Raw genomic sequence first — 57,671 nt, 5'->3', positions numbered from 1 at the left:
TATGGCTCTCGTGATGAGATTACCAGAGCGGTCAAAAGTCTTGCGCGCGATGTCGCTGCGGGACTGCTTGATCCATCATCTATTTCAGCTGAATTGATTTCTGCAAATCTTGATACAGCTGGCATTCCTGATCCTGATTTGATCATCCGCACCAGCGGCGAGATGCGTTTATCGAATTTTCTGCTCTGGCAGGCGGCTTATGCCGAGTTCCTCTTTGTGCCAGGGCACTGGCCGGACTTCAGGCCAGCTGATCTTGATGCGGCATATGAGGTCTTTCGCCAGCGCGAACGTCGTTTTGGTGGCGTAGACGTATTGGATCAATCCGAAGAATATGCATGCCCTTCGACCAATGGTGCAGCTGTGTGATGCGGCTTGCCCGCTATATCGAAAGGTATCAATGTCAAATCTGCAAACTCGTATTCTGACCGCGATTGTTCTTGGAACTGTTGCTCTTTGGCTGACTTGGGTTGGCGGGCTGGGTTTCACCCTGTTTGCAATCGCTATTGGCCTCGCGATGTTTTACGAGTGGACCGAGTTGAGTGCGACGAAGCAGACAACGTTTTCCCGCCTGTTTGGCTGGGGCTGGTTGATAATCACGTCGGTTCTTCTGATTCTTGATCGCGGTGCCTTGCTGACTATTGGCGTTTTGGCATTTGGGACGATTGTTCTGCTGATTACACAGTGGAAGAATGGTCGCGGATGGCCTGCAACTGGCCTTTTCTATGCTGGCTTTTCTGCAATCTCACTTTCGCTGTTGCGCGGCGATGAACCGTTTGGCTTCACAGCTATCTGTTTCCTCTTCGCCGTGGTCTGGTCGACCGACATTGCAGCCTATTTCAATGGGCGCGCTTTGGGCGGTCCTAAGCTTGCACCACGGTTTTCGCCGAATAAGACATGGTCTGGTGCGCTTGGTGGAGCAGCAGCAGCCGTTGCGGGCGGCATTCTGGTTGCATCGCTTGTTGCAGCGCCGGGCAGCTGGATTGTGCCATTATTGGCATTGTTGTTGTCCATCATTTCCCAGATCGGTGATCTGGCAGAATCGTGGGTAAAGCGACAGTTTGGCGCTAAGGATTCGGGTCGTCTCTTGCCGGGACATGGCGGAGTGCTGGATCGTGTCGATGGTTTGGTTGCGGCCGCAGCTCTCTTATATCTTTTTGGAGCCATCATGGCCGAGCCAGATGTGCCATCAGCTATCTTTTTTAGTTTCTGACCGCGAGTAAATTTGTAGGAGTGGTAATTTGCAGGAGGCTCTCGCCTTTTTTATCGGCAGCGAAAGTCTGCTTGTGGGAACCATAATTCCATTTCTGTTTGTGCTGACGGTCGTCGTTTTTGTGCATGAAATGGGGCATTATCTCGTCGGTCGCTGGTGCGGCATTGGCGCGAGTGCGTTTTCCATTGGCTTTGGCCCCGAACTTATCGGCTTTACCGATAAGCATGGCACCCGCTGGAAGTTATCGGCGATTCCTCTCGGTGGCTACGTGAAATTCATCGGCGATGAAGACGCCACGAGTTCTCCGGTTGGTGTGGATGTTTCCAAGCTTTCGCCAGATGAGCAGAGCAGGGCGTTTCCTGGACAACCTGTCTGGAAGCGTGCCGCGACCGTTTTCGCAGGCCCTGCATTCAACATTATTCTTACCGTTGTCATCTTCAGCGTGTTTTTCGCGATGTATGGCCGACAAATTGCTGATCCGCTAGTCGCGGGCGTGCAGCCAAACAGTCCTGCGGCTGCGGCAGGTTTTGAGCCGGGCGACCGTTTTATCAGCGTTGAAGGCCAGAAGGTCACGACTTTTTCCGACGTGCAGCGGATTGTGTCTGGTCGCTCCGGTGATGAGCTGGATTTCACCGTCGAACGCAATGGCAAGATGGTGGACCTGAAAGCAACGCCTGCGCTTGTTGAACGCACAGACCCGCTTGGCAACAATGTTAAGATGGGCGCTATCGGTGTTGAAACCACGCAAGCGGTCGGCAATTTTCGCCGTATTGAATATGGTCCCCTCGAATCAGTGGGACAGGCAATTGTAGAAACCGGACATATTATCAGTCGCACGGGTGAGTTTTTTCAGCGCTTCGCTGTTGGCCGTGAAGACAAGTGTCAGCTTGGTGGTCCGGTAAAGATCGCTAATATGGCGGGTAAGGCTGCAAGTCAGGGTTTTGACTGGCTTATCCAGCTGACAGCCATGCTTTCCATTGGTATCGGGCTTTTGAACCTGTTTCCGCTGCCACCGCTCGATGGTGGGCATCTCGTTTTCTATGCTGTGGAAGCAATTAAGGGCAGTCCGGTGTCGGTTCGCGCGCAGGAACTTTTTTATCGCGTAGGCTTCCTCGTAGTTATGGGTTTTATGGGGTTTGTACTTTTCAACGACCTCTTTGCCTGCTAGATCACTTCCCGGATATTTGACGGGAAACTGGGTCGCGCTGTGAATTTGGCGAGGCTCTCTACCGCATAAGCACCTCACTGGCCAAAAGCTGTGTAGAGGTGTTAATCAGAAATGAAGTTTTGGAGTGAGGACTGGAAAAGCGTAGTGTTTTGTTTACCATAAGTATTAAATCGCGTGGCATGGATGCCACGCTGGTTGCTTAAGTAAACAGATTTTAACCGCGACGCTTGCTTGTATAGAAAAACCGGCTATTACGGTTGTATCTGTACGTGCATTTCTGGGAAATTCGCCCCGGGGACAGAAAAAACGAAGGTTCGGAAAGCCCATGACGGCAAGTTCTAAATTCTTTGGTGCCGCTTCAGCGCTCGCCATGTCAGTTGCTCTGGTAGCTTCAGGTTCGGCTGCGCTTTCTCTTGCATCGGTCACTGCTGCTCATGCTGCTGTTGTCAATCGCATTGAAGTGCGCGGCAACGCGCGTGTTGATGCGCAGACGGTCCGTGATAATATCGGCATTCAGCCGGGCAAAGCTTTCAACGCCAATGACATTGATGAAGCTGTAAAGCGTCTTTATGCCATGGGCCTGTTCTCTGATGTTCGCATCAACCAGTCCGGCAGCACGCTCGTTGTTCATGTTGATGAGCGCTCGGTCGTCAATAACGTCCTGTTCCAGGGCAACAAGAAGATCAAGGATCCCGATCTGGCGCGTGCAGTTCAGCTCAAGGCGCGTTCGCCTTATGATGCTGCAACCATGGAAGCCGATAAGGAAGCCATCAAGGGTGCCTATGCGCATATCGGACGCAGCGATGCGATCGTGAATGCACGTACCGTTGATCTCGGTCAGGGTCGCGTCAACGTGGTCTACGAGATCACTGAAGGTGGCCGCACTAAGATCGCTGACATTAATTTTGTCGGTAACAATGCTTACGGTTCGCGCCGTCTGCGCGATGTTATTTCCACTAAGCGTTCGAACCCGCTGTCGTGGTTGACCCGTAATGACGTTTACGACGAAGGCCGTTTGCAGGCTGACGAAGAAGCACTGCGTCGTTTCTATTATAACCGTGGTTATGCCGATTTCCGCGTGTTGTCTTCCAATGCGACGCTTGATCCTTCGACCAATGAATACACGATCACCATCAATGTTGATGAAGGTAATCGTTATAACTTTGGTGACGTTTCGGTTGAAAGCACCGTTGAAGGTGTTGATACGCAGGCACTCAATGGCCTCGTAAAGACCCGCTCCGGCAAGGCTTACAGCGCTAAGGAAGTCGAAGACTCAGTGACTGCGATTACTGAAAACGTCGCTGGCAGCGGTTATGCTTTCGCGAAGGTTGAGCCACGCGGCGATCGCAATTTTGAGAACAACACGATCTCGGTTGTTTATAGCGTTGATCAGGGTCCGCGCGCTTATGTTGAGCGCATTGAGATCCGCGGCAACGACAAGACTCGTGATTACGTCATTCGTCGCGAATTCGACATGAATGAAGGCGATGCCTTCAATCAGGTCATGGTTCAGCGCGCAAAGCGTCGTCTTGAAGCGCTTGATTTCTTCCAGACAGTCAACGTTTCGACCGCTCCGGGTGCAGAGCCTGATCAGGTTGTTCTGATTGTTGATGTCGTCGAAAAGTCGACCGGTGAATTCTCCATCGGTGGTGGCTATACAACAGGTGGTGATTCGCCAGGTGCGCAGGTTGAAGCTGCGATTACCGAGCGTAACTTCCTCGGTCGTGGCCAGTTCGTTCGTATCAGCGCGGGTGCTGGTCAGGATGAAATGCGTAACTACGCGCTTTCGTTCACTGAGCCTTATTTCCTCGGTTATCGCATGTCGGCCGGTTTCGACGTATTCCGTCGTTCATACCGCGTCAGCAGTGGTGGTCGTTACGATGTTGAGCAGACAGGTGGAACGATTCGTTTCGGCCTGCCGATCACCGATAACTTCTCGGCTGGTCTGGCGTACAACCTCGTGCAGGAAAAGTATAAGCTTTACACGGATAACGACGGTAACGTTCTAAGTGATTACTATGCGCCAGCACTGATTGAAGCTGCTGATCATAGTCCTTGGATTCGTTCTTCAATCAGCTACTCGCTGACCTATAATTCCATCGATGATATGAAGAACCCGCATGATGGTATTTATGCGAAGTTCAATCAGGAATTTGCTGGTCTCGGTGGCGACGCAAAGTACATCAAGACGACTTTCAAGGGTAACTACTACCAGACTCTTGCTCAGGAAGCCGATATCGTCGGTATGCTGGGTGTAGGTGGTGGTTATATCCACGAATTTGGCAATGATGGTGTCCGTATCTTTGATTTGTTCAAGAACAACTCTGATATGATCCGCGGCTTCAAGTTCAACGGCATTGGTCCTTATCAGGATGCTAACGGAACTAACGGCAACCGTTATTGGCTTGGTGGTACAACGTACTTCAATGCGACAGCTGAAGTGCAGTTCCCAATGCCACTCGTTCCAGATAGCCTTGGCATCCGTGGTGCATTCTTTGCAGACGCCGCAACACTTTATGGTAACAACACGCCAGATATTTCGGGCGACGACAAGAAGATCCGTTCTTCTGTCGGTGTCAGCCTGATGTGGGCGTCGCCATTTGGTCCTCTGCGCTTTGATTATGCGCTTCCTGTTTCGAAGGCTGATTCCGATAAGGTTCAGAATTTCAACTTCGGCGTTTCGACCAAGTTCTAATAGATTTGCCTTTTCCCGGGGCAGACATGCCCCGGGCAAGAAAGTGCTTAGATGGCAGATCCAATTTTCTTCAAGCCTTCTCGTGAACTCACGATCGGCGATATAGCAGATTTCACCGGTGCAAGCCTTCGTAACCCGAAGCTTGCACCGCGTGCTGTTGCTCGCTTGTCTTCGATCAATGATGCAAGTGCGGACGCGCTCGTTTTCGTCGATGGTAAAAAGAATGCTGCAACACTGGCAGGCAAAAAAGCCGCCGCTGTTTTGTGCTCAGAAGATGTTGCTGATAGCGTTCCTTCCGATGTTGCTGTTCTCGTAACAAAGTATCCACAGCGTGACTTTTCATCCGTTGGCCGGATGCTGTTTCCTATTTCTGTACGTCCGCAAAGCTGGCTTGGTGAAACAGGTATTTCACCAGCTGCTTTCATTCATCCTTCAGCTAAAATTGAAGATGGCGTGACAATTGAAGCCGGTGCTTCGATTGGCAAAGATGTAACCATCGGTTCTGGCACGCTGATCGCGGCAACTGCTGTTATTGGTGCCGGCTGCCAGATTGGTCGCGATAGCTATATCGCTCCGGGCGTGGCTGTCCAATTTGCCATGATCGGCAATCGTGTCTCGCTTCATCCCGGTGTTCGTATCGGGCAGGACGGCTTTGGTTATGTTCCGGGTCCACGTGGCCTTGAAAAAGTACCGCAGCTTGGCCGTGTTATTCTTCAGGATGATGTTGAGATTGGTGCAAACACAACGATTGATCGTGGCGCTTTAAGCGACACTTTTATCGGCGAAGGCACCAAGATCGATAACCTCGTGCAGATTGGACATAATGTTCGATTTGGTCGCTTTTGCGTTGTGGCCGCACTTTGCGGCATTTCGGGAAGTGTTGTTATCGGCGATCAGACGATGATCGGCGGTAGTGTAGGGCTTGCCGATCATGTGGTCATCGGATCGCGTGTGCAGATTGCTGCTGGAAGCGGCGTAATGAATGACATACCCGATGGCGAGCGTTGGGGCGGCGTCCCCGCTCGACCTATTAAACAATGGTTCCGCGATATCGCGAATATCCGGAGCATCGGGAAACCAAGAAAGGAGCAATCCTCTGATGAGTGAAGCTAACCAGAAGCTGGAAACTGCAGACATTCAGACTATTATGGGCGCGCTCCCACATCGTTATCCATTTTTGCTGATCGACCGTATCATCGATATTGATGGTGATCAGTCTGCAACTGGCATCAAGAATGTCACGATGAATGAACCGCATTTTACGGGTCATTTTCCAGATAAGCCGATTATGCCGGGCGTTTTGATTATTGAAGCTATGGCGCAAACAGCTGGTGCTATTACGGTTCTTAAAAACGGTTCCGATAAGCCTAGCCTTGTTTATTTCATGACAATTGACAAAGCGAAGTTCCGCCGCCCGGTTGTTCCTGGCGATCAGCTTCACCTTCACGTGAAGAAGATCAAACAGCGCGGAAATATCTCTAAATTTGAGTGCGTAGCTCAAGTTGATGGCGTAAAGGTTGCCGAAGCTGAAGTCGCCGCAATGGTTGGCGTAGCTGAAGAAAAGGCATGAGTACCTCAATGAAAGAAACTTTCATCCATCCTACAGCTCTGGTTGAGCAGGGTGTGGAACTGGGGCAGGGCGTTTCCGTCGGCCCTTTTTGTCATGTTCAGACTGGCGCCGTTATTGGCGATAACTCTGAACTGATGAGCCATGTTGTTATTAGTGATGCTGTGCGTCTTGGTGCGAATGCCAAGGTCTATCCGCATGCAGTTCTGGGTTGCGACCCGCAGAACGGTAAGCACAAGGGTGGGCCAACCACGCTTGTTGTTGGTGATAATTGCCTCGTGCGCGAAGGCGTCACCATGCATCGCGGTTCGGATAGCAGCCGTGGTTTCACAAGCGTTGGCAATAACTGCCAGTTTCTCGCTTATGCGCATGTTGCACATGATTGCGATGTGGGTGATCACGTTACGTTTGCAAACAATGTCATGATCGGCGGTCACGTCGAAATCGGTCACCATGCTATTCTTGGTGGCGGTTCTGCTGTTCACCAGTTTACGCGCGTTGGCCATCATGCTTTTGTTGGCGGTATGGCCGCTCTCGCGCATGATCTCATTCCTTACGGAAGCGCAATTGGTAATCACGCTTATCTTGGCGGTCTGAATATTATCGGCATGAAGCGTTCCGGTATGCAGCGCAAAGACATCCATAATCTGCGCCATGCCGTACATATGCTGTTTGATCGCAGCAAACCGGTGCGTGAGCGCGCACAGGATGTGTTGAACGCGTTTCCTGATTCGGATGGCGTGGCAGATCTTATTTCTTTCATCATGGTGGAAAATAAGCGCGCTTATTGCACGCCACCGCTGGGTTCATCCATAGGCGGAGCCATGAATGACGGTGACGACGATTGATAGCGGGGCTGGTCCTATAACGAGTAAGCGCACTGCCATCATTGCTGGTAACGGTCTTTTGCCAATCAAAGTGGCTGAAGCTTTAAAGGCGGATGGAAATCCGCCTTTTCTGCTTCCACTGCGTGGCGAAGCTGATGCCTCGCTGTACGAGTATGAACATCAGGAAATCGCTGCGGTTGATTTTGGCATGCTTATTCGTGCGATGCGAACTGCTGGCGTAAGCCAGGTCGTACTCGCAGGCGGACTTCGCAACCGCCCACATCTGAGCGATTTGAAGCTGAATTTGCCAACGATAAGAGCGATGCGTTATGTGCTCGTTGCTCTGGGACAGGGCGATGATGCGTTGTTGCGCGCTTTCATGCGTTTGCTTGAGCGCTATGGTTTCAGCATGGTCGGCGCACACGAAGTTGTGCCGGAATTGTTGTCACCGATACCGCCGCGCAACATTACGCGTATCACGCCTGACGCTCGCGAGCGGAGAAATATAGCGCTTGCGATGGAAGCAGCACTTCGCCTTGGTGAATTAGATGTCGGGCAGGGCGCAATTGCTGCCGGTGGACGTGTCGTGGCTCTCGAAGGTGCCGAAGGTACCGATCAGATGATCGAGCGCGTGCGTGAACTTCGTCAGGCGGGACGTATCTCTAAACGCGGCGGCGTGCTTGTTAAAATGGCGAAGCCACGGCAAGATGAGCGGGCTGATTTGCCGGCTATCGGCGTATCAACGGTTGAGAATGCAGCGAGGGCAGGACTTTCGGGAATTGTGATTGAAGCAGGCCGAACCTTCATTCTGGGTCTTGGTGAAACCATGGCTGCAGCCAATGAAAAAGGCCTCTTTATCGAAACGATTAGTCGAAGCACAAAGGACACGACAGGGTGAGTAAAACCAGCCGGCCATTGAAAATAGCAATCGTGGCCGGAGAAGAGTCCGGCGACCTTCTTGGTGCTGATCTCGTTGATGCTCTGCGCAGACAGACGGACAAGCTTGTCGATATCATTGGCGTTGGTGGCGAGCATTTGGGCGAGCGCGGCCTAAAGACATTTTTCGATCCTCATGAGATCGCACTTATGGGCCTCGGTGCGATTTTAAAAAATCTTCCGGGACTTCTGCTCCGCATTCGGCAAACCGCAAAGCGGATTATTGCAGAGAAGCCTGATTGCGTTTTGTTGATCGACAGCCCGGAATTTACACATCGCGTAGCAAAGAAAATACGTGCTGCCGATCCATCTATCCCGATTGTCAAATATATCGCGCCCAGTGTTTGGGCATGGCGTCCGCAACGTGCAAAAGCGATGCGTGCTTATGTCGATCACGTGTTGACGATTTTGCCGTTCGAAGTTGAGGTCATGAAGCGGCTTAATGGTCCGCAATCGACTTATGTTGGCCATCGGTTGAGTAGTTACGCGCCTATTTTAAAGGTGCAGGCAGCGCAGCGTACACTCGAGGTGAATCGCTGGAGTGACGATTCACGGTGTTTATTGCTGATGCCTGGTTCGCGCCGTGGTGAAGTTGAAATGCTGATGGAGCCATTTGGCAAAGCAGTTGCAGAACTTTCTACACGTATCGAAAAGCTTGAAATTATTTTGCCAACGTTGCCACGCATTGAAGAAATGGTGCGTGAGCTTTCTAAGGATTGGCCAGTCAAGCCGCTTATCGTCACTGGTGATGAAGCCAAGTGGGATGCTTTTGCACGCGCCGATGCAGCGCTGGCTGCGTCCGGTACAGTTTCGCTAGAGCTGGCTCTGTCTCATATTCCGACAGTTCTGTCTTATAAGGCTGACTGGTTTGTGCGGCAGTTCTTGGCATCTAAAATTACAATCTGGAGTGCCGCTCTTCCAAATATCATTGCTGATGCGCCAGTTGTGCCTGAGTTTTTCAACGAATCCGTGAGGCCGGGTAATCTGGCGCGCTACATTGAACAGCTCATGCAAAAGAGTGCATCGCGACAGGCTCAGATTGATGGGTTTGATAAGGTGACGTCGATTATGGCGACCGAACGGCCTTCTGGCGAGATCGGTGCGAAGGTATTGCTTGATTTGGCTGAAAACGGCAGGAAACGTTGAGTTATTAAAATTAAGACAAACAAAAACCCCGGCGATTTGCCGGGGTTTTCTTTTGTACAATGATTACTTGCGCTTTGCAGTTGGTACGTAGTCGCGTTCTGGCGCACCTGTGTAAAGCTGGCGCGGACGGCCGATCTTCTGCTGAGGATCTTCGATCATTTCCTTCCACTGCGCGACCCAGCCGACGGTGCGTGCGAGTGCGAACAGAACAGTGAACATTTCGGTTGGGAAACCGAGTGCCTTCAGCGTAATGCCCGAGTAGAAGTCGATGTTTGGATAGAGCTTCTTCTCGATGAAATATTCATCGGTCAGAGCAATGCGTTCCAGTTCCAGCGCAACATCAAGAAGCGGATCGTCCTTGATGCCGAGTTCGCCAAGAACTTCATGGCAGGTCTTCTGCATGATCTTAGCGCGTGGATCGTAATTCTTGTAAACGCGATGACCGAAGCCCATCAGACGGAACGGGTCGTTCTTGTCCTTAGCGCGTGCGATGAATTCTGGAATGCGGTCAACAGAGCCGATTTCAGCAAGCATGTTGAGCGCTGCTTCATTCGCACCGCCATGTGCAGGTCCCCAAAGGCAAGCAACACCAGCAGCGATACATGCAAATGGATTTGCACCCGACGAACCAGCAAGACGAACGGTCGAGGTCGATGCGTTTTGTTCGTGATCGGCGTGCAGGATGAAGATGCGGTCCATAGCGCGAGCGAGAACCGGATTGACCTTGTAATCGTCGCAAGGCACTGCAAAGCACATATGCAGGAAGTTTGCTGCGAAATCGAGGTCGTTCTTCGGATACATGAACGGCTGGCCGATGTGGTACTTATAGGCCATTGCAGCAAGGGTAGGCACCTTTGCGATCAGGCGGATCGAAGCAACCATGCGCTGATGCGGATCGGTGATATCGGTCGAGTCGTGATAGAACGCCGACATTGCGCCCACGCAGCCCACGATAACCGCCATTGGATGCGCGTCACGACGGAAGCCGCTAAAGAACTTCGTCATCTGCTCGTGCACCATCGTGTGACGTGTCACGCGATAATCGAAATCAGCCTTCTGGGTCGCTGTTGGCAGTTCGCCGTAAAGCAGCAGATAGCAAGTTTCGAGGAAGTCACCATGTTCAGCAAGCTGATCAATCGGATAGCCACGATAGAGCAGCACACCTTCATCACCATCGATATAGGTGATCTTGGATTCGCAAGAAGCAGTCGAGGTGAAACCTGGATCGTAGGTGAAGGCATTCGCATTCTTGTAAAGTGGACCGATGTCAACGACGTCCGGCCCGACAGTGCCTTGTCGTACAGGCAGGTCGAACGTTTTGCCGTCGAGGGTAAAGCTAGCTGTCTTATCTGACATCGTGTTTCCTTTCGTGTCCACTTTTGCTGCCCATGGCAGCTGAAATTTTAATCGTCTCTATAACTTGTCTTCTCAACTTCTACAGGTTTCGCACTTTCGCGCGAAACCGATTTTTCAACGCATTATCCAAACGATTTCGACCGCCAAACTATCCCAATGATTTCGCGATGCAATGCGTATTTTGGTCTAATTAAGCCAGTTTTGTCACGTCAGCGTGAATGCTAACAGTTCAAACGATTTGATCTTTTACACGTGCAAGCGACTCTTCGCGACCAAGCACGAACAGAACATCGAATACACCCGGAGATGTCGCACGGCCAGTGAGCGCTGCGCGCAATGGTTGCGCAACCTTCCCAAGTTTGAGGCCAATAGTTTCTGCGTGTGCCCGAACCGCTGCATCGAGCGCTTCAACAGTCCATTCGCCGACTGATTCTAGATGCGGTAGGACACCTTTAAGAATTTCACGACCTTCATCATTGAGCAGGGATGCCGCTTTTTCGTCAAATGCAAGAGGACGCTTGGCGAAAATAAACTTCGCGCCATCTGCGAGCTCGACCAGTGTCTTCGCACGATCTTTCAGACCCGGCATGGCTGTCAGAAGCTGTGCACGTCCCTTTTCGTCAAGCGACGCTTCCAGTTCTTTGCCACCTTCGATTTCAGGCAGTACAGCGATCAATGCGTCAAACAGAGCCTTATCATCGCTGGCGCGCATATAAACGCCGTTGATGGCTTCCAGCTTCTGGAAGTCAAAACGCGCAGCACCCTTATTGATGTCGGTCACGTCGAACCATTCAATCATCTGCTCGGTCGACATGATTTCATCGTCGCCGTGGCTCCAGCCAAGGCGAACGAGATAGTTACGCAGTGCTTCCGGCAGGTAGCCCATCGCGCGATAAGCATCGACGCCAAGTGCACCATGACGCTTCGAAAGCTTGGCGCCATCCGCACCATGAATGAGCGGAATGTGCGACATCTGCGGGACTTCCCAGCCCATACCGTCATAAATCACGGTCTGGCGGGCAGCATTTGTCAGGTGGTCATCACCGCGGATGATGTGCGTAACGCCCATATCGTGATCGTCAACGACAACCGCGTGCATATAGGTTGGGTTGCCATCGGAACGAAGAATGATGAAATCATCGAGATCCTTGTTTGGGAAGCGGACATCGCCCTGCACCGCGTCGCGAACGACGGTTTCACCATCGCGAGGGGCTTTAATTCGGATAACTGGCTTTACGCCTGCAGGTGCTTCCGATGGATCACGATCGCGCCAGCGGCCATCATAGCGTGGTGGACGGCCTTCAGCGCGTGCTTTTTCGCGCATGTCTTCAAGTTCTTCGGGTGTTGCGTAACAATAGTAAGCTTTGCCGGTCGCAACGAGTTCTTCTGCTACTTCGCGGTGACGCGGTGCGCGCTTGAACTGTGAAATTGGTTCACCGTCCCAATCCAGACCAAGCCAGGTCAGGCCATCAAGAATGGCGGCGGTGGCTGCTTCGGAAGAACGCTCACGATCTGTATCTTCGATGCGTAGCAGCATCTTGCCGCCCGTATGCTTCGCATAGAGCCAGTTGAAAAGAGCCGTGCGGGCTCCGCCAATATGCAGATAACCCGTGGGCGAAGGGGCAAAACGGGTGACGACCGGTTTCGACATAACAGCTCCACTGTGTCAGAGCCTCGTTGAATTGCGGCAGGAAGCCGAGCGCGAGGCAGAATTTTGAATATGTAGTGCCCGTTTTCTCACAGTCCACGGGCGATAAGGACTCTCATTGCGAGAACCCTCTCGATTTTGATTGTGGTTCATGTAGCATAGGCAGCACGGTGTGCAAGCGTTTCCCAATTCTTTCGCACCGTTGGGACGTGCTTCTTTAGATGAAGCGCGGGCACTTTTGCAGTCAAGCGGGGGCATGACGGGCATAAGGGAAAGACAAGAGGTCAGCGAGCGGGCATTTGTCAAAGACATGCCTGAAGGTCTTGCGCGTGCCTTGCTTCCCGAACCGTGGTTACCAAACGAACGAGCTGACATTTATCCCGTCGCTTTACCGGGAAGGAAACTGACACCTTTCGAGCGTGTGCGGGAACTGCCGAGTAGTTCACGTCAGCTTTTCATTGCAGCGCTCAGTCGTGAAATAGGGCGCGGAATATTTTTTCTTCTTTTTCCCGTTTTTATGGGTTTGGGAGCTGTCGTCTATTTCACGCTCTCTTATGAGCCTGAATGGTTGCCCATTTTGTCTGTTATTGTGGCTGTTTGTTTAATACGGTTTTTATTCCGAAAATATTTCCTCGTATCACAAGCAGTAACACTCGTGTTGGCGGTATTATTGGGGATAGTTGCGGGAAAGTTCGAGACTGAACGACGAAGTACGCAATTGTTAGGTTCTGAGGTCGCAACGCGTATCACTGGCAGAGTTGTCGGCTTAGAATATCGCGATAACGGCAGTTGGCGTGTGACGCTCGAATTGCTTGAAACGCAAAGACCCAAACTTCGCTATTCGCCGCAACGCATCCGGATTACCGCGCGTGATATACCAGCCAAAACGGAAATTGGCAGCGGCTTGACTGGTTTCGCTCGCTTGCGTGTACCTTCTGGCCCTGTTCGACCAGGAAACTACGACTTTGCCTTTCATGCTTATTTCGGAGGGATAGGAGCGAATGGCTTCTTTTTGGGAACACCGAAAGTCGCTGATGTGCCAGCGCCAAGTGAGATATTTGCTAAAATTTCGGGCGCTATCGCCCAATTACGGGTGCATGTTTCTGAACGTATTGCGGAAGTGCTTTCAGGCGAGGATGGGAGTGTTGCTGCCGCGCTGATCGCCGGAGAACGAGCGGGGATAAGTGAAGAAACAAATGAGGATCTGCGCAAAGCGGGTCTCGCGCATATCTTGTCCATTTCCGGTTTACATATGGTGTTGGCTGCGGGTGTCGTGATGATGTCATTGCGATCAATATTCGCACTCGCGCCAGCGTTTAGTGCCAGATATCCGGTCAAAAAAATCGCTGCATTTCTCTCGCTTCTAAGCTGCACGTTCTATCTGGCAATGTCAGGTGCTGACGTCGCTGCACAACGAAGCTATGTGATGATTGTTGTGATGCTCTGCGCGTTGTTGGCGGACCGTGCGGCGATCAGTATGCGCAATTTGGCGATTGCCTCAGTGGCAATGATTGCAATCTCCCCGCATGAAATTCTGGGGCCAAGCTTTCAAATGTCGTTTTCAGCCACCGCAGGCCTGATTGCAGCATTTGCTTGGTGGAGCGATAGGAAATCTCGTAAACAAACAGCGATTGAAGATCGTCGCGCCAAGCCGCGCGGGATCGTTTCAAAAATGCTTATACCAGCTGTCGCGACGGGAGCGACGTCTATTGTTGCCGGTGTGGCCAGCGGAATTTTTGCAGCCTATCATTTCAATAATACGGCTCCGTTTGGACTCGTTGGCAACGTATTGGCGCTACCCGTTATCTCTATATTGGTTATGCCATTCGCAGTGTTGAGCCTGTTATTGATGCCGCTGCATCTCGATTGGCTACCATTGCAGATTATGGGCTTTGGCGTTTTACTGGTGAGACATATTGCAAGTTTTGTCGCCAGCTTTTCGCCAGATGGTAATCCGGGTGTTATGCCAGCAAGCACGCTTATTCTCTGGACACTGGCGCTTGTTATAGCGGTTGTGTTTACAACAAGGATGCGATGGTTGGCGTTACCGTTCGTAGTGATCGGACTTGCCATATTTATAAGAACACCGCTGCCAGATGTTCTTGTGAGTGAAGATGCGAAATTTGTGGCTGTTCGGCTGCCCGATGGAAATTTTGCGGTCAACCGTAGCAGGCCTCCAAAATTTACTGCGCAAAACTGGCAGACGGCCTATCTGATTAAAGAGTTTATTCCGCCGCAGGTGGTAAAAAAACAGAGCCCAATATCAGCTGAGGAAGCCTTTGTTTGCGAAGAAGGCTTGTGCACGATCCCGCTGCGGGACGGTAGAATGCTGTCTTATACCGCAGATGAAGGAATGAAAGAGGTTGCCTGCAACATTGGTGATGTCGTCATTCTTGCTATAGCCGGAAAGGAACTGAGCTGTGAGCGTTCCAATGTTTTGATGGTTGACCGACAGGAACTAGCCTTAAAAGGCACCTTGGAGCTCAGGCTGGGGTATAAGCTGCTACGTGTAAGCGCTTCTGCGATCAACTATGACGAAAACGGTATTACGCAAGAGAATAAAATTTACCGCTTCGCCCGAACCAAGACGACTAATTTAGCCGGCTACACTGATCAATTGACCTTTTCGGTCGATGCGCCAACGCGCCCGTGGCATTTGCATCGTCTCTATTCGCGAGCGGCGAGGGGGCTTCCTGATCGCGAATATCAAAAGAGAGCAGGCATTGAGAAAAGCAAAGCTTACGACGCGACACAAAACCTTACAGAATTCTCAGAGCCGCTTTAATTCATCGCACTGCTTAAGAGGAATCACAGTGAGCTGCACGTTTCCTCAAAATGCAGTCATTTAATAGCGCCGGATGAGACCGATTAGCTTACCCTGCACCCGCACACGATCTGGACCGAAAATGCGTGTTTCATAAGCGGGGTTAGCTGCTTCCAGAGCAATAGACGCACCTTTGCGACGGAAGCGCTTCAATGTTGCTTCCTCATCATCGACGAGTGCGACAACGATTTCTCCCGGATTGGCTGTCTCGCCGCGCTTAATGATGACGGTGTCGCCATCAAAAATTCCGGCCTCAATCATCGAGTCGCCTTTGACTTCCAGCGCATAATGCTCGCCAGCGCCCAGCATTTCGAGTGGCAGGCTGATAGAATGTGTTTGATTTTGAATTGCTGAGATTGGCACACCTGCTGCAATTCGCCCCATCATCGGTATGGAAACAGTCGCGGGAGCGTCATCATTTGCCGTAACAGGGGCAGGACGTACCGGCGGTGGTGGAGCTTTGCCGAGGCTTCCTTCGATGACACTTGGGGCGAACTTCTTTTGCGCGTTCAAGCCCGGAGCAATTGAATCTGGCAGGCGAAGAACTTCCAGCGCACGAGCGCGGTTGGGAAGCCGTCTGATAAAACCACGCTCTTCCAACGCCGTAATAAGGCGATGAATGCCCGATTTTGAAGCCAAATCGAGAGCCTCTTTCATCTCGTCAAACGACGGAGGGATGCCCGTCTCTTTAAGACGTTCATGAATGAACAGCAGAAGCTCGTGCTGTTTACGGGTCAACATGCGCTATACCCTCCGGACCAGAATCAAATAAAAACAAAACCAGAACGAACCCTATATGTTCCAGTCTTGTTCCGCAATGGTTTTAAAATGATTAATGGTCGAGAGAAGGGGCTGAGTTCTTTACAGCATCAAGATTGTGCAGGCATCGCCAGCGTCTGCTGCCGGGGCATGCTCATCCCGGATTAGCAATGCTTGAGAGCGAGCCAGTGCCGAAAGCATCGACGAATCCTGAACGGGGAAAGGTGTTGCAATCAGTGTGCCGTCAGATGCCTGACTAACGGTCGAGCGTACATAGTCGCGCCGGTGATCATTGGCTTTCATCGCCTCACCGAGCTTGGCTGGGCGTATATCTGCGTTCAGCTGCGTGCCGGAAAGTTTGGCGACAAGTGGGCGCAGATAAACAAGGCTGCATACAAGGCTGGAAACCGGATTTCCCGGAAGCCCGATAACATGCACTGTTTTGTCAGAAACTGTTTTGCGCCCATACATCAGCGGTTTACCGGGGCGCATTGCGATTTTCCAGAAATCGAGATCAACACCACAATTCTTTAAAGCGCCGTGAACGTAATCGCGATCTCCAACGGATGCGCCACCAATCGTCACCAGAATGTCGATGCCATCTGCAAAAGCTTCGCTGATTGCTGTTTCTATTTTGGCCGGATCATCAATGATGATGCCCATATCTTTCGGCTCACCACCTGCACGACGAACGATTTCCGCAATGCCGACACTGTTAGAGGCGACGATCTGGTCAGGGCCGGGGATTATTCCGGGCCGAACAAGTTCATCGCCGGTAGCGAGTATTGCGATACGCGGCTGACGAAACACTGAAATTTTTGCATTGCCGCTCGCTGCTGCAAGCGAAAGCGCTGGCGCATCAAGAGAACGACCGATTGGTAGCACCACGTCGCCGGGCGCAAAATCGAGGCCAGCGCGACGGATATGGCGGCCTACGTCTAATCCCTCACGAATCTTGAGCTTTTCACCTGATCGTTCAGTATCTTCCTGAATAACAATACTATCAGCACCAGTGGGCATGGGTGCGCCGGTAAAAATGCGTACGGCTTCGCCTCGTTTGAGCGCGCCTTCAAAGCGTTTGCCGGCAGCTGATTCGCCGATGACAATGAACTCAAGGGGATAGTTGATGCGTTCGGGCGCGATTATCGCATAGCCATCCATCGCCGAGCAATCAAAGGGAGGCTGTTGTAGTTTAGCCTGAACGTTTTCTGCAACGACCCGTCCGCCCGCCTCAAAAAGCGAGATTGTCTCTGTTCCATGCGGTTGAGCACTACTCAGAATGCGTGCAAGGGCTTCATCGACCGGTAACAGCGACATGGGGTTTCCTCTTGTCTGGATAATCAGGCTTTCCAGTCGCCCGACTTGCCGCCGCTTTTTGCCGAAACGCGAATATCGGTAATTTCCATATGGCGATCCACAGCTTTGGCCATGTCATAGATTGTCAGGCAGGTGACCGAAACGGCAGTCAGTGCTTCCATTTCAACGCCGGTACGACCTTTTAGTTTTGCGGTCGCAGACACGCGCAAGCCGGGCAGGGTTTGGTCGGGTTCGATCTCGACGGACACTTTGGTGAGCATCAGCGGATGACAGAGCGGAATAAGATCAGCGGTCTTTTTCGCCGCCATAATGCCAGCAAACCGTGCTGTGCCAATGACATCGCCTTTGGCTGCATTGCCGTCCAGAATGAGCGCCAGCGTTTCTGGCTTCATTCTGACAGCACCTTCGGCAGTCGCCACGCGGTCTGTCTCTGCCTTGTCGCCAACATCGACCATATGGGCGGCACCAGTCTGGTCGATATGGGTGAGCTTTGCCGTCATTATTTATGCCTTGCCAGTCAGAAGTTCGCGGGTGGCGCTGGCCACATCATCTTTGCGCATCAAGCTTTCGCCAATCAGGAATGTGCCAATATTCGACTTTTCGAGGCGCAGACAGTCATCATGGCTGAAGATGCCACTTTCGCCGACGAGGAGACGGTCCGAAGGTACCATTTTTGCAAGACGCTCTGAAACGGCGAGGTCGAGTTCGAAGGTACGCAGATTGCGGTTATTGACACCAACAAGACGCGATGAAAGTTTCAACGCGCGTTCGGTTTCTTCTTCGTCATGCACTTCAATCAGCGCATCCATGCCAAGCTCAAAGGCGGTTTCTTCAAGCGCTTTGGCGACATTGTCATCCACGCTTGCCAGAATGATCAGAATGCAATCCGCACCCCAACTGCGCGCTTCATAGACCTGATAAGTGTCGAACAGGAAATCCTTGCGCAGCGCAGGCAGTGAGCAAGCGTTGCGTGCGGCGGTAAGAAACTCCGGTGCGCCTTGAAACGAAGGTGTATCTGTCAGAACTGAAAGACAGGCCGCACCACCATCTTCATAGGCTTTTGCCAATGCGGGTGGATCAAAATCCGGACGGATAAGACCTTTTGACGGGCTTGCCTTCTTGATCTCGGCAATAAGAGCAAACTTGTTGGCAGCGCGCTTTGCTTCGAGTGCTTTGAGAAAACCACGCGTTGCTGGTTGATCCTTGGCCCGTGCCTTTACTTCATCAAGTGGAAGGCACGCCTTTGCAGCAGCGATTTCTTCGCGCTTATAGGCTTCAATTTTCCGCAGAATGTCGGTGGACATAATGTGATCCTCTCCGTCAGAGCGGCTTGTCGTTTGATACAGCGATAACTTTTTGCAGAACGGCCAGCGCCGCACCGCTATCGATTGATTGCGCGGCGAGTGCGATGCCGTCTTTAATGTCTTTTGCTTTACCGGAAATCACCAGAGCTGCACCGGAATTCAGCAGTACAATGTCACGATAGGCATTCTGTGCGCCTTCAAGCACTGCAAGCAGTGCCTTGGCGTTAACTTCCGCATCGCCACCTTTGAGTTCAGACATATCGACGCGACGAAGCCCGACATCTTCCGGCTGAAGCTCAAATGTGCGGATCGTACCGTTTTCAAGCGCTGCAATTTTTGTGGTGCCAGCGGTGGTCATTTCGTCAAGGCCATCGCCATAGACGACCCAAGCGGTTTCTGAACCCAGAGCTTGGAGGACTTCCGCCAGTGGCTCTACCCATTCGGCAGAGAATACGCCAACGAGTTGGCGCTTTACGCTAGCCGGATTTGAAAGCGGGCCGAGAAGATTAAAAATTGTGCGGGTGCCAAGTTCGACACGCGAGGGCCCCACATGCCGCATTGCAGAATGATGCATCGGCGCGAACATGAACCCGAGACCAGCTTCATTAATGCTGCGCCCAATAGTATTTGCATCGGCCTCGATGTTGACGCCCAGCGCTGCCAAAGCGTCGGCAGCACCTGATTTTGATGAAAGTGCGCGATTGCCGTGTTTTGCAACTGGCACGCCTGCGCCCGCAACGACGATGGCAGAGCAGGTCGAAACATTGTAGGAGCCGGACTGATCGCCACCGGTGCCAACAATATCGACCGCATCTTCTGATCCTGAAACAGGCAGCATGCGGGAACGCATGGAAGCAACAGCGCCGGCAATCTCCGGCACTGTTTCACCACGAACACGCAAGGCCATCAGGAAGCCACCGATCTGCGAAGGAGTGGCCTGACCGGACATCATAATGTCGAAGGCTGCTTTAGAATCCTCGAACGACAGTGGTGTGCCGGTGGCAGCCTTGGCGATATAGGGTTTTAAGTCAGCCATTCTCTTATGTCCGCCGCTTATCAGAATGCCAGTGCGTTGTTGATGGCAGTCTGGTTGATCTTGACCGGATACTGCTTCTGCAACTCACCAACCAGCTGTTCGAGAACATCGTCGGTCAGCGTGCTTGCAAGATAGGTCTGCTGGTCTTCCGGAATGGCTTCTGGGCCAGCAGCGGTCGGCTCGGTCACTTCAATCACTTTGAAGAGAAGCTGTCCGTCATTGGAAACAGCGCCCGCGGTGCCTGTGTGGTTAAGCGGGCCGCGGAATACCTGTGCGGTTGCGGCAGAGCCGAAATCCGCATCATTGGTATTGCGTGTGATGCCGCGCTTGGTCTGCTTTTCGACGCCTGCACTTGCTGCGATGGCGTCGAGTGTTTCACCGCCATCAAGACGTTTTTTCAATTCCGCCATGCGATCATTGAGACGCTTAACTGCTTCTTCGCCCTTCCATGCCGCTGTAACCTTTTCCTTGACTTCATCAAGTGTGCGGTCACGCGCTGGTGTGGTTCCATCAACCTGATACCAGAGATAACCAGAGTTTCCGAGCGTCAGCGCATCATTGTCAAAACCCTGATCGGCCTGAAATACAGCAGCAAGAAGCGCTTCCGAGTTTGGCAACTCAAGAGCTTTACCAGCCAGATCATTTCCTTCGTCGTCAACAGCTTCAATCGTCACAGCCTTGAGGCTTAGAGCCTTGGCAACATCTGTCATGCTGCCACCTTCGGAGCGCTGCTGTTCGTATGAGTCGTGAATGCCGCCGATGCTGCTGATTGCGATATTGGTCGCTACAGTGTCGCGAATTTCTTTTTCGACTTCCGAAAGTTCTTTGACGCTTGCTGGATTAACCGTCGTAACGCGAAGAATAACAGGGCCGAATGCACCCTTTACAACATCACTGACGCCACCTTCGTTAAGTGCAAATGCTGCATCCGCAATGACGGAATCAGGAAGAGCAGTTTTTTCAAAAGTGCCGAGTACGAGATCGCTTTCGCTCTTGCCCTGTTCTTTGCCGATATCGACAAAGCTGGTGCCAGCTGCGATTTTTTCGTGCGCGGCTTTGGCAGCTGCTTCATCTGCAAAGTTAAGCTGTTCGATTGTGCGGGTTTCAGTTGTGCTGAAACGGCTTTTGTTCTTTTCGTAATATTCTTTAATTTCGTCCTGCGTGACGGCCGCCGGATCGGTAATATCTGAAGGCTCAAGCTTCACATAGGTAATCTTGCGGTATTCTGGTGCTTTATATTCGTCCTTGTGCGCATCAAAATAAGTCTTGAGCGCTTCATCCGAAGGGGCAGGGACCGCATCGGCTTTTTCTGCTGGAATAGTAATGTAGTCGGCACTGCGGCTTTCACCCTGATAAAGGGCCAATGCCTTCAGCATGGTGTTTGGCATTTTCAGGCCGTCGGTGGAAGCTTCGACAACTTGCTGGCGACGAGCAACTTTCGCGCGGTTATCGAGGTAATCCTGTGGGCGAATGTTCGACTGGCGTAGAACTGCATCAAACTGGGCGCGGCTGAAGTTGCCGCTTGCATCCTGAAATGACGGATCTTCGCCGGTCAGACGTGCGATGCCATCCTTGGAAAGGCCGAGCTGCATGTTGCGGGCTTGTTCATCAAGAACGACACCGGCTGCGAGCTGTGCCAGAACCTGCTGGTCAACGCCGAGCTGCTGAGCCTGTTCACGATTGAGCCGCTGGCGGAACTGCTGTGAAAGGCGCATCAGCTGCTGTTCATAGGCAAAACGATAGTCAGTCGTGCTGACTTTTGAACTGCCAGCGCTGATGGCTGAATCAACTTCCATTTCGCCCTGGAAAGCATCCGTAATACCCCAAGCCGCAAAGCTGAGGACGAGCAGGCTAAGAAGAAGCTTAGCAACCCAGGATTTGGCGGCATCACGCATACTGTCGAGCATTGGAAACCCTTTAAGAACAAAACAAAGCCCGGCTATCTGTAAAGATAAGCCTTGTGAGGGGATAACCTTAACAAAGGTTCCGATGCAAGTTCTCATTGTGCGCAGAGCACCAAGAACGTTGCATTGCTGTGCGAATACGCTTAGTCAGTGGCAAAATTTGGCGCTGCTTACATAAAGTTGAGCGGTTTGCTGTCGTTCAAGGCGAGGAGAATGACATGACTCCGGGAATCCGTCCGCTGGTTGCTGGCAACTGGAAAATGAATGGTACGGGAGAATCTCTAACCGAACTGCGCGCGATTGCTGCGGGTTTGAGTTCTGATCTTGGCCGTAAACTGGATGCCGTGATCTGTGTTCCAGCAACGTTGCTTTCACGCGCAGCGGAAACGCTTGAAGGCGAGACAGTCGGTCTCGGCGGACAGGATTGTCATGCGAAGATATCTGGCGCTCATACGGGCGATGTTTCGGCACAAATGCTCAAAGAAGCTGGTGCAAGCCATGTCATTCTTGGTCACTCGGAGCGCCGCACCGATCACCGTGAAGCGAGCGAGCTAGTGCGCAGCAAAACGGAAGCCGCATGGGCAGCCGGTCTTGTTGCGATTGTCTGCGTTGGTGAAACGGCTGATGAGCGCAAGGCAGAGCGGACCCTTGATATTATTGGCGGACAGCTCGCGGTATCTCTTCCTGAAGGTGTAAATGCTGAAAATACGATTGTTGCATATGAGCCTGTCTGGGCTATCGGCACAGGTTTGACACCAACTGTTCAAGATGTTCGGACTGCTCATGCATTCATGCGTGAAAAGCTGACCGAACGTTTTGGTGCAAACGGTGCACATCTCCGTCTTCTATATGGCGGATCGGTGAAAGCATCAAATGCCTTGGAATTGCTGAGCGTTCCAGACGTTGATGGTGCTTTGGTTGGTGGAGCCAGCTTGAAAGCCACAGACTTTCTCGCCATATGCGAAACATATCGCAATTTGTGACAAGTGTTTGCGTCCTTTAATCAATATCGGGCGCGGGGCTTGGTTTATGACGCAATAGCGTGTAAAGAGCCGCTCTATCTATTTGTATCATCGCTAACCGGGCGCCTGTTTTAGTGCCGTTTCGGTTAAGCATAAGTCCAGAGATATAAAGACCTTAACCTATGCAGACCATAGTCATTGTCATTCATTTGTTGATCGTTTTGGCGCTTGTTGGCGTTGTGCTCATCCAGCGTTCCGAAGGCGGCGGCCTTGGTATCGGCGGTGGTTCGGGCTTTATGACGGCTCGCGGCGCGGCAAACGCGCTGACCCGCACAACAGCTATTCTTGCGATTGGCTTTTTCATCACTTCGCTGGCGCTCGGCATTATGGCGCGTTATGGCGAAAAGCCGACCGACATTCTGAACCGTATCCCTGCCGCTGGTAGCACGCAAAATGCGCCTGCTGGTGGAACTGGTACGGGTGGCGGCATCCTTAATCAGCTCGGTGGCGAATCTTCGCGTACCAATGAAGCGGAAACACCTGCTTCGGGCGAAGCTCCTGCACCCGTTCAGCCTGACAGCACCCAGCCACAGGCACCGCAGGTTCCAAGCTCCCAGTAAGATCATCTGAGTTTCCAGATTTTTTAAAAGGCCGGTCTGTTTTCAGATCGGCCTTTTTATTTTGGTAATAAGCACCCAAAGTGTTGCACACAGGCAATAGCGATCATCGAATCGTGATGTATTGGCGGTCTGGATAATTGAGTAATTTTGCTGATTAACGTATTGGGTTGAAAAACCTGAACGCGATGTTGCGGCAGGTATTTTCCGCTTACGTCTGGTTTCGGGAACTAATCATGTCTCCACGTTTTATTTTGATGGCTGGTATTGCAAGCCTCTGCATCGGTCTTTCAGGCCAGAGCTTCGCCGCTGGTGCTGCTGGCGCAGAAGCTGAGCTTGATGCTGCTGCGACTGCTGTGCAACAGGTTGCTGTTGCAAGCGATACCACTGCAAAGCCTGCCAAGAAGAAAAAGAAAACCGCTTCGAATGCAGGTGCTGCGAAAAAGGTTGGCCTTAATCGCTACAACATCGATCCACGCTATCAGGCGCAGACCGTTTCGTTCACTGGCTATGAGCCAGGTACGATCGTGATCGATCCGTCGAAGTATTTCCTTTATCTCGTCGAAAGCTCGGGCAGTGCACGCCGCTACGGGATTGCTGTTGGTAAAGTTGGCCTCGAATTCAAGGGAACTGCGAACATCAACGCTAAGCGCGAATGGCCACGCTGGATTCCGACCAAAGAAATGATTGAGCGTAATCCTACGCAGTACGGTCGTTATAAAAATGGCATGGATGGCGGTCCGGGCAACCCGTTGGGTTCGCGCGCCATGTATCTGTTTCAGGGCAACAAAGATACTTACATCCGTATTCATGGCACGACTCAGCCATGGACAATCGGAAGCCCTGCTTCCAACGGTTGTTTCCGTATGACCAACGAAGACGTCATGGATCTCTATGACCGCGTTGGTATGGGCGCAAAAGTCGTCGTCCTCTGATTTTTTTGTAAACTACCCGAAAGGCCGGGATTTTCCCGGCCTTTTTTCGTGCGCGTATCAATTTAGATAACATGTTACGAACAGAACTAAACTCGGTGGAAGCGTCCGATTTTCTCGCATGCAATGCATTTCGGGCGCGATTTTGATGGAAAAAACATTGATTCCCATTTTTTTAGTGGCGGAATCAATCAGAAGGGTCTAACGACATAAGCCCATGGCGCGATATGTATTCATCACAGGCGGCGTGGTTTCTTCCCTCGGAAAAGGCATTGCCGCAGCAGCATTGGCTGCACTCCTTCAGGCACGTGGTTACCGCGTGCGTATCCGTAAACTCGACCCTTATCTGAACGTCGACCCCGGCACGATGTCGCCTTACCAGCATGGTGAGGTGTTCGTCACTGACGATGGTGCCGAAACAGACCTTGATCTGGGCCATTACGAGCGGTTCACCGGTCGTCCTGCTAATCAGCGGGATAATATTACGACGGGTCGTATTTACCGCAATATCATCGAAAAAGAACGCCGCGGCGATTATCTCGGTGCGACGGTTCAGGTCATTCCTCACGTTACGGATGAAATCAAAAACTTCATCCTTGAAGGCAATGACGAATATGATTTCGTGTTATGCGAAATCGGCGGCACGGTTGGCGATATCGAAGCCATGCCGTTCCTTGAAGCGATTCGTCAGCTTGGCAACGAACTGCCACGCAGCAGCGCGGTCTATATCCATCTGACATTGATGCCGTATATTCCTGCGGCAGGTGAACTCAAAACCAAGCCAACACAGCATTCGGTCAAGGAACTGCGCTCAATCGGTATTGCTCCGGACATTCTTCTGGTTCGTGCAGATCGTGAGATTCCGGCTTCTGAACGTCGCAAGCTGTCGTTGTTCTGTAACGTGCGTGAAAGCGCAGTTATTCAGGCGCTCGACGTCTCGACCATTTATGATGTGCCGATTGCCTATCATAAAGAAGGTCTCGACAACGAAGTTCTTGCAGCATTCGGCATTGAGCCTGCACCAAAGCCGCGCATGGAGCGTTGGGAAGGTATTTCTGACCTTCTTCACAATCCTGAAGGCGAAGTCACCATTGCCGTTGTCGGCAAATATACCGAGCTGAAAGATGCGTATAAGTCGCTGATCGAAGCGCTTCAGCATGGCGGCATTGCCAACAAGGTGAAGGTCAATCTCGACTGGATCGAAGCGGAAGTCTTTGAAAGCGAAGATCCATCGCCATATCTCGAAAAAGTTCACGGCATTCTGGTGCCGGGCGGCTTTGGTGAGCGTGGTGCAGAAGGCAAGATTCTTGCGGCCAAGTTCGCACGCGAACATAAGGTGCCTTATTTCGGCATTTGCTTTGGTATGCAGATGGCATGTCTTGAAGCAGCGCGTAATCTCGCTGGTATCGAGAATGCATCTTCGACCGAGTTTGGCCCGACCAAAGAACCAGTCGTTGGTCTGATGACTGAGTGGCTCAAGGGTAATATGCTCGAAAAGCGCACCAAATCAGGCGATCTTGGCGGAACGATGCGTCTTGGCGCATATGAATCCACGCTTAAGGCTGGAACGCGTATTGCTGAGATTTACGGTTCGACCGATATTTCCGAACGTCACCGTCACCGTTATGAGGTGAATGTTGACTATAAGGATCGCCTTGAAGAAAGCGGCCTGATCTTCTCAGGCATGTCGCCGGACGGTGTTCTGCCGGAAACAGTCGAATATGCCGATCATCCTTGGTTCATTGGCGTTCAGTATCACCCGGAATTGAAGTCTCGCCCATTTGAACCGCACCCACTCTTCGCCTCCTTCATCGCAGCCGCGATGGAGCAGGGCAGACTGGTTTAAAGCTCTTACGCGCCCTTATGGGGCGCGTTTTACTTTACGCGCGATACGCCTTTGTTTTTCGCATGTCTTTATCCAAAAACCGGTTCCCACTTTTTGGAGACATGCTTGTCGTGGCGCGTTTCATTTGTGCGGCAATTACCCGCGCCTTGTTTTTGATCAATTCGCACGCCAGATAAGGTGCCTCTGAGGCACTTGTAATAGTTGAAGGTTTCCAATCATGACGACCGCCAATCCTGCTGTAAAAATCGGCAATGTAACGTTCTCAAACACTGCGCCGCTGGCATTGATTGCTGGGCCTTGTCAGATGGAAACACGGGAACACGCTTTTGAGATGGCTGGGCGTCTGGTTGAAATCACCAGCAAGCTTGGTATTGGTCTCGTTTACAAGTCGAGCTTTGACAAAGCCAACCGCACGTCGCTGAGCGCACAGCGCGGCATTGGTCTGGATAAAGCGCTCGAAGTCTTTGCAGACCTCAAAAAAGAATTTGGGTTTCCGGTTCTCACAGACATTCACAATGAACATCAGTGTTCGGAAGTTGCCGAAGTTGTCGATGTTCTGCAAATCCCGGCATTTCTTTGCCGTCAGACTGATCTTCTGGTTGCAGCAGCCAAGACTGGCCGCGCGATCAACGTCAAGAAGGGCCAGTTTCTGGCGCCTTGGGACATGAAGAACGTGCTGGCGAAGATCACCGAAAATGGTAATCCAAATGTGATGGCAACTGAGCGCGGTGCATCCTTTGGCTACAATACGCTGGTGTCCGATATGCGCTCGCTGCCGATCATGGCTGGTTTTGGTTCACCAGTGATTTTCGATGCGACTCACTCTGTGCAGCAGCCGGGCGGTCAGGGTGGCTCGTCAGGTGGCCAGCGTGAGTTTGTTCAAACGCTTGCAAGCGCTGCTGTGGCTGTTGGTGTGGCTGGTGTGTTCATCGAAACGCACGAAGACCCAGACAATGCGCCGTCCGATGGCCCCAACATGGTGCCCATCGACAAAATGCCTGCATTGCTTGAAAAGCTCATGGCATTCGACAGAATTGCTAAATCGATTTAAAATTCATCAAGAATTCACAGGCGGGGGATTTTCCTCCGCCTTAAATGTCTGTAATGAAGACCTGAAATTGAATTTCTTCAATGTGCCTTGCAACAAAGCGGGGCTACCTACAGGGAAGGACTTGCCCCTATGACTGCAATCATCGACATCGTTGGTCGCGAAATTCTCGACAGCCGCGGTAACCCAACCGTCGAAGTCGACGTTTACCTCGAAGACGGCTCTTTTGGCCGCGCTGCTGTGCCATCGGGCGCATCGACAGGCGCGCATGAAGCTGTAGAGCTTCGCGACGGCGGCAGCCGTTATCTCGGTAAGGGCGTTGAAAAGGCTGTTGAAGCAGTCAATGGCAAGATTTTTGATGCAATCGCTGGTCTCGACGCTGAAAATCAGTTGCTCATCGATCAGACGCTGATCGAACTTGATGGCACACCAAACAAGGGCAATCTCGGTGCAAACGCGATTCTCGGCGTTTCACTTGCTGTTGCTAAGGCTGCGGCACAGGCTTCTGGCCTGCCGCTCTATCGTTATGTTGGCGGTGCGAACGCTCACGTTCTGCCGGTTCCAATGATGAACATTATCAATGGCGGCGCTCATGCTGATAATCCAATCGATTTTCAGGAATTCATGATTATTCCGGTTGGCGCTCCGTCGTTCCGTGAAGCTGTTCGTTATGGTGCGGAAGTTTTCCACACGCTCAAGAAGCGTTTGAAAGATGCTGGCCACAACACCAATGTTGGTGATGAAGGCGGTTTTGCGCCAAACCTGCTCAGTGCAGAAGCAGCGCTCGATTTCGTTGTCGAATCGATCGAAAAAGCTGGCTTCAAGCCGGGCGTAGACATTGCAATTGGTCTTGATTGCGCGGCAACTGAGTTCTTCAAGGGCGGCAACTACGTCTATGAAGGCGAAAGCAAGACCCGTGATCCAAAGGCGCAGGCTGAGTATCTCGCAAAGCTCGCTGCTGAATACCCAATCGTGTCGATTGAAGACGGTATGGCTGAAGACGACTGGGAAGGTTGGAAATACCTGACCGACCTGATCGGCGACAAGTGCCAGCTCGTTGGCGATGATCTGTTCGTCACCAACTCGGCACGTCTGCGCGATGGTATCAAGATGGGCGTTGCCAACTCGATCCTCGTTAAGGTCAACCAGATTGGCTCGCTCAGCGAAACGCTGGATGCTGTCGAAACCGCTCACAAGGCTGGTTACACCTCTGTCATGTCGCACCGCTCGGGCGAAACAGAAGACTCGACCATTGCCGATCTCGCAGTTGCAACCAACTGCGGTCAGATCAAGACTGGCTCGCTGGCGCGTTCGGATCGTACTGCAAAGTACAACCAGCTCATCCGCATCGAAGAAGAACTTGGCAAGCAGGCTCGCTATGCAGGCCGTAGCGCTCTGAAGTTCCTCTAAGACGTCTTACCAAAATTTGAAAACGGCGGCTTAAAGGCCGCCGTTTTTTATTGGCTTCATGCTTCTTCTTTGTGAAGCATCATAATCACAACGGCCATCATGCTTGGAAGCGCGTATATCAGCGCCCCTAGTTGTGTATTGAGCGGGTTTTCCTTGGCTTGCCACGCCATGAACCAATCACCTGCCACGACCATGAAGCCGATGCCCCAGACTGCGATTGCGCACAGGGCTCCGAGCATCGCCCATGCTTTGCCGTTGGAGAAAGCAGAATAGTCTTTCCCAATGTTTGCAATCATCTTGATGACGCCGATCGTGGCTAGAATGCCTGCCAGCGTTTCCATCGCTGTAATTCCAGCAAGCCCTACGTAAGGCGCCCAGCTCGCTGTAATAGCGCGCCAAGTTAAAGCGGGATTTCCATAAGTGTCAGCCATGGACAAAAGTGGTGCAACAGCATGTTGAGCAGTGCCTGGAAAATCAGCTGTGTTATTCAGAAAACTGAATAAGCCCCACAATGCAGGAAATAGTGCCATAACGATACATGCTATTCTTTTCACTATTTTTTCGTTCATAATATTATATTCCTATGTAATTATATTAAGAAGTAATCGATGTTTATATTTCGTCATAAATATTAATATTATCTACCTACTCGATTTTGGCTAATTTTCAGCCTTTTTTATTTGCCTTCTATCTTTTCAATTTTGCGTGTTGGTGGCAAAGCACGAGTGCTATTGCTTTAGCGACTTAGCGGCCTATTTCTAATTTCCTGTGTCTCAGGTGAATAATAAGAAAAATATCATCACTTGGTGGAGGGCGAAAAATTGGGAGAGAAAAATGGCTTACATAGAAGGATTTGTCGTTGCGGTTCCAAAGGCCAATAAAGAGGTCTATCGGCAACATGCCGCTAAAGCTGCGGAATTATTCAAAGAGTTTGGCGTGACGCGTATGGTCGAGGCCTGGGGCGATGATGTGCCCAATGGTAAGGTCACAGACTTTCGCCGTGCTGTGCAGGCAAAGGACGATGAAGAGGTGGTCTTTTCGTGGTTTGAATATCCTGACAAAGCCACACGCGACGCTGCTAATGAAAAAATGATGAGTGATCCGCGCATGAAGGAAATGGGTGAAACCATGCCTTTTGACGGTAAGCGCATGATCATGGGTGGTTTTTCAACGATTGTTGATGTTTGAACGGCGCAGCATTCATTAATGGGATGGCGGCTGTCGTCGCCATTCTTACTCTCGTGCTGGGGTAGGGCTCCAAAAAATCTGACGCTAGAGCCACTGTCATCGCCCTGCGGTAAAGCTCTGTTAAGCAGAATTATGTTTTATGGTGGAAATCGGATTGACGGCTTCAAATCAGCATCGAAGCCCTCGTGAGTATCCGGGAAGGAAGCCGAAATGTGGACCAAGCAGAAACGTAAATCTATCCGTGGCCGTTTTGTGCTGCCTGTTTTGACAGCTGCGTTTCTGAGTTATTTTGGTTTCCACGCCTATCATGGCGAATTTGGGCTCTATTCCCGTCTCCAGCTGGAACAGCAGAAAAGCTTGCTGACCGATCAACTTGCACAGGTGACTGCCGACAGAGCTGCACTTGAAAAGCGAGTCACGCTTCTGCGCGATGGCTCGATTGAAAAGGACATGCTTGACGAGCAGGCTCGCAGGGCGCTTAATCTCTCCCATTCCGATGAAATGACGATAATCATTTCTCGCGAAGATCGGTCAAATTAACCAAATTCAGGTTAATTGTCTTTTTGTGATATGTTTTTAAAGGCTTGGCGGCATAGCAGCTATGCTTTGCGTGCATATTGTATCTTGTAAATTGCCCGTATAACGTCACAATAGAACGACAATCGTAGAGCGCCGCGCGTCCTTCGTGTGCGTGAAAGGTGCTCTGATAATTTGAATCGTCGCATGTTGCTTTCAAAATCACCTCTGATTTTGGGTGCATGCTATAGGGAGCGAGATATGGCACCGAGGGCTAATAAGGCGCCTGCTGGAAAAACGCAGACGTCTTCTGTCACCACCCCCAAGACGCCAGCGCCTGCAAAGTTTAATAAAGAGCAGGAACTGAGTGCTTACCGCGAAATGCTTTTGATCCGCCGTTTCGAAGAAAAGGCCGGACAGCTTTACGGTATGGGTTTCATCGGTGGCTTCTGTCACCTTTATATCGGTCAGGAAGCCGTTGTCGTCGGTATGCAGACAGCGCTCAAGGAAGGTGATCAGATCATCACTTCCTATCGTGACCATGGTCACATGCTGGCAACTGGCATGGAAGCACGTGGCGTTATGGCCGAGCTGACTGGCCGCCGTGGAGGTTACTCCAAGGGCAAGGGCGGCTCCATGCACATGTTCTCGAAGGAAAAGGGCTTTTACGGCGGTCATGGTATCGTCGGCGCTCAGGTTCCTCTTGGCACCGGTCTTGCCTTTGCGAACAAATATCGCGGCAATGACAATATTTCCGTCACCTATTTCGGCGATGGCGCTGCCAATCAGGGCCAGGTTTATGAAGCCTTCAACATGGCATCGCTGTGGAAGCTTCCGGTGATCTACGTGATCGAAAACAACCGCTATGCAATGGGTACATCGGTTTCGCGTTCTTCCGCTGAAACAGATTTCTCCAAGCGCGGTGTTTCGTTCAACGTACCGGGCATCAAGGTCGACGGCATGGATGTTCGTGCTGTTGCGGCTGCTGCCGAATTTGCTGCCGATTGGGCGCGTTCGGGCAAGGGCCCATTGATTCTCGAAATGGAAACCTATCGTTATCGCGGTCACTCCATGTCCGATCCTGCGAAATATCGTTCGAAGGACGAAGTGCAGAAAATGCGTTCGGAGCACGACCCGATTGAACAGGTTAAACTGCGCCTGATTGAAAACAACTGGGCCACTGAAGAAGAGCTGAAAGAAATCGACAAGAATGTTCGCGACATCGTCGCTGATTCGGCCGATTTCGCTCAAAACGATCCAGAGCCGGATGTTTCCGAGCTCTACACGGATATTCTGCTCTAATTCAGGAAAGGTATTGTCATGCCCGTAGAAATTCTCATGCCTGCCCTTTCCCCGACGATGGAAGAAGGCAAACTGTCCAAGTGGCTGAAAAAAGAAGGCGACAAGGTTACGTCTGGTGACGTGATCGCTGAAATCGAAACCGATAAGGCGACGATGGAAGTTGAAGCCGTTGATGAAGGCACAATCGGCAAGCTGTTGATTGAAGAAGGTTCGGAAGGCGTAAAAGTAAATACGCCAATCGCAATCCTGCTCGGTGACGGCGAAAGTGCATCCGACATCGGTTCTGCTCCTGCTGCAAAAGCGGAAGCTCCAAAGGAAGAAGCGAAAGAAGCGCCAAAGGCCGCAGAAAAGAAGGCCGATAGCGTGCCTGCTGCTCCGAAAGTTGAAGTTGCTTCCGATCCGGACATTCCAGCTGGTACAGAAATGGTTTCGATGACTGTGCGTGAAGCACTGCGCGATGCCATGGCTGAAGAAATGCGCCGCGACGACAATGTCTTCATCATGGGTGAAGAAGTTGCCGAATATCAGGGCGCTTACAAGATCACGCAGGGTCTTCTCGATGAGTTCGGCCCACGCCGCGTTGTCGACACCCCGATCACCGAGCATGGTTTTGCTGGTGTTGGCGTTGGTGCTGCTATGGCTGGCCTGAAGCCAATCGTCGAATTCATGACGTTCAACTTCGCCATGCAGGCGATTGACCAGATCATCAATTCGGCTGCCAAGACGCTTTATATGTCGGGCGGCCAGATGGGCGCACCTATGGTGTTCCGCGGACCTTCGGGTGCCGCTGCCCGCGTTGCTGCTCAGCACTCCCAGTGCTATGCCGCATGGTACAGCCAGATCCCGGGCCTCAAGGTCGTCATGCCTTACTCAGCTGCTGATGCGAAGGGTCTGCTCAAGGCGGCTATCCGCGATCCAAATCCGGTTATCTTCCTTGAAAACGAAATTCTCTACGGTCATCATTTCGATGTGCCGAAGCTTGACGATTTCGTTCTGCCAATCGGCAAGGCCCGCATTCACAAGCAGGGCAAGGACGCGACCATCGTTTCGTTCGGTATCGGCATGACCTATGCGGTCAAGGCTGCGGAAGAACTGGCTGCACAGGGCATCGATGTTGAAATTATCGATCTGCGCACCATCCGCCCAATGGATATTCCAACGGTCGTGGAATCGGTCAAGAAGACGGGTCGTCTTGTGACTGTTGAAGAAGGCTACCCACAGTCTTCCGTTGGTACTGAAATTGCTACCCGCGTCATGCAGCAGGCTTTCGATTATCTCGATGCGCCGATCCTGACGATTGCTGGCAAAGACGTTCCGATGCCATATGCGGCCAACCTCGAAAAGCTGGCTCTGCCGACTGTAGCTGAAGTGGTGGAAGCGGTGAAAGCCGTGACCTACACCGCCTGAGGAGTTACTGGACATGCCGATTAAAATCACCATGCCAGCACTTTCACCAACCATGGAAGAAGGCAATCTTTCCAAGTGGCTGGTTAAAGAAGGCGACAAGGTTACGTCCGGCGATGTGATCGCCGAGATTGAAACCGACAAAGCGACGATGGAAGTCGAAGCTGTTGATGAAGGTGTTGTTGCGAAGCTCGTCGTTCCTGCCGGAACCGAAGGCGTCAAGGTCAACGCGCTGATCGCAATCCTCGCCGAAGACGGTGAGGATGTCGCAGAAGCAGCAAAGGGTGGCGACGCTGCTCCTGCACCAAAGGCGGAAGCTAAGGCTGAAACGCCTAAGGAAGAGCCAAAGAAGGAAGCTGCACCCGCAGCAGCCCCGGCTCCTGTAAAAGCTGAAGCTCCAGCGGCTGCTCCTGCTACTAATAGTGGCGCCGAAAACAAGGGAGATCGCGTTTTCGCATCGCCGCTTGCGCGTCGCATCGCGAAGGATGCAGGCGTTGATGTTTCCGCTGTTAAAGGCACTGGTCCTCATGGCCGTGTTGTTCAGCGTGATGTTGAAGCTGCAATCAAATCCGGCGGTACGAAAGCTGCGTCTGCTGCACCACCGACGGCTGCGTCGGCTCCGAAGCCTCAGTCAGATGATGCCATCCTCAAGCTCTTTGAAGAAGGCACCTACGAAATCGTTCCTCACGACGGTATGCGCAAGACCATTGCTCGCCGTCTGGTTGAATCGAAGCAGACTGTTCCGCATTTCTATCTGACGATTGATTGCGAACTCGATGCGCTTCTGGCTCTGCGTTCGCAGATCAATTCCGCAGCACCCGTTACCAAGACAGAGAAGGGAGAGGTTCCGGCCTACAAGCTTTCTGTCAATGATCTGGTGATCAAGGCTGTTGCTCTTGCGCTGCGTGATATTCCTGAAGCCAACGTCTCCTGGACTGAAGGCGGCATGATCAAGCACAAGCGTGCGGATGTGGGCGTTGCTGTCTCCATTCCGGGCGGTCTGATTACGCCAATCGTGCGTCAGTCTGAATCCAAAACGCTGTCCGCCATCTCCAATGAGATGAAGGACCTTGCCAAGCGTGCGCGTGATCGAAAGCTTAAGCCTGATGAATATCAGGGTGGTTCGACCTCTGTGTCCAACCTTGGCATGTTCGGCGTGAAGGACTTTGCAGCAATCATCAACCCACCACATGCGACGATCTTCGCAATTGGTGCAGGTGAACAGCGTGCAGTGGTCAAGAATGGTGAAGTGAAGGTTGCGACGGTTATGTCTGTCACGCTCTCCACCGATCATCGCGCCGTTGATGGCGCTCTGGCTGCTGAACTTGCACAGGCCTTCAAGCGTCACATCGAAAACCCGATGGGTATGCTGGTCTGATATGGTTATACGCCGCGTGTTATCTGACACGCGGCGTTTCCTATTTATAAGCCGACAGAAAGTCGGCAATTCGAGAATGCGCACCGCAAGAAAATCTGCGTAAGATGCTGCTTCTCGTATTTCTGATGTTTTAAGGGCAGGAAACTATGGCCGACATCTACGACGTTATTATCATCGGATCGGGACCGGGCGGTTATGTCACCGCTATCCGCGCAGCGCAGCTTGGCCTCAAGACTGCCATTGTCGAGCGCGAGCATCTGGGCGGCATTTGCCTTAACTGGGGTTGCATTCCGACCAAGGCGCTGCTGCGTTCGGCGGAAGTGCTGCATCTGGGCGAACATGCCAAGGATTACGGCCTTAAGCTTGAAGGCTCGATCAGTGCTGATGTGGATGCGGTTGTTGCGCGTTCGCGTGGTGTGTCGGCGCGGCTGAATGGCGGCGTTGCCTACCTGATGAAGAAGAACAAGATCGACGTGATCTGGGGCGAAGCTAAGCTTGTTAAGGGCGCTTCTGGCAATACGCCTGCGGAGATTTCGGTCGGTAAATCATCGAAGCAGCCAATGCTCCCGCAGAACCCAGTGCCGAAGGGCGTTTTGGGCGAGGGCGGCTACAAGGCCAAGCATGTGATCGTTGCTACCGGCGCACGTCCGCGTTCGCTGCCGGGTATTGAACCAGATGGCAAGCTGATCTGGACCTATTTCGAAGCCATGGTTCCACCGGCGCTGCCAAAGTCGATGGTGGTCATGGGCTCCGGTGCGATCGGTATTGAGTTTGCATCCTTCTACAATGCCATGGGCGTTGATGTGACGGTTGTTGAACTGATGCCGAACATCATGCCGGTTGAAGATGTGGAAATTTCCACTTTCGCTCGTAAGCGTCTGGAAAAGCTCGGCCTCAAGATCATCACCGAAGCCAAGGTTACCAAGGTTGAGAAAGGCGCGGATTCCGTGACCGCTCATATCGAAACCAAGGACCGCAAGGTTGAAAAGCTGACTGTTGATCGTCTGATTTCGGCTGTTGGCGTTCAGGGTAACATTGAGAACCTTGGTCTCGAAGCGCTTGGCGTGAAGACAGACCGTGGCTGCGTTGTGATCGACGGCTATGGCAAGACCAATGTCGAAGGCATTTATGCCATTGGTGACGTTGCTGGTCCTCCGATGCTGGCTCATAAGGCTGAGCATGAAGGCACGATCTGCGTTGAAAAGATCGCTGGTTTGCCGAATGTTCATTCGCTCGACAAGGGCATGATCCCGGGCTGCACTTACTGCAATCCACAGGTAGCATCTGTTGGCCTGACTGAAGCCAAGGCGAAGGAACAGGGCTTTGACATTCGTGTCGGTCGCTATTCTTTCTCGGCAAACGGTAAGGCTATTGCGCTTGGCGAAGATCAGGGTCTGGTTAAGACGATCTTTGACAAGAAGACTGGACAGCTGCTCGGTGCTCACATGGTTGGCGCAGAAGTGACCGAACTTATTCAGGGCTTTGTCGTTGCGATGAACTTAGAGACGACAGAAGAAGAACTGATGCATTCGGTCTTCCCGCATCCGACCCTTTCCGAAATGATGAAGGAAAGTGTTCTGGATGCCTATGGCCGCGTGCTGAACGCTTAAACTAGGAGCAAAAATATTCCACTGATCGATAATGGAGGGCCATGGCGGCGTGCCGCATGGCCCATGATTAAATGGTGTACCGTTGGTGGTTTAGCGCTTGGCTTTATGGCCGGGAGCTTGAGCCTGATCGGCGGAAACACCATATCGGTCAATGGAATGGCGATTGCTGGCTGGTATGGCGTCTGGACACTGGCTTTTGCACTTGGATTTGGCGGGCTATTGTTTGGCCTTATCTGGGCACTCGTTTTCAGGGCATTAGGAATGGCGGCGAGACGGTAAGCCGCAGCATATTGACGATGTCTTTGGGTGTGCCAAGTTGACAGGGTACAGACCAGAGATTACGAACCGGACCCAATTTAGAAGTGTTTCAAGTTTGTGAAAACTTCGGATAGGCAGGAAACAGCATGGTTACAGTTCTCGACACGGTGAACCAGAGACGTCTTCGTCATCCGGAGAAGGCACATCGTCCGGATAATGAAATTCTGAAAAAGCCAGACTGGATTCGCGTCAAGGCTCCTGTTTCGCGTGGCTATAGTGAAACACGCGAAATCGTCCGGTCGAACAAGCTTGTTACCGTTTGCGAAGAAGCTGGTTGCCCGAATATTGGCGAGTGCTGGGAAAAGAAGCACGCAACCTTTATGATTATGGGTGAAATATGCACCCGTGCCTGTGCTTTCTGTAACGTTTCGACCGGTATTCCGAAAGCTCTTGATCCGAACGAGCCGGAAAGTGTCGCACGCGCCATCAAGCAGATGGGTCTTACCCACGTTGTTATTACCTCGGTTGATCGCGATGATCTCGCTGACGGCGGCGCACAGCATTTTGCTGACGTTATTCGCGCGATTCGTGAAGCAACACCAAAGACAACGATTGAAATTCTCACGCCAGACTTCCTTCGCAAGGAAGGCGCGCTTGAAATCGTTGTTAAGGCACGTCCTGACGTGTTCAATCACAATCTGGAAACTGTTCCGTCGAAATATCTCAAGGTTCGTCCGGGCGCGCGCTATTTCCATTCCATCCGCTTGTTGCAGCGCGTGAAGGAACTCGATCCGACGATCTTCACGAAGTCCGGCATCATGGTTGGCTTTGGTGAAGAGCGGAACGAAATTCTTCAGCTGATGGATGATCTTCGTTCGGCTGACGTGGATTTCATGACCATTGGTCAGTATCTTCAGCCAACCCGCAAGCACCATCCGGTTGTCCGTTTTATCACGCCAGACGAATTCAAGTCGTTTGAGACAATCGGTCGTACGAAAGGCTTTGCTCTTGTTGCGTCCAGCCCGCTGACGCGCTCGTCGCACCATGCCGGTGATGATTTTGCAAAGCTCAAGGCTGCGCGTGAAGCGCAGGTCGCAGCACAGGCTTAAACTCGCATGCCGCAATTTACTAATGTCAGACGCGTTCATCACAGGGCAGACGAAATGTTTGCCCTGGTTGCAGATGTTGAAAAATATCCGCAATTTTTGCCGATGTGCGAGGCGCTTTCAATCCGCTCCAGCAAAGAACGCGATAATAAGACCTTGCTCGTCGCTGACATGACGGTTGGCTATAAGCTGATCCGCGAGACATTCACCAGTCAGGTGCTTTTGAAGCCGAAAGAAAGCATGATCGACGTGAAATATGTCGACGGCCCATTCCGCTATCTCGATAATCGCTGGACTTTTAAGCCGGTTGGCGATGGTTCGGAATGCGATGTCGAGTTTTTCATCGATTATGAATTCAAAAGCCGCATGCTCGGTATGCTGATGGGATCAATGTTTGATCTTGCTTTCCGCAAATTCTCGGAAGCATTCGAGAAACGCGCCGATCAGATTTACGGTTGAGAATTAAGCCCTTCAAGCACGAGAGCCAGTGCAGATAGCACAGTCTCATGGCGTATTGCTTCGCGGGACTTTTCTCCAAAACGGCATTCTCTATGCAGCGTAGCAAAGCCTTTGCGTGCGCTCGCAATATGCACGAGACCGACTGGCTTTTCCGCTGATCCGCCGCCGGGTCCTGCGATGCCTGTCACGGCAATGCTTATGCCTGCGCATGAGTTGGCAAGTGCGCCCTCTGCCATGGCGATTGCCACTTCTTTTGAGACAGCGCCCACTTGGATGATCAGTTCCATAGGGACGCCGATCATCTCATTCTTGGCTTCATTGGAATAGGTGACAAAGCCGCGATCCACTACATCGGAAGAACCGGCTATATCGGTGAGTGCACCCGCGATAAGCCCACCTGTGCAGGATTCGGCCGTCACGATCATGATGCTATGTTTGCGGCATGCATTGAGAACCGCGATGACTTGCGCTTCAGCGATTAATGTCATTCTGGAACCTCACCGGGATAAATCACGGTTGCCGTCACAATAGCAGCAATGCCTTCACCACGGCCAACAAAGCCCATCTTTTCATTGGTGGTGGCTTTAACTGACACTCGGTCTTGAGAAATGCCGAGCATATTGGCCATGGCTTCTGTCATTGCCGGACGGTGCGGGCCGATTTTCGGCTCTTCCGCGATGATTGTCACATCAGCATTGGCGATACGACCGCCGGCTGCGCGAACAATGCGAACCGCATGTTCAACGAAGATATGCGATGCTGCACCCTTCCATTGCGGATCGGATGGCGGGAAATGCGTGCCTATATCTCCTGCACCGCGTGTGGCAAGCAGGGCATCGGTTAGCGCATGAAGTGCCACGTCTGCATCGGAATGACCGTTGAGCTTTTTGTTGTGGGGAATGGCGACGCCGCAAAGCGTGACGTGGTCGCCCGGCTCAAAACTGTGAACGTCATAGCCGTTGCCGGTGCGGATATCTGGAAAAGAAGTCATGCCATGCCTCAAACGTTTGTCGGCCATTTCGATATCTTTGGCCCATGTCAGTTTGGTATTGTCTGCCGAACCTTCGATAATGCGCACGGACAGGCCAAAGGCTTCTGCAATCGACGCGTCATCGGTAAAATCCGAACGACCGCTTAGAAATGCTTTCTCGTGCGCGTCGAGTATTGGCGCGAAGGGAAATGCCTGCGGTGTTTGCGCTGCGAAAAGACCAGCGCGCGGGACCGTCATTTTGACCGTGCCGTCGCTTGCTGATTGTTTCAGCGTGTCGGATACGGCAAGCGCAGGTAAAACGCCCTCCTGCGGTGTCAGATTGTCGAAAATGCGCGCAAGCAGTTCCTGCTCGATGAACGGACGCACGCCGTCATGGATAAGCACATAGTCAGGCGCGTTTTTGTTGAGCGCCAGCAATCCAAGCCGAGTGGATTCCTGTCGCGTCGGTCCACCCGTGACGACACGCACATTTTCATATTGCTCAATGATAGCGTTATCGTAAAGGGTTGCATCATCGGCATGGATGACCACAATAATCTCAGCAATCTCGGGACAATGCGCAAAAGCTCGCAATGTGCGCGAAAGCACGGCTTCGCCGCCGATCCGCCGATATTGCTTCGGTCCTTCGGTGCTTTGTCCTGCCCGTTCGCCACGTCCTGCGGCTACGATGACTGCTGCTGCCCGTAAAATATCGGTCGCCTTTGTCAGAGATTCAAATTGCTATTTGCCGAATAACGCCTTGCGTAAATAATTGCCATACCGCAATCAATTTATCATTACCCGCACGCGCTTTTCCTTGCGTTCAATGCAGTGAGTGATTAAACTGTGTGCTAATTGCATCGTGCACATCAAATGAGCATCTTTTGGTCGCTAATCTTGAACTGCCTTTAAGCATACGTAACGTGGTCGTTCCAAACCGCGTCTTTCTTGCGCCTATGTCGGGCGTTTCTGATCTTCCATTTCGCAAGCGCGCTGCGGAAGCAGGTGCTGGCATGGTTGTTTCGGAGATGGTCGCGAGTGCTGAGCTCTGCAATCGTCATAAGGAAAGCATGTTGCGCCTGTCCGGTGAAGGGCTTGGCACGCATGTCGTCCAACTTGCAGGCCGCGAAGCACACTGGATGGGCGAAGCGGCCATCATCGCCGAAGGCGAGGGTGCGGATATTATCGACATCAATATGGGCTGCCCTGCCAAGAAGGTGACGGGCGGCTATTCCGGCTCTGCGCTGATGCGCGATCTTGATCACGCCATGACTTTGGTTGAGGCAACTGTGAATGCGGTCAAGGTGCCGGTTACGCTGAAAATGCGTCTTGGCTGGGATGAGAATAGCATCAACGCGCCTGAATTAGCTAAACGCGCCGAAGGTGCGGGTATTGCCATGGTGACGGTTCATGGACGCACGCGCTGTCAGTTCTATGAAGGCAAAGCCGACTGGGATGCCATTCATGCGGTGCGTGATGTCGTGAAAATTCCGCTTGTAGCCAATGGCGATGTGTTGTCACGCGTAGATGCGGAAGAGTTGCTGCGTCGTTCAGGGGCCGACGCCGTGATGGTTGGTCGCGCTTCCTATGGTCAGCCGTGGCTTGCAGGCTTGATCGCAGGCAGTGATTTCGCACCGCGTACAGCTGATGGCATTCTTTCTTATATTATAAGACATTACGAAGATATGCTCGACCATTATGGCAGCAAGACTGGTATCCGCCATTCAAGAAAACATCTCGGCTGGTATCTGGATCGTCATGCGGGCGAAGCAATCTCGCAGGCAGATAAGGCTGAAATCATGACGCTCACTGATCCCGAAGCGGTTATCGCGGCGCTAACCCGCGTTTTTCTGCGTGATGCAGACAGAAAGGTCGCGTGATGGGCGGTAGAGGTGAAACAAACGGCATTCCAGCAATCATATTGGATGCGATCAATCAGCCTGTGATTATGGTGAGCGCCGATAATCACATCGTTTATGCGAATATGGATGCCGAGCAATTCTTCCGGTCTGGTTCGTCTATTCTGGCACGCAACCGTCTTGAATCGTTTCTTCCATTTGGCAGCCCATTACTGGCTCTGGTCGATCAGGTCCGCACGGCTCAGGTGCCGGTTAATGAATATCGCGTCGATATTTCATCGCCGAAGCTCGGTGCCGAGCGCATTGTCGATCTTTATGTTGCTCCGGTGATCGAAACGCCGGGTGCCGTGGTAATCCTGTTTAAGGAAAAGTCCATGGCTGAGAAAATCGACCGTCAGATGACTCATCGCGGTGCGGCGCGTTCTGTGACGGGGCTTGCCTCAATGCTCGCGCATGAAATCAAGAATCCGCTTTCGGGCATTCGTGGTGCAGCACAATTGCTGGAACAAGTGGTTGGTGATGAAGATCGTGCGTTGGCGCGACTGATTACCGATGAAACGGACCGGATTGTAAAGCTTGTCGATCGCATGGAAGTATTTTCCGATGAGCGTCCGATTGAGCGCACGGCGGTCAATATTTACTCGGTGCTCGATCATGTGAAGACACTGGCACGCAACGGTTTTGCGCGGCATATCCGCTTTGTCGAAGAATATGATCCATCATTGCCGCCAGTTTATGCCAATCGCGATCAGCTTGTGCAGGTTTTCCTTAATCTGGTGAAGAACGCAGCCGAAGCGCTTGGCGATCGTGATGGCGCTGAAATCACGCTTTCGACAGCCTATCGCCCTGGCATTCGCTTACAAGTCCCGGGTGCAAGCGACCGTGTGGCATTGCCGCTGGAATTCTGCGTGCATGATAATGGTCCGGGCGTGCCCGACGATATGCTGCCGCATTTGTTCGACCCGTTCGTGACGACCAAAACAAATGGATCCGGCCTTGGTTTGGCGCTGGTTGCCAAAATTATTGGCGATCATGGCGGTGTGATCGAGTGCGATAGCCACCCATCGCGCACTACATTTCGCATTCTCATGCCGCAATGGAAAAGTTCAGCCGAAAATATGTCTGTAAAGACAGGAGATAAAGCATGATTGCCGGACGTCCGACAGGTACGATTCTCGTTGCGGATGACGATGCTGCAATTCGCACAGTGCTCAATCAGGCATTGTCGCGCGCAGGCTATGATGTGCGGGTTACATCCAATGGTGCTTCGCTCTGGCGCTGGATAGCTGCCGGGGATGGTGATCTGGTGATTACCGACGTCAATATGCCCGACGAGAATGCGTTTGATCTGCTTCCGCGTATCAAGAAGATGCGGCCTGATTTGCCGATTGTTGTTATGAGCGCGCAAAATACGTTTATGACCGCGATCCGCGCTTCGGAAGCCGGTGCTTATGAATATTTGCCAAAGCCGTTTGATCTCACAGAGCTAATCAATATTGTTGGTCGTGCGCTCTCAGAACCAAAGCATAAGCCCGCTGCGGTTCTGCCGGATGAGCAGGCTGAAAACATGCCACTGGTCGGGCGCTCGCCCGCAATGCAAGAAATCTATCGTGTGTTGGCGCGCATGATGCAGACGGACCTCACCATGATGGTCACAGGCGAGTCGGGTACGGGTAAGGAACTCGTCGCGCGCGCCTTGCATGAATATGGTCGTCGCCGCAAAGGGCCATTTGTTGCCATTAATATGGCGGCTATTCCGCGTGACCTGATTGAATCTGAACTGTTCGGCCATGAAAAAGGTGCCTTTACCGGCGCACAGAACCGGTCCAGTGGACGTTTCGAACAGGCCAATGGCGGAACACTTTTCCTCGACGAAATTGGCGATATGCCGATGGAAGCACAGACGCGTTTGCTGCGCGTTTTGCAGCAGGGCGAATATATGACGGTCGGCGGTCGTACACCGATCAAGACTGATGTGCGGATTGTTGCTGCAACCAATAAGGATTTGCGCCAGCTTATTGCGCAGGGTCTGTTCCGTGAAGATCTGTATTATCGTCTGAATGTCGTGCCGTTGCGTCTGCCGCCACTACGTGAACGCAGTGAAGACGTGCCTGATCTGGTCCGCCACTTCTTTAAGCGCGCCGCCGAAGAAGGTCTGCCTGAAAAGCGCATTACTGCGACCGGCTTTGATATGATGCGCCGCTATCCATGGCCGGGCAATGTGCGCGAGCTTGAAAACCTTGTGCGCAGACTTTCAGCACTCTATCCGCAAGACGAGATTTCGCCCGAAATCATCGAAGCTGAACTTAAGTCGGAGCTTTCAAAGCCCGATGCCCCTGCCATCGTGACGGGTGATCTCGAAAACATCACGATTTCGCAGGTCGTTGAGCAGAATATGCAGCGTTATTTCGGATCGTTCGGCTCTGATTTGCCACCGCCCGGCCTCTATCATCGCGTTCTGGCAGAACTTGAATACCCACTTATCCTTGCATGTTTGACGGCTACGCGCGGTAACCAGATTAAGGCCGCAGAAATTCTGGGTCTTAACCGTAACACACTGCGTAAGAAGATCAGAGAGCTTGGCGTGAATATCTATCGAGGCGCCAAGCAATAGAAAATGAGCGATAAGCCGCTCTCAGTTTCGCGAAACCCTATTTAAGCTGTAAACAATCGTTGCATTTTCGCCACAATGCGTTGCATAGATGCAACGCTATTGGGTAATATGGTTAACATGCATACAGCGAATCTGACGACGGATATGGATAAGGCAGAGCGACCATCGCGCGGCGGTGAGGGGCGCAGGCTTCTTGCGTTACCGGGTATTATCACCGTTGTTCTGGCGTTGATTACCGCGTCACTGTCTTTTTGCATTCTCATTGGCATTACGCCGATTACGCCTGATCGTGCAGTCACGCTTGCGCTGGTCATTATCAACGTCGCGCTCATCATCTTTCTGATCCTGCTGATTTGCCGCGAGATTTACCGTATTATCTCGGCGCGTCGATCCGGGAAAGCTGCATCTCGACTGCATGTGCGAATTGTTGCGCTGTTCTCACTGATCGCTGCGGTGCCTGCAATCGTAGTTGCGATTGTTGCTTCCGTTACCCTCAATCTTGGTCTTGATCGCTGGTTTGATACCAACACACGCGATATTGTCAGTTCATCACAGAACCTGACCACCGCCTATATTCGGGAAACTGCGTTAAACCTGCAAAGCACGTCATTTTCGATGTTGCAGGAGCTTGATGCCCAGCGCACGGTCTATAGCCTCGATAGGGGTGGCTTCATCCGCTACATGACGCTTCAGGCTGGTGGACGCGGACTGCTTGGTGCATTCTTGGTGCGTGAAAACGGCGATGTTGTCGTCAAAAGCGAGACAGGCGTTGAAACGCGCTTGCCGCCGCCAACCGAAGACGCTTTGAAAACAGCTGTCGATGGTAAGCCGGTTATTATCCCTCCGGGCAACAGTAATTTTGTTGGCGCTGTCATCAAGATGCGCGAGATACCGGACCTTTATCTCTACACGGTACGGGCGGTTGATCAGCAAATTCTGGATTCTATGCGCCTGATGGAAGCCAATACGGCGCGCTATCAAGAGATGGATGCCAACCGCATACCAACCCAGATTGCGTTTGCGCTGCTCTATTTCGGTCTGACTCTGATTGTTCTTCTGTCTGCCATATGGACAGGTATTGCCGTGGCGGACCGTCTTGTGCGTCCGATCAGGCTTTTGATTGGTGCAGCTGACGATGTTGCTGCCGGTAATCTGAATATCTCTGTGCCAGTACGCGCATCTGATGGCGATGTTGGCGCTCTGTCCGACACGTTCAACAACATGGTTGCTGAGCTAAATAGCCAACGCAACGAGCTTTTGTCAGCGAAAGATCAGATTGACGAGCGTCGTCGCTTCTCTGAAGCGGTTCTTTCTGGCGTCAATGCGGGTGTTATCGGTATCGAGACTGATGGCTCAATTTCGATCCTTAATCGCTCGGCTGAGCATATGTTCGGTGTCAGTTCACAAGATGCAATTGGCAAAAGCTTGAGCAGTATTGCGCCTGAAATCGGACAAGCTTTTGAAGTTGCGCGTACAACGGATCGTGCGATGCATCGTGAACAGGTCAGTATGACGCGTAATGGTGTTGCACGAACCTTTAACGTGCAGGTGACCGTCGAAGATTCAGAATCTGACGATCATTCCTATGTCGTTACGGTTGATGACATTACCGATCTGGTTCAGGCGCAGCGTTCGTCCGCATGGGCCGATGTTGCGCGTCGTATCGCACATGAGATCAAAAATCCGCTGACGCCGATCCAGCTTTCTGCAGAACGTATTCGCCGTCGCTACGGCAAGGTAATTGTTGAAGATCGCGAAGTGTTCGATCAGTGCACTGATACAATCATCCGTCAGGTCGGTGATATTGGTCGCATGGTCGATGAATTCTCAGCATTTGCGCGTATGCCTAAGCCTGAAATGAAGGCGATGGATATGCGTGAGGCGTTGCGTGAGGCTTCGTTCCTCATTGAAGTCAGCCGTCAGGATATAAAGTTTACCAATGAATATGGCTCTGAAAAACTGATTGGTTCTTTTGATAGTCGTCTGCTTGGTCAGGCTTTTGGCAATGTCATTAAGAATGCCAGCGAGGCAATTGATGCTGTGCCGAAAGAAGAGCGCGGCGAAGGGCATATTCTTGTTCGCTCAAGTAAAGCCGAGGGGCATCTGGTGGTCGATATCATCGATAACGGCAAGGGCTTGCCGGGCGATGATCGCCAGAAGCTCTTAGAGCCCTATATGACCACGCGCGAAAAGGGCACTGGCCTTGGTCTCGCGATAGTGCGCAAAATCGTGGAAGACCACGGCGGACAGTTGGAATTGCATGATGCGCCAGCAGATTTCCACGGTGGACGTGGCGCAATGATACGTATGATCTTTCCTGAGGTTTCCACCAGCTCTGCTGGTGCGGAAGAGGGAAATCCCGGAAACGAGATAGTTGGACAGGTGAACTGATATGGCAGCCGATATTCTTGTTGTTGATGACGAAGTGGATATTCGGGAACTTGTTGCAGGTATCCTGAGCGATGAAGGCTATGAAACGCGTACGGCTTTCGATGCTGATAGCGCGCTCGCTGCGATTGATGATCGTGTGCCTAGGCTCGTGTTTCTTGACATCTGGTTGCAGGGCAGTCGCCTTGATGGTCTTGCGCTGCTTGACGAAATCAAGAAGCAGCATCCTGATCTGCCGGTCGTTATGATCTCTGGACACGGCAATGTCGAAACGGCTGTTTCGGCGATCCGTCGCGGTGCCTATGATTTTATCGAAAAGCCGTTCAAGGCGGATCGTCTGATTTTGGTTGCTGAACGTGCGCTGGAAACATCGAAGCTGAAACGCGAAGTTTCCAATCTGCGCAAGCGCGGCGGCAACAGCATGGAACTGATCGGTGCTTCGCTTGCGATCAACCAGCTGCGCCAGACGATTGAGCGTGTTGCGCCAACCAACAGCCGTATCATGATCACCGGACCTTCGGGGGCGGGTAAGGAACTGGCAGCGCGTGCTATCCATGCACATTCAGGTCGGGCTAATGGTCCGTTTGTGACGGTCAATGCTGCAACAATTACGCCTGAGCGTATGGAAATTGAGCTTTTTGGCACGGAAATGGATGGCGGTGAGCGCAAGGTTGGCGCGCTGGAAGAAGCACATGGCGGCATTCTTTATCTTGATGAAATTGCCGATATGCCGCGTGAAACGCAAAACAAGATTTTGCGCGTTCTGGTTGATCAGCAGTTTGAACGTGTGGGTGGAACCAAGCGTGTGAAGGTTGATGTCCGCATCATCTCTTCGACCGCACAGAACCTTGAAGGCATGATTGCCGAAGGTACGTTCCGCGAAGATCTGTTCCATCGCCTGTCCGTTGTGCCTGTGCATGTGCCAGCGCTTGCATCACGCCGCGAGGATATTCCATCGCTGGTCGAATTTTTCATGACGCAGATTGCGGAACAGGCAGGTATCAAGCCGCGCAAGATCGGTTCTGATGCAATGGCAGTTTTGCAATCGCATAGCTGGCCGGGGAATATCCGTCAGTTGCGGAATAATGTTGAGCGACTGATGATTCTGGCGCGCGGTGATGATCCGGATGCGCCAGTGACAGCCGATCTTCTGCCAGCAGAAATTGGCGATACATTGCCGCGTGCGCCAACTGAATCCGATCAGCACATCATGGCTCTACCTTTGCGTGAAGCACGCGAGCGCTTTGAAAAGGAATATCTGATTGCGCAGATCAATCGCTTTGGTGGCAATATCTCGCGTACGGCTGAGTTTGTTGGCATGGAACGTTCGGCATTGCATCGCAAGCTGAAGTCGCTTGGCGTATAATAGTTAAACGAATTCAGGGCAGGCGGGACAATCATGCGCGTAATCGTGTGCGGTGCAGGACAGGTTGGCTACGGTATTGCCGAGCGGCTTGCTGCTGAAGAAAACGACGTCTCCGTCATTGATACATCTGCGCGCCATATCGAGATTGTGCGCGATACGCTGGATGTGCGCGGGTTCGTTGGTCATGGTTCGCAACCCGATGTGTTGGCTGCTGCCGGTGCCAATGAAGCCGATATGATCATCGCAGTCACATTGTCTGACGAAGTCAATATGGTGGCCTGTCAGGTTGCGCATTCGGTTTTCAATGTGCCAACCAAGATCGCCCGTATTCGTGCACAGTCTTATTTGAAGGCTGAATATCAGGACTTGTTTCTGCGCGAAAATCTGCCGATTGACGTGATTATTTCACCTGAGCTTGAAGTCGGTGAAGTGGTTTTGCGGCGCATCGCATTGCAGGGCGCGACCGATGTTTTGCGGTTTGCTGATGATAAGATCATCGGTCTTGCAATCGAATGTCTCGAAGAATGCCCGGTTATCAATACGCCATTAAAACAGCTCTCTGACCTGTTTCCTGATCTCGCTGCAACGGTCGTGGGTGTTGTGCGCAATGGCAGTCTGTTCATTCCGCGTTCAACCGATCAGCTCAATGCCGGTGATCTCGCTTATGTTGTGACAACCCGCGAACAGGTTCGCAGAACGCTTTCATTGTTTGGTCATGAAAAGCCAGAGGCACATCGCATTGTCATTGCTGGCGGCGGCAATATTGGCCTTTATGTTGCGAAAGCCATTGAAGAGCGCAAATGGCAAACGCGCATAAAGATGATTGAAAGCGAGCATGAGCGTGCTTTCATGATTGCAGATCAGCTGAAACGTACCATGGTTCTGCACGGCAGTGCTTTGGATCAGGAGCTTTTGCAGGAAGCGGACATTGAGGATGCTGATCTGTTTGTCGCTCTGACCAATCAGGATCAGGTGAATATTCTCTCAAGCATCATGGCCAAGCGGCTTGGGTGTAAGGCCAATATGGCGCTGATCAACACGACCGGCTATCAGGATTTTACCCACATGGTGGGGATCGATGCGTATATCGATCCGAAGGCTGTTACGGTCTCGAAGATATTGCAGCATGTTCGACGTGGTCGTATTCGCGCAGTTTACAGCGTCTATCGTGATATGGCTGAGATTATTGAGGCGGAAGCACTTGAGACATCATCGCTGGTCGGTGCACCCTTGCGTGATCTCGATTTGCCGGAAGGCTTGCGCATTGGTGCGATTTACCGTGCAGGGCAGGTTATTCAACCAAATGGTGACGTGCGTATTAAGCCGAAAGATCGTGTTGTGATATTCGCGACTGCTGATGCAATCAAACATGTTGAACAGATGTTCCGCGTTAGCCTCGAATTTTTCTGAGTTTTCAAAAATGGCAACCTCTTTTATCCGGTATCTCTGATGGATATCTGCACTTTCTGGTATGGGCCGAGCCTACGGGACGTCGACCGCATATGCCTTGCATCCATGGTGATGACTGGCCAACGCGTGAAGCTGTTTTCATATGCGCCAATCGAGAATGTCCCTGAGGGCGTCGAAATCCACGACGCCAGCACTATTCTGCCTGAGCAGGTATTTAAGCGTCTCGATCCGAATTACCCGAAGTTGCGCAGTCGAACGACGATAGTTCAGTTCAGTGATATTTTCCGTATTATGCTGATGAAGCATAGGCAGGGCGTGTGGCTTGATACGGATGTCTATTTGCTCAAGCAATTTCATCCCGATCCTACGAAGCCATATCTGGCACGAGAGAATCGCTTTCGTGTCGGTGTCTCGGCTCTCTATTTGCCGCATGACCATCCGATCATTCGCGAATTTGAACACTATATTGCGGCCACCTATCCTCTCCCGCGCTGGCTGGGAGTACGACGCGGCAAGCTGCGGCCGTTATACTATCGTCTTACGGGCAAAGAAGTTACGCCTGCCGCTATCGGGATTACAATTTTCGGAAATGACGGCATATCACGGCTCGCACGCAAGTATGGCATCTTTAAAAATGCGGCACCGCAGGAGAATTTCTATTATTGGGTAGGGAAAGAGGCTACTCGGATTTACGACCCAGTGTATGGGATAGAGCCGACCAAACACCCTGATTTCATTGGTTTTCATATCCATAAGAAACATAAAGAGGTCGTTTCCATGCAGCCGGGAAGCTTCTATATGTGGGCTATTGATCGGGTTAGACCATTGCTTAGCAAACCACTTTCAAGTGACCTCAAATAAGGTTGATTTATTCATACCTGCAAAGATTTGCATGTCGGGTTTTGAATTTGTTGGTTGCGGAAAGATTCCCATCCTGTTAACCGAAGATTAAGAGCGAAGCAGTTGTCTTTCCACAGCAATTGCTTTTAGCGACTGGTTTTGCGCAACCCGGGAGCTTGATTTATGTGTGTGCGCGTGTTCGTCTGGCATAAACGAACAAACTGCTGATCGATTAAAGGAATAAAAACAATGGCTGAACGATCGCAAAATCTTCAAGACCTTTTTCTTAACTCTGTACGCAAGCAGAAAATTTCACTGACCATTTTTCTTATCAATGGTGTGAAGCTCACAGGTATCGTGACGTCATTTGACAATTTCTGTGTGTTGCTGCGTCGCGATGGTCATTCGCAGCTTGTTTACAAGCATGCAATTTCGACCATCATGCCGAGCCAGCCGGTACAGATGTTCGAGGGTGAGGAAGTCTGACGCTTCTCAGTTTTTAACTGACCAGTTTATGCTGGAGCGTGGTGATCTCTTGAAACCGTCACTCTGCTCCAGCTTTTTCGATTCCGATCCCGTATGTCGGGTATTCAGGATCATGATTTGATTGGCCGGGGCGTCTTCTATTTGAAACCGCTTATGCGAAGACCTATCTGCGGGTGCAGTTAGGTTCCGTATTTCGGAGTAAGTATATTTGTCGAAATTCAAAGACGCGAATGTTTCGCCTGCCGATGAAAAAAAAGGATTTGGCCTGTCTGAGCCAGAACCAACGAGAGCGGCGGTCATCGTTCCAATTCTTCCGGAACGTTATAATACCACTACAGCAAGCGAAGAAGGCGAACGAGCGCAGTTTCAGCGTTCAAATGAAGCACGGCTGGAAGAAGCTATTGGTCTTGCGCGCGCTATCAACCTTGAAATTGCCCATGCTGAAAATGTGACTGTCAGCCAACCTCGTCCAGCAACGCTGTTGGGTACGGGTAAGATTGAGGCAATCGCTGAAATTCTGGAAGAAAAGTCAATTGGTCTCGTGATCGTTGATCACTCTTTGACGCCGGTGCAGCAGCGTAATCTCGAAAAAGCATTGCACGTCAAGGTTATCGACCGTACCGGGCTTATTCTGGAAATTTTTGGCGAGCGCGCACGCACCAAAGAAGGTTCGCTGCAAGTTGAGCTTGCACATCTGAATTATCAAAAGGGTCGTCTTGTCCGAAGCTGGACACACTTGGAGCGTCAGCGCGGTGGCGGTGGCTTCCTCGGTGGTCCGGGTGAAACACAGATCGAAGCCGACAGGCGCATGCTTCAGGACAAGATTCTGAAGATCAAACGCGAACTGGAAACGGTTGTGCGCACCCGCACATTGCACCGTCAGAAGCGGCGCAAAGTGCCGCATCCGGTCATCGCGCTGGTTGGCTACACCAATGCGGGAAAATCGACATTGTTTAACCGTATGACGGGCGCCGATGTGCTGGCCGAAGATATGCTGTTTGCGACGCTTGATCCGACATTGCGCCGTATTCGCCTGCCGCACGGCGAAACGGTTATTCTCTCGGATACTGTGGGCTTCATCTCAAATCTTCCGCATCATCTCGTTGCAGCATTTCGTGCGACGCTTGAAGAAGTGGTCGAAGCGGATCTGATTCTGCATGTGCGCGACATTTCCGATCCGGATAATGCGGCGCAAGCAGAAGACGTAGAAAGCATTTTGACGGGCCTCGATGTCGATCCGCATGATCATAAGCGCGTGATCCAGATTTGGAACAAGATCGATAATCTCGACGAGGCTGGCCGTGAGGCTGCCCTGCGTCTGGCCGCGGCTGGCGGTGACGAAGGTCGACCAATCCCGCTTTCTGCCTGGACAGGTGAAGGTGTTGACAGGTTGCTGTCATTGATCGAGAGCCGCATTGCTGGTGCGCTCGGCTCAGTAGATGTGGTGCTTCCACCTTCAGAGCTTCGTATTCTTGACTGGATTTACCAGCATGGCAGCGATGTGAAGCGTGAAGACCTCGAGGATGGCTCGGTTCGTATTCAAGCTCGCTTGACAGAAACAGCACGCAAAATGCTCGATGAGAAACGCGGCATTAAGCCTGTCGAGCAGGATTCCGATTGGGATTGATCGGCATCTTGCGGAACAGGGCTGCAAAGCCCTATGTATGGAACATCCATACGATTCATATTCGTTATAAATATGCAGAGGCCCATAATGAGAGATCCAATTGAAACCGTCATGAACCTTGTGCCGATGGTTGTCGAGCAGACCAACCGTGGCGAGCGGGCCTATGATATTTTTTCGCGTTTGCTGAAAGAACGTATCATCTTCGTCAACGGTCCTGTCGAAGACGGCATGTCGATGCTGATCTGTGCGCAGTTGCTCTTCCTCGAGTCTGAAAACCCGAAGAAAGAGATCAACATGTATATCAATTCGCCCGGCGGCGTTGTTACGTCCGGCATGGCGATTTATGACACGATGCAGTTCATTAAGCCGCCAGTATCCACGCTTTGCATGGGGCAGGCCGCTTCAATGGGCTCACTGCTGCTGACTGCCGGTGCGACTGGCCAGCGTTACGCGCTACCAAACGCGCGTATCATGGTTCACCAGCCTTCTGGTGGTTTCCAGGGGCAGGCGTCCGACATTGAACGTCATGCGCAGGACATCATCAAGATGAAGCGCCGCCTGAACGAGATCTACGTCAAGCATACAGGTCGCGATTATGAGACCATTGAACGTACGCTTGATCGTGATCACTTCATGACCGCGCAGGAAGCTCTTGAGTTCGGTTTGATCGATAAGGTCATCGAATCGCGTGAAGTGGCTGTTGAAGAAACCAAGTAATCTGGAGCGGCAGCTTGTCTGCCTCTTCATATTTTAGCGCCTTTTGCCACAAAAGCGGCTTATTTCGTGGTCCTAGCTAAAGGTTAACGCATCGCGTTAAGCATCTGTTGGGGTTCACGGCGTTAAAATAGTTCAGATTATGCCGAATCTCGCTGGGGAACATGATTTTTCAATTGTTCCCCGCTTTAGGTTCTGCAAAAGTCGCCACTTAAGGCTTATTCGGTCGGAAAGCCTTGGGTGCGCGAGATCCAAAATGACTGGCAGTGCGTAAAAACTGCTGATGGAGCCGGAAAGAAGCTGTGTTGTGCTTCCTCAATGGCTCCGAACCGGAAGAAACGATCGAGATGGACGCAGAGGGCTGTTGTTCAACTCGGTTTATTGAAAGGAAACTGCAATGAGCAAAGTCAGCAACAGCGGCGGCGATTCAAAGAATACGCTTTATTGCTCGTTCTGTGGCAAAAGCCAGCATGAAGTACGTAAGCTGATTGCAGGCCCGACCGTATTTATCTGCGACGAGTGCGTCGAACTTTGCATGGACATCATCCGCGAGGAAAACAAAACCTCGATGGTGAAGTCGCGCGAAGGTGTGCCTACGCCGCAGGAAATCAAAGACGTACTCGATGACTATGTCATCGGTCAGAAAGACGCCAAGCGCGTTCTCTCGGTTGCGGTACACAATCACTATAAGCGCCTTGCACATCAGAGCAAAAGCAACGACATCGAACTAGCGAAGTCCAACATTCTGCTGGTTGGTCCAACGGGTTGCGGCAAGACCTATCTTGCCCAGACACTTGCACGCATCATCGATGTTCCGTTCACAATGGCTGATGCAACGACGCTGACAGAAGCCGGTTATGTCGGTGAAGACGTTGAAAACATCATTCTGAAGCTGCTCCAGTCGGCTGATTATAATGTTGAACGCGCACAGCGCGGCATCGTTTACATCGACGAAGTCGATAAGATCAGCCGCAAGTCGGATAATCCTTCTATCACCCGTGACGTATCGGGCGAAGGCGTTCAGCAGGCGCTGCTTAAGATCATGGAAGGCACTGTTGCTTCCGTGCCGCCGCAGGGTGGCCGTAAGCATCCGCAGCAGGAATTCCTGCAGGTGGATACGACGAACATTCTGTTCATCTGTGGCGGTGCGTTTGCTGGTCTCGATAAGATCATTTCGGCACGTGGTGAAAAGACCTCGATTGGTTTTGGCGCCAATGTAAAGTCCGCTGAAGATCGTCGTATTGGTGAAGTGTTCCGTGAACTGGAACCAGAAGACTTGCTGAAATTCGGTCTTATTCCGGAATTCGTTGGTCGTCTGCCAGTGATTGCCACTCTGGAAGATCTGGACGTTGACGCACTTGTGCAGATTCTGACTGAGCCAAAGAATGCGCTTGTGAAGCAGTATCAGCGTCTGTTCGACATGGAAAATGTTGAACTCAGCTTCCACGACGACGCTCTGCGTGCGATTGCCAATAAGGCAGTTGAGCGCAAGACCGGCGCGCGTGGCCTGCGTTCGATCATGGAAAAGATCCTGCTCGACACTATGTTCGAGCTGCCAACGCTGGAAGGCGTTCAGGAAGTGGTTATTTCCGGAGATGTTGTGGATGGCAGCGCCCGTCCGCTCTACATCTATTCCGAGCGCCAGGACGAAAAAGGCAATGCCTCAGCCTGATAGCTGTTGAGTAAAATGAGAATAGGCCGCGAAAGCGGCCTTTTTCTTGTCTATCTGTTGGCGCAGTCTGGATACATCGCGCAGTTGTTATTGTACAAATTTCTGTGACGGCGCAGGATAGATGACGATTCTATGAATGCTGCCATTAAAGCAGCTTGAATTTAGGAGTTCGACACTCCAATTATGGACCGAAGCACTGGTTGTGGACTGCCTCATCATGAAAGGGGCCACAACCTTTGGCAGTCGGGTCGAATGACCTGAGAAAGGACTGACATGACGGATATTGAACAGAAGACGGAAGCGAATGGCGAAGACGGGCTGTATGCCGTTCTGCCGTTGCGCGATATCGTAGTCTTCCCCCATATGATCGTTCCGCTGTTTGTTGGACGTGAAAAGTCGATCAAAGCACTTGAAGAAGTGATGGGCGTCGATAAGCAGATTTTGCTCGCAACGCAGAAGAATGCGGCAGACGATGATCCGGCACCTGATGCTATTTATGAAATCGGCACGATTGCAAATGTGTTGCAGCTTTTGAAGCTGCCAGACGGCACCGTTAAGGTTCTCGTCGAAGGCACTGCGCGCGCCAAGGTTTCCAAGTTCACTGATCGCGAAGATTATCACGAAGCATTTGCTACGGTTCTTCCTGAACCCGAAGAAGATGCCGTTGAAGTTGAAGCGCTATCGCGTTCCGTGGTTTCTGACTTTGAAAACTACGTCAAGCTGAACAAGAAGATTTCGCCTGAAGTGGTTGGTGCAGCCACGCAGATTGAAGATTATTCTAAGCTTGCTGATACGGTCGCTTCGCATCTCGCGATCAAGATTCCTGAAAAGCAGGAAATGTTGTCTATTCTCTCGGTGCGTGAGCGTCTTGAGAAGGCGCTGGCCTTCATGGAATCCGAGATTTCTGTTCTGCAGGTAGAAAAGCGCATCCGTGGCCGCGTTAAGCGCCAGATGGAAAAGACCCAGCGCGAATATTACCTCAACGAGCAGATGAAGGCGATTCAGAAGGAGCTTGGTGATGGCGAGGACGGTCGTGATGAAACGGCTGAACTCGAAGAGCGCATCAACAAGACCAAGCTTTCCAAGGAAGCCCGCGAAAAGGCACAGGCTGAGCTGAAAAAGCTGCGCAGCATGAGCCCGATGTCGGCAGAAGCAACCGTTGTTCGCAACTATCTCGACTGGCTGCTGTCGATTCCGTGGGGCAAGAAGTCCAAGATCAAGCAGGATCTTAACTTTGCCGAAGGCGTGCTTGGTGACGATCATTTTGGCCTCGAAAAGGTCAAAGAGCGCATTGTCGAATATCTCGCAGTGCAGGCTCGCTCGACCAAGATCAAAGGCCCGATCCTTTGCCTCGTTGGACCTCCCGGCGTCGGTAAGACTTCGCTTGCCCGTTCGATTGCCAAGGCTACCGGCCGTGAATATGTTCGTATGTCGCTTGGCGGCGTGCGTGACGAGGCTGAAATCCGCGGTCACCGCCGCACTTATATCGGTTCGATGCCCGGCAAGGTCATCCAGTCGATGAAGAAGGCAAAGAAGTCCAACCCGCTCTTCCTGCTCGATGAAATCGACAAGATGGGTCAGGATTTCCGTGGTGATCCGTCGTCAGCAATGCTTGAGGTGCTGGATCCAGAACAGAACTCGACCTTTATGGATCATTACCTTGAGGTTGAATATGATCTGTCGAACGTCATGTTCGTGACGACCGCCAATACGCTGAATATTCCGGGTCCGCTTCTGGATCGTATGGAAGTCATTCGTATTGCCGGTTACACCGAAGATGAAAAGCTCGAGATTGCTAAACGGCATTTGTTGCCAAAGGCGATCAAGGATCATGCTTTGCAGCCGAAAGAGTTTTCGGTCACAGACGATGCGCTGCGTAATGTTATCCGCCTTTACACACGTGAAGCCGGTGTGCGTAGTCTTGAACGTGAAATGATGACTTTGGCACGTAAGGCCGTGACTGAGATTCTAAAGTCGAAGAAGAAGTCGGTGAAAATCACTGACAAAAATCTCTCCGATTATCTCGGTGTCGAGCGCTATCGTTTCGGTCAGATCGACGGTGAAGATCAGGTCGGCGTTGTCACAGGTCTTGCGTGGACTGAGGTGGGCGGCGAGTTGCTGACCATTGAAGGTGTCATGATGCCCGGCAAGGGTCGCATGACCGTTACGGGTAATCTCCGTGATGTTATGAAGGAATCGATTTCTGCGGCGGCATCTTATGTTCGCTCGCGTGCAGTTGATTTCGGCATTGAGCCTCCGCTGTTCGACAAGCGCGACATCCACGTGCACGTACCAGAAGGTGCGACGCCCAAGGATGGCCCATCGGCTGGTATCGCCATGGTTACGGCAATCGTCTCTGTGATGACCGGTATTCCGGTTCGCAAGGACATTGCAATGACCGGCGAAGTGACGCTCCGTGGCCGCGTATTGCCTATCGGTGGTCTCAAGGAAAAGCTGCTTGCTGCATTGCGCGGCGGCATCAAGAAAGTTCTGATCCCAGAAGAAAACGCCAAGGACTTGGCGGATATTCCGGACAATGTGAAGAACAATCTTGAGATCGTTCCGGTGTCGCGAGTCGGTGAAGTGCTTAAGCATGCGCTGGTTCGTGAGCTACAGCCGATCGAATGGACAGAGCCTGCAACACCAGTTGCATCTGCTCCGGTAGACGATGACGCGGGCGTTTCTACAGCGCATTAATCGTTCACAGTGGCTAATATACTAACAATGCCGGGCCAAAAGCCCGGCATTTCTGTGTTTAACCCCGGTTTTCTGGGCTTTTTTCGTGTTGACAGGCTTGGTTTGTCATTCAATTTGAATAAACTGCACGCAATCCGTTCGCGTAAATCGCGCCGGTAGATAAAGAAAGGAAATGCCTATGAACAAGAACGAATTGGTCGCCGCAGTAGCGGAAAAGGGCGGTTTGACAAAGGCCGACGCAGGAACTGCAGTTGACGCAGTACTCGCAGCTGTAACCGGTGCACTTCAGGCTGGCGAAGAAGTACGTCTGCCAGGCTTTGGTGTTTTCTCCGTGTCGCATCGTGCAGCTTCGACAGGTCGTAACCCGTCGACTGGCGCAGAAGTTGCAATTCCTGCCCGTAACGTGCCGAAGTTCTCGGCCGGCAAGGGCCTTAAGGATGCCGTTAACGGCTAATCGTTAGAGCGCTGTGCGTCATAATTGGCGCACGAGGCACGCTTTGACTTTTTAGGTTAAGCATCGTGCTTTCTGAAATCGATTTTGATTTTTGGGTTGATGCTGTAACTGTCGCGATAATCGCGGACAGTACTACGAGAAGGCCCGGTTTAGCCGGGCTTTTTTTATTTTTCGAGGGAGGTTTTGCTTTGCGCTTGTTTAAATCGACAATGGCACACACAGCTCTGGGGTTTGCCGGACTTTATTTCGCAACGCAATCAGCACGAGCCGAAGCGTGTGAACCGCAGATTTTTCAAGATATGAAATTCATTGTCTGCACGGTGAAGGACAAACAAAATCTGCGGCTGTTTTGGAAAAGTGCTGATGGCCAGCCATATCGCAATTTTTCAAAAGTAGCAGATGCTGTAGCTGGCGTGGGCAAAACACTATCATTTGCTTTTAATGCCGGGATGTATCAGGTCGATTTTACGCCGATGGGCTTATATATCGAGAATGGACAGGAACTGGTGCCTCCAGATACGAAAACACCGCAGCGTGTCTCGGGTCCGATTCCAAATTTCTATAAAAAGCCGAATGGTGTTTTCTATTTTGATAATGACAGCGCAGGAATTGTCTCAACTGACCAGTTTCTGAAGCAGAAGCTGCGGGCGAATTTTGCAACGCAATCCGGGCCTATGCTGATCATAGGGAACAAGCTCAATCCTATCCTGATCAAAGGATCCACAGACCGAACTCGTAGAAGCGGCGTGGGTATCTGTGAGGATCAATCGATCCGCTTTGCAATTAGCGAAGATGCTGTGAATTTCTATGATTTCGCTTCACTGTTTAGAGACGAGCTGAA

Annotated in this window: 50 protein-coding genes (2 of these 50 running past the window's edge); 39 read left to right on the top strand and 11 right to left on the bottom strand. The window is 51.8% G+C overall.

Features of this window, described 5'->3' with window-relative positions; genetic code table 11:
• The 9 genes from WH356_RS03710 to lpxB all read left to right on the top strand — a co-directional run.
• Positions 1–366: the 3' end of an isoprenyl transferase gene (locus tag WH356_RS03710; RefSeq protein ID WP_339508841.1), read on the top strand. It extends 390 nt beyond the left edge of the window; 366 of the gene's 756 nt are visible here — the last part of the coding sequence; its start codon lies beyond the left edge, outside the window; the stop codon is at positions 364–366.
• A 31-nt stretch (positions 367–397) separates the two neighbouring features.
• Entirely contained in the window at positions 398–1,210 is an 813-nt protein-coding gene (locus WH356_RS03705; protein ID WP_339508840.1) for a phosphatidate cytidylyltransferase, read from the top strand.
• A gap of 28 nt (positions 1,211–1,238) precedes the next feature.
• Positions 1,239–2,378: an RIP metalloprotease RseP gene (rseP, locus tag WH356_RS03700; RefSeq protein WP_339508839.1), complete on the top strand. Its 1,140-nt coding sequence runs from the start codon at positions 1,239–1,241 to the stop codon at positions 2,376–2,378.
• A gap of 325 nt (positions 2,379–2,703) precedes the next feature.
• Entirely contained in the window at positions 2,704–5,073 is a 2,370-nt protein-coding gene (gene bamA / locus WH356_RS03695; protein ID WP_310010013.1) for an outer membrane protein assembly factor BamA, read from the top strand.
• A 51-nt stretch (positions 5,074–5,124) separates the two neighbouring features.
• Positions 5,125–6,180 (top strand): UDP-3-O-(3-hydroxymyristoyl)glucosamine N-acyltransferase, encoded by a 1,056-nt coding sequence (lpxD, locus tag WH356_RS03690; protein ID WP_339508838.1) that lies wholly within the window; start codon positions 5,125–5,127, stop codon positions 6,178–6,180.
• Positions 6,173–6,643 carry a 3-hydroxyacyl-ACP dehydratase FabZ gene (gene fabZ, locus WH356_RS03685; RefSeq protein ID WP_250040902.1) on the top strand — a complete coding sequence of 157 codons (471 nt, stop codon included), beginning with the start codon at positions 6,173–6,175 and terminating at the stop codon, positions 6,641–6,643. The genes lpxD and fabZ overlap by 8 nt, the downstream gene beginning before the upstream one ends.
• A gap of 8 nt (positions 6,644–6,651) precedes the next feature.
• The gene (lpxA, locus tag WH356_RS03680; RefSeq protein WP_339508837.1) at positions 6,652–7,488 is read left to right on the top strand and encodes an acyl-ACP--UDP-N-acetylglucosamine O-acyltransferase; all 837 of its coding nucleotides are present in this window, start codon (positions 6,652–6,654) and stop codon (positions 7,486–7,488) included.
• The gene (locus tag WH356_RS03675) at positions 7,469–8,365 is read left to right on the top strand and encodes an LpxI family protein (protein WP_339508836.1); all 897 of its coding nucleotides are present in this window, start codon (positions 7,469–7,471) and stop codon (positions 8,363–8,365) included. The genes lpxA and WH356_RS03675 overlap by 20 nt, the downstream gene beginning before the upstream one ends.
• Positions 8,362–9,549: a lipid-A-disaccharide synthase gene (gene lpxB / locus WH356_RS03670; protein ID WP_339508835.1), complete on the top strand. Its 1,188-nt coding sequence runs from the start codon at positions 8,362–8,364 to the stop codon at positions 9,547–9,549. Before WH356_RS03675 ends, lpxB begins: the two co-directional genes overlap by 4 nt.
• 63 nt (positions 9,550–9,612) lie before the next feature.
• Here lpxB and gltA read toward each other — a convergent pair whose 3' ends face one another.
• Positions 9,613–10,905, bottom strand: coding sequence for a citrate synthase (gene gltA, locus WH356_RS03665; RefSeq protein WP_339508834.1), 1,293 nt, complete (start codon positions 10,903–10,905; stop codon positions 9,613–9,615).
• A 229-nt stretch (positions 10,906–11,134) separates the two neighbouring features.
• Positions 11,135–12,556, bottom strand: a complete 1,422-nt coding sequence (gene gltX / locus WH356_RS03660; protein ID WP_339508833.1) for a glutamate--tRNA ligase — start codon at positions 12,554–12,556, stop codon at positions 11,135–11,137.
• 253 nt (positions 12,557–12,809) lie between these two features.
• Here gltX and WH356_RS03655 point away from each other — a divergent pair, with 253 nt between their 5' ends.
• Positions 12,810–15,338, top strand: coding sequence for a ComEC/Rec2 family competence protein (locus WH356_RS03655; RefSeq protein WP_339508832.1), 2,529 nt, complete (start codon positions 12,810–12,812; stop codon positions 15,336–15,338).
• Between the two features lie 60 nt (positions 15,339–15,398).
• On the opposite strand, the gene lexA is transcribed toward WH356_RS03655, so the two are convergent.
• The 6 genes from lexA to WH356_RS03625 form a co-directional block, all read right to left on the bottom strand.
• Positions 15,399–16,118 (bottom strand): transcriptional repressor LexA, encoded by a 720-nt coding sequence (gene lexA, locus WH356_RS03650; RefSeq protein WP_339508831.1) that lies wholly within the window; start codon positions 16,116–16,118, stop codon positions 15,399–15,401.
• Between the two features lie 120 nt (positions 16,119–16,238).
• Complete coding sequence (locus tag WH356_RS03645) at positions 16,239–17,453, bottom strand: molybdopterin molybdotransferase MoeA (protein ID WP_339508830.1); 1,215 nt, start codon at positions 17,451–17,453, stop codon at positions 16,239–16,241.
• Between the two features lie 23 nt (positions 17,454–17,476).
• Positions 17,477–17,953, bottom strand: coding sequence for a cyclic pyranopterin monophosphate synthase MoaC (gene moaC / locus WH356_RS03640; RefSeq protein WP_339508829.1), 477 nt, complete (start codon positions 17,951–17,953; stop codon positions 17,477–17,479).
• Positions 17,954–17,956: 3 nt separating this feature from the next.
• Positions 17,957–18,757 (bottom strand): indole-3-glycerol phosphate synthase TrpC, encoded by an 801-nt coding sequence (trpC, locus tag WH356_RS03635; protein ID WP_339508828.1) that lies wholly within the window; start codon positions 18,755–18,757, stop codon positions 17,957–17,959.
• Between the two features lie 16 nt (positions 18,758–18,773).
• On the bottom strand, positions 18,774–19,793 hold the full coding sequence (gene trpD, locus WH356_RS03630) for an anthranilate phosphoribosyltransferase (protein ID WP_339508827.1): 1,020 nt from the start codon (positions 19,791–19,793) through the stop codon (positions 18,774–18,776).
• A gap of 20 nt (positions 19,794–19,813) precedes the next feature.
• Positions 19,814–21,700, bottom strand: coding sequence for a peptidyl-prolyl cis-trans isomerase (locus WH356_RS03625; protein ID WP_339508826.1), 1,887 nt, complete (start codon positions 21,698–21,700; stop codon positions 19,814–19,816).
• Between the two features lie 215 nt (positions 21,701–21,915).
• Between WH356_RS03625 and tpiA the strand changes: the two genes are divergently transcribed.
• From tpiA to eno, 6 genes are all read left to right on the top strand, one after another.
• Entirely contained in the window at positions 21,916–22,680 is a 765-nt protein-coding gene (tpiA, locus tag WH356_RS03620) for a triose-phosphate isomerase (RefSeq protein WP_339508825.1), read from the top strand.
• A gap of 161 nt (positions 22,681–22,841) precedes the next feature.
• Positions 22,842–23,279, top strand: coding sequence for a preprotein translocase subunit SecG (secG, locus tag WH356_RS03615; RefSeq protein WP_339508824.1), 438 nt, complete (start codon positions 22,842–22,844; stop codon positions 23,277–23,279).
• Between the two features lie 233 nt (positions 23,280–23,512).
• Entirely contained in the window at positions 23,513–24,211 is a 699-nt protein-coding gene (locus WH356_RS03610) for a L,D-transpeptidase (RefSeq protein WP_339508823.1), read from the top strand.
• A 214-nt stretch (positions 24,212–24,425) separates the two neighbouring features.
• Positions 24,426–26,054, top strand: a complete 1,629-nt coding sequence (locus tag WH356_RS03605; protein WP_339508822.1) for a CTP synthase — start codon at positions 24,426–24,428, stop codon at positions 26,052–26,054.
• 217 nt (positions 26,055–26,271) lie between these two features.
• Positions 26,272–27,105, top strand: coding sequence for a 3-deoxy-8-phosphooctulonate synthase (gene kdsA / locus WH356_RS03600; RefSeq protein ID WP_339508821.1), 834 nt, complete (start codon positions 26,272–26,274; stop codon positions 27,103–27,105).
• 129 nt (positions 27,106–27,234) lie between these two features.
• Complete coding sequence (eno, locus tag WH356_RS03595) at positions 27,235–28,512, top strand: phosphopyruvate hydratase (RefSeq protein WP_339508820.1); 1,278 nt, start codon at positions 27,235–27,237, stop codon at positions 28,510–28,512.
• Between the two features lie 56 nt (positions 28,513–28,568).
• On the opposite strand, the gene WH356_RS03590 is transcribed toward eno, so the two are convergent.
• Positions 28,569–29,081, bottom strand: coding sequence for a DUF2165 family protein (locus tag WH356_RS03590; RefSeq protein WP_339508819.1), 513 nt, complete (start codon positions 29,079–29,081; stop codon positions 28,569–28,571).
• A 265-nt stretch (positions 29,082–29,346) separates the two neighbouring features.
• On the opposite strand from WH356_RS03590, the gene WH356_RS03585 reads away from it, so the two are divergent.
• From WH356_RS03585 to WH356_RS03545, 9 genes are all read left to right on the top strand, one after another.
• The gene (locus tag WH356_RS03585; protein WP_339508818.1) at positions 29,347–29,700 is read left to right on the top strand and encodes a DUF1428 domain-containing protein; all 354 of its coding nucleotides are present in this window, start codon (positions 29,347–29,349) and stop codon (positions 29,698–29,700) included.
• A 210-nt stretch (positions 29,701–29,910) separates the two neighbouring features.
• Positions 29,911–30,240 (top strand): FtsB family cell division protein, encoded by a 330-nt coding sequence (locus WH356_RS03580; protein WP_339508817.1) that lies wholly within the window; start codon positions 29,911–29,913, stop codon positions 30,238–30,240.
• A 237-nt stretch (positions 30,241–30,477) separates the two neighbouring features.
• Positions 30,478–31,518 (top strand): pyruvate dehydrogenase (acetyl-transferring) E1 component subunit alpha, encoded by a 1,041-nt coding sequence (gene pdhA, locus WH356_RS03575; RefSeq protein WP_339508816.1) that lies wholly within the window; start codon positions 30,478–30,480, stop codon positions 31,516–31,518.
• 18 nt (positions 31,519–31,536) lie between these two features.
• Positions 31,537–32,925: a pyruvate dehydrogenase complex E1 component subunit beta gene (locus tag WH356_RS03570; RefSeq protein ID WP_339508815.1), complete on the top strand. Its 1,389-nt coding sequence runs from the start codon at positions 31,537–31,539 to the stop codon at positions 32,923–32,925.
• 13 nt (positions 32,926–32,938) lie between these two features.
• A complete protein-coding gene (locus WH356_RS03565; RefSeq protein ID WP_339508814.1) occupies positions 32,939–34,300 on the top strand; it encodes a pyruvate dehydrogenase complex dihydrolipoamide acetyltransferase in 1,362 nt (453 codons plus the stop codon).
• 146 nt (positions 34,301–34,446) lie between these two features.
• Positions 34,447–35,910 carry a dihydrolipoyl dehydrogenase gene (lpdA, locus tag WH356_RS03560; RefSeq protein WP_339508813.1) on the top strand — a complete coding sequence of 488 codons (1,464 nt, stop codon included), beginning with the start codon at positions 34,447–34,449 and terminating at the stop codon, positions 35,908–35,910.
• A 63-nt stretch (positions 35,911–35,973) separates the two neighbouring features.
• The gene (locus WH356_RS03555; RefSeq protein WP_339508936.1) at positions 35,974–36,189 is read left to right on the top strand and encodes a hypothetical protein; all 216 of its coding nucleotides are present in this window, start codon (positions 35,974–35,976) and stop codon (positions 36,187–36,189) included.
• A gap of 125 nt (positions 36,190–36,314) precedes the next feature.
• Complete coding sequence (lipA, locus tag WH356_RS03550) at positions 36,315–37,277, top strand: lipoyl synthase (protein WP_339508812.1); 963 nt, start codon at positions 36,315–36,317, stop codon at positions 37,275–37,277.
• Between the two features lie 6 nt (positions 37,278–37,283).
• Positions 37,284–37,733 (top strand): type II toxin-antitoxin system RatA family toxin, encoded by a 450-nt coding sequence (locus tag WH356_RS03545; protein WP_339508811.1) that lies wholly within the window; start codon positions 37,284–37,286, stop codon positions 37,731–37,733.
• On the opposite strand, the gene WH356_RS03540 is transcribed toward WH356_RS03545, so the two are convergent.
• Both WH356_RS03540 and WH356_RS03535 read right to left on the bottom strand, forming a co-directional pair.
• Positions 37,724–38,221 (bottom strand): CinA family protein, encoded by a 498-nt coding sequence (locus WH356_RS03540; protein WP_339508810.1) that lies wholly within the window; start codon positions 38,219–38,221, stop codon positions 37,724–37,726. The genes WH356_RS03545 and WH356_RS03540 overlap by 10 nt on opposite strands.
• Positions 38,218–39,432, bottom strand: coding sequence for a bifunctional 2-C-methyl-D-erythritol 4-phosphate cytidylyltransferase/2-C-methyl-D-erythritol 2,4-cyclodiphosphate synthase (locus WH356_RS03535; protein ID WP_339508935.1), 1,215 nt, complete (start codon positions 39,430–39,432; stop codon positions 38,218–38,220). The genes WH356_RS03540 and WH356_RS03535 overlap by 4 nt, the downstream gene beginning before the upstream one ends.
• A 155-nt stretch (positions 39,433–39,587) precedes the next feature.
• Here WH356_RS03535 and dusB point away from each other — a divergent pair, with 155 nt between their 5' ends.
• From dusB to WH356_RS03465, 14 genes are all read left to right on the top strand, one after another.
• Entirely contained in the window at positions 39,588–40,583 is a 996-nt protein-coding gene (dusB, locus tag WH356_RS03530; RefSeq protein WP_339508809.1) for a tRNA dihydrouridine synthase DusB, read from the top strand.
• Entirely contained in the window at positions 40,583–41,710 is a 1,128-nt protein-coding gene (locus WH356_RS03525) for a two-component system sensor histidine kinase NtrB (protein ID WP_339508934.1), read from the top strand. Before dusB ends, WH356_RS03525 begins: the two co-directional genes overlap by 1 nt.
• Positions 41,707–43,176, top strand: coding sequence for a nitrogen regulation protein NR(I) (ntrC, locus tag WH356_RS03520; RefSeq protein ID WP_339508808.1), 1,470 nt, complete (start codon positions 41,707–41,709; stop codon positions 43,174–43,176). Before WH356_RS03525 ends, ntrC begins: the two co-directional genes overlap by 4 nt.
• Positions 43,177–43,251: 75 nt before the next feature.
• Positions 43,252–45,567, top strand: coding sequence for a sensor histidine kinase NtrY-like (locus WH356_RS03515; protein WP_421565794.1), 2,316 nt, complete (start codon positions 43,252–43,254; stop codon positions 45,565–45,567).
• Between the two features lies 1 nt (position 45,568).
• Complete coding sequence (gene ntrX / locus WH356_RS03510; RefSeq protein WP_339508807.1) at positions 45,569–46,930, top strand: nitrogen assimilation response regulator NtrX; 1,362 nt, start codon at positions 45,569–45,571, stop codon at positions 46,928–46,930.
• Between the two features lie 33 nt (positions 46,931–46,963).
• Entirely contained in the window at positions 46,964–48,340 is a 1,377-nt protein-coding gene (trkA, locus tag WH356_RS03505; protein WP_339508806.1) for a Trk system potassium transporter TrkA, read from the top strand.
• A gap of 39 nt (positions 48,341–48,379) precedes the next feature.
• Positions 48,380–49,201 carry a hypothetical protein gene (locus WH356_RS03500; protein ID WP_339508805.1) on the top strand — a complete coding sequence of 274 codons (822 nt, stop codon included), beginning with the start codon at positions 48,380–48,382 and terminating at the stop codon, positions 49,199–49,201.
• A gap of 228 nt (positions 49,202–49,429) precedes the next feature.
• Complete coding sequence (gene hfq, locus WH356_RS03495; protein ID WP_007875113.1) at positions 49,430–49,666, top strand: RNA chaperone Hfq; 237 nt, start codon at positions 49,430–49,432, stop codon at positions 49,664–49,666.
• 208 nt (positions 49,667–49,874) lie between these two features.
• Positions 49,875–51,293: a GTPase HflX gene (gene hflX / locus WH356_RS03490; RefSeq protein WP_339508804.1), complete on the top strand. Its 1,419-nt coding sequence runs from the start codon at positions 49,875–49,877 to the stop codon at positions 51,291–51,293.
• A gap of 87 nt (positions 51,294–51,380) precedes the next feature.
• Positions 51,381–52,010, top strand: coding sequence for an ATP-dependent Clp endopeptidase proteolytic subunit ClpP (clpP, locus tag WH356_RS03485; RefSeq protein WP_250039805.1), 630 nt, complete (start codon positions 51,381–51,383; stop codon positions 52,008–52,010).
• Positions 52,011–52,404: 394 nt separating this feature from the next.
• A complete protein-coding gene (gene clpX, locus WH356_RS03480) occupies positions 52,405–53,679 on the top strand; it encodes an ATP-dependent Clp protease ATP-binding subunit ClpX (protein WP_339508803.1) in 1,275 nt (424 codons plus the stop codon).
• A 273-nt stretch (positions 53,680–53,952) separates the two neighbouring features.
• On the top strand, positions 53,953–56,376 hold the full coding sequence (lon, locus tag WH356_RS03475) for an endopeptidase La (RefSeq protein WP_339508802.1): 2,424 nt from the start codon (positions 53,953–53,955) through the stop codon (positions 56,374–56,376).
• Between the two features lie 178 nt (positions 56,377–56,554).
• Complete coding sequence (locus tag WH356_RS03470; protein WP_250039808.1) at positions 56,555–56,830, top strand: HU family DNA-binding protein; 276 nt, start codon at positions 56,555–56,557, stop codon at positions 56,828–56,830.
• Positions 56,831–57,018: 188 nt separating this feature from the next.
• Positions 57,019–57,671, top strand: the 5' portion of a protein-coding gene (locus WH356_RS03465; protein WP_421565864.1) for a phosphodiester glycosidase family protein. Its footprint extends 121 nt past the window's final position; the window shows 653 of its 774 coding nt (coding positions 1–653); the start codon lies at positions 57,019–57,021; the stop codon falls past the right edge of the window.

Source organism: Ochrobactrum sp. MYb379, from assembly GCF_037479515.1.
Lineage (GTDB): Bacteria > Pseudomonadota > Alphaproteobacteria > Rhizobiales > Rhizobiaceae > Brucella.
This window is presented reverse-complemented; position numbering and strand designations above follow the sequence as displayed.

Bases quoted from the DNA above. Each gene is read 5' to 3' on its own strand.
- WH356_RS03705 (WP_339508840.1), top strand. From the start codon at position 398: ATGTCAAATCTGCAAACTCGTATTCTGACCGCGATTGTTCTTGGAACT.
- bamA (WP_310010013.1), top strand. From the start codon at position 2,704: ATGACGGCAAGTTCTAAATTCTTTGGTGCCGCTTCAGCGCTCGCCATG.
- lpxD (WP_339508838.1), top strand. From the start codon at position 5,125: ATGGCAGATCCAATTTTCTTCAAGCCTTCTCGTGAACTCACGATCGGC.
- fabZ (WP_250040902.1), top strand. From the start codon at position 6,173: ATGAGTGAAGCTAACCAGAAGCTGGAAACTGCAGACATTCAGACTATT.
- lpxA (WP_339508837.1), top strand. From the start codon at position 6,652: ATGAAAGAAACTTTCATCCATCCTACAGCTCTGGTTGAGCAGGGTGTG.
- WH356_RS03675 (WP_339508836.1), top strand. From the start codon at position 7,469: ATGACGGTGACGACGATTGATAGCGGGGCTGGTCCTATAACGAGTAAG.
- gltA (WP_339508834.1), bottom strand. From the start codon at position 10,905: ATGTCAGATAAGACAGCTAGCTTTACCCTCGACGGCAAAACGTTCGAC.
- gltX (WP_339508833.1), bottom strand. From the start codon at position 12,556: ATGTCGAAACCGGTCGTCACCCGTTTTGCCCCTTCGCCCACGGGTTAT.
- WH356_RS03655 (WP_339508832.1), top strand. From the start codon at position 12,810: ATGACGGGCATAAGGGAAAGACAAGAGGTCAGCGAGCGGGCATTTGTC.
- lexA (WP_339508831.1), bottom strand. From the start codon at position 16,118: ATGTTGACCCGTAAACAGCACGAGCTTCTGCTGTTCATTCATGAACGT.
- WH356_RS03645 (WP_339508830.1), bottom strand. From the start codon at position 17,453: ATGTCGCTGTTACCGGTCGATGAAGCCCTTGCACGCATTCTGAGTAGT.
- moaC (WP_339508829.1), bottom strand. From the start codon at position 17,953: ATGACGGCAAAGCTCACCCATATCGACCAGACTGGTGCCGCCCATATG.
- trpC (WP_339508828.1), bottom strand. From the start codon at position 18,757: ATGTCCACCGACATTCTGCGGAAAATTGAAGCCTATAAGCGCGAAGAA.
- trpD (WP_339508827.1), bottom strand. From the start codon at position 19,793: ATGGCTGACTTAAAACCCTATATCGCCAAGGCTGCCACCGGCACACCA.
- WH356_RS03625 (WP_339508826.1), bottom strand. From the start codon at position 21,700: ATGCTCGACAGTATGCGTGATGCCGCCAAATCCTGGGTTGCTAAGCTT.
- tpiA (WP_339508825.1), top strand. From the start codon at position 21,916: ATGACTCCGGGAATCCGTCCGCTGGTTGCTGGCAACTGGAAAATGAAT.
- secG (WP_339508824.1), top strand. From the start codon at position 22,842: ATGCAGACCATAGTCATTGTCATTCATTTGTTGATCGTTTTGGCGCTT.
- WH356_RS03610 (WP_339508823.1), top strand. From the start codon at position 23,513: ATGTCTCCACGTTTTATTTTGATGGCTGGTATTGCAAGCCTCTGCATC.
- WH356_RS03605 (WP_339508822.1), top strand. From the start codon at position 24,426: ATGGCGCGATATGTATTCATCACAGGCGGCGTGGTTTCTTCCCTCGGA.
- kdsA (WP_339508821.1), top strand. From the start codon at position 26,272: ATGACGACCGCCAATCCTGCTGTAAAAATCGGCAATGTAACGTTCTCA.
- eno (WP_339508820.1), top strand. From the start codon at position 27,235: ATGACTGCAATCATCGACATCGTTGGTCGCGAAATTCTCGACAGCCGC.
- WH356_RS03590 (WP_339508819.1), bottom strand. From the start codon at position 29,081: ATGAACGAAAAAATAGTGAAAAGAATAGCATGTATCGTTATGGCACTA.
- WH356_RS03585 (WP_339508818.1), top strand. From the start codon at position 29,347: ATGGCTTACATAGAAGGATTTGTCGTTGCGGTTCCAAAGGCCAATAAA.
- WH356_RS03580 (WP_339508817.1), top strand. From the start codon at position 29,911: ATGTGGACCAAGCAGAAACGTAAATCTATCCGTGGCCGTTTTGTGCTG.
- pdhA (WP_339508816.1), top strand. From the start codon at position 30,478: ATGGCACCGAGGGCTAATAAGGCGCCTGCTGGAAAAACGCAGACGTCT.
- WH356_RS03570 (WP_339508815.1), top strand. From the start codon at position 31,537: ATGCCCGTAGAAATTCTCATGCCTGCCCTTTCCCCGACGATGGAAGAA.
- WH356_RS03565 (WP_339508814.1), top strand. From the start codon at position 32,939: ATGCCGATTAAAATCACCATGCCAGCACTTTCACCAACCATGGAAGAA.
- lpdA (WP_339508813.1), top strand. From the start codon at position 34,447: ATGGCCGACATCTACGACGTTATTATCATCGGATCGGGACCGGGCGGT.
- WH356_RS03555 (WP_339508936.1), top strand. From the start codon at position 35,974: ATGATTAAATGGTGTACCGTTGGTGGTTTAGCGCTTGGCTTTATGGCC.
- lipA (WP_339508812.1), top strand. From the start codon at position 36,315: ATGGTTACAGTTCTCGACACGGTGAACCAGAGACGTCTTCGTCATCCG.
- WH356_RS03545 (WP_339508811.1), top strand. From the start codon at position 37,284: ATGCCGCAATTTACTAATGTCAGACGCGTTCATCACAGGGCAGACGAA.
- WH356_RS03540 (WP_339508810.1), bottom strand. From the start codon at position 38,221: ATGACATTAATCGCTGAAGCGCAAGTCATCGCGGTTCTCAATGCATGC.
- WH356_RS03525 (WP_339508934.1), top strand. From the start codon at position 40,583: ATGGGCGGTAGAGGTGAAACAAACGGCATTCCAGCAATCATATTGGAT.
- ntrC (WP_339508808.1), top strand. From the start codon at position 41,707: ATGATTGCCGGACGTCCGACAGGTACGATTCTCGTTGCGGATGACGAT.
- WH356_RS03515 (WP_421565794.1), top strand. From the start codon at position 43,252: ATGCGTTGCATAGATGCAACGCTATTGGGTAATATGGTTAACATGCAT.
- ntrX (WP_339508807.1), top strand. From the start codon at position 45,569: ATGGCAGCCGATATTCTTGTTGTTGATGACGAAGTGGATATTCGGGAA.
- trkA (WP_339508806.1), top strand. From the start codon at position 46,964: ATGCGCGTAATCGTGTGCGGTGCAGGACAGGTTGGCTACGGTATTGCC.
- WH356_RS03500 (WP_339508805.1), top strand. From the start codon at position 48,380: ATGGATATCTGCACTTTCTGGTATGGGCCGAGCCTACGGGACGTCGAC.
- hfq (WP_007875113.1), top strand. From the start codon at position 49,430: ATGGCTGAACGATCGCAAAATCTTCAAGACCTTTTTCTTAACTCTGTA.
- clpP (WP_250039805.1), top strand. From the start codon at position 51,381: ATGAGAGATCCAATTGAAACCGTCATGAACCTTGTGCCGATGGTTGTC.
- clpX (WP_339508803.1), top strand. From the start codon at position 52,405: ATGAGCAAAGTCAGCAACAGCGGCGGCGATTCAAAGAATACGCTTTAT.
- lon (WP_339508802.1), top strand. From the start codon at position 53,953: ATGACGGATATTGAACAGAAGACGGAAGCGAATGGCGAAGACGGGCTG.
- WH356_RS03470 (WP_250039808.1), top strand. From the start codon at position 56,555: ATGAACAAGAACGAATTGGTCGCCGCAGTAGCGGAAAAGGGCGGTTTG.